Genomic DNA, 57,671 nt, shown 5'->3' with positions numbered 1-57,671 from the left:
GATTCCCGCAGATGCTCACCCAATGGATGTAATGCGTACCGGTTGTTCAATGCTGGGTAACCTGGAAACCGAACAGGATTTCTCACAGCAGAACGATCATATTGACCGCATGCTGGCCATTTTCCCCGGCATGATCAACTACTGGTACAACTTCAGCCATAACGGTGTTCGGGTCGATGTTGATACCGATGCTGACTCCATCGCTGAGCAGTTTCTCTGGACTCTGCATAACAAAAAGCCTGAGCCACTCCATGTGCAGGTCATACACGCTTCCCTGGTGCTTTATGCCGAGCATGAGTTCAATGCTTCAACCTTTACCGGTCGTGTTTGTGCTTCCACCCTTTCTGATATTCACAGCTGTGTGACCGGTGCCATCGGTTCACTGCGTGGTCCTCTCCACGGTGGCGCTAACGAAGCAGCTATGGCAATGATCGAGAACTGGCGCTCACCTGAGGAGGCCGAAGAGAAGATCATGGGTATGCTGGCCCGCAAGGATAAGATTATGGGCTTTGGCCATGCCATTTATCGTGAGTCTGATCCCCGTAATGCCATCATCAAACAGTGGTCGCGGAAGTTGTCTGAACAGGTGGGTGATCAGTACCTTTATGCCGTTTCCGAGCGTGTTGAGGCGGTTATGTGGCGGGAGAAGAAATTGTTCTGTAATGCTGACTTCTTCCACGCTTCGGCCTACAACTTTATGGGCATTCCTACCAAGTTGTTTACTCCGATCTTTGTTTGTTCGCGGGTGGCTGGCTGGACCGCTCACGTTATGGAGCAGCGTGCTAACAACCGCATTATCCGACCATCTGCCGACTATACCGGACCGGAAAGCGCAGAATGGGTCGCTATTGAAGACCGCGATTAACCACAAAGACCACCAGAGAAAAAAGCTGTCTTTGTGTTCTTTGTGGTCTGCGTAGTTTATAACAATAAATTATTTGCCCGGTGGACGTTCGACGTATGAACACTGATTTTCGTAAACCCTTACCCGGCACCCAGCTGGACTATTATGATACCCGTGCAGCCGTGGAAGCGATTCAGCCGGGCACCTATAACACCTTACCCTATACCTCCAGAGTACTGGCCGAGCAGCTGGTTCGCCGCTGTAATCCGGCTACTCTGACTGACTCCCTGAAGCAGATCATTGAGCGTAAGCGTGACCTGGACTTCCCCTGGTATCCGGCCCGGGTTGTCTGCCATGACATTCTTGGCCAGACCGCCCTGGTGGATCTTGCCGGATTGCGAGACGCCATTGCCGGGCAGGGCGGTGATCCTGCCAGGGTTAACCCGGTGGTGCCAACCCAGTTGATTGTTGACCACTCGCTGGCCGTTGAATATGGCGGTTTTGATCCGGAGGCATTGGCAAAGAACCGGGCTATAGAAGATCGTCGCAATGAAGACCGTTTCCACTTTATCGAGTGGAGCAAAACCGCCTTTGAGAATGTCGATGTGATTCCCGCGGGTAATGGCATCATGCATCAGATCAACCTGGAGAAAATGTCTCCGGTTATCCAGGCCCGTGATGGTGTCGCCTATCCGGATACCTGTGTCGGTACCGACAGTCATACGCCCCATGTCGATGCCCTTGGCGTTATCGCCATTGGTGTTGGTGGCCTGGAAGCGGAAACGGTGATGCTGGGCCGTCCTTCCATGATGCGCCTTCCTGATATTGTCGGTGTTGAGCTGACAGGGCACCGACAGCCGGGTATTACCGCCACCGACATCGTGTTGGCCCTGACTGAATTCCTGAGAAATGAGCGTGTGGTTTCATCTTACCTGGAGTTTTTTGGCGAAGGGGCTGCCAATCTTACCATTGGTGATCGTGCCACCATTGCCAATATGACCCCGGAGTTTGGTGCTTCCGCCGGGATGTTCTATATCGATGAACAGACCATTGATTATCTTAAGTTGACCGGCCGGGAGCCTGAACAGGTGGCCCTGGTGGAGAATTACGCCAAAACTACCGGACTGTGGGCTGATGATCTGAAAACCGCCGACTATGAGCGGGTGCTGACCTTTGATCTCTCTGCGGTTTGCCGGAATATGGCCGGGCCATCCAACCCACACCGTCGTTTGCCGACCTCTGAGCTGGCAAGTCGTGGCGTTGCAGGGCCTTATAAAAAAGAAGATGAGCAAGAAGGCTTAATGCCCGATGGTGCCATCATCATTGCGGCTATCACCAGCTGTACCAATACCAGTAATCCCCGTAATGTGGTTGCCGCCGGTTTGGTGGCCCGAAAAGCTAACGAGCTCGGGCTGGTGCGGAAACCCTGGGTGAAGTCTTCATTCGCTCCGGGCTCTAAAGTCGCCAGGCTCTATCTTGAGGACGCAGGTCTTCTTTCTGAAATGGAGAAACTGGGCTTTGGCATTGTCGCCTACGCCTGTACCACCTGTAACGGTATGAGTGGGGCTCTTGATCCGGAGATTCAGCAGGAAGTCATAGATCGGGATCTTTATGCAACGGCTGTTCTCTCTGGCAACCGTAACTTTGATGGACGGATTCATCCCTACGCCAGGCAGGCTTTCCTTGCCTCGCCACCGTTGGTGGTGGCTTATGCGATTGCCGGTACGGTGCGCTTTGATATTGAAAAGGGTGCATTGGGTACTGATCAGGATGGCAATCCCATCACTTTGAAAGACATCTGGCCCAGCGATGAAGAGATTGACGCAATTGTTGCTGAATCCGTAAAACCAGAGCAGTTTAACCAGGTTTATATTCCCATGTTTGATCTGGGCAAGGCGGAGCAGGCCGAAAGTCCTCTCTACCACTGGCGTTCCATGAGTACCTACATTCGCCGTCCTCCCTATTGGGAAGGGGCTCTGGCTGGTGAGCGCACCCTGAAAGGCTTGCGCCCTCTGGCGATTCTGGGCGATAACATCACCACCGATCACCTGTCGCCTTCCAATGCGATTCTTGCCAGCAGTGCGGCGGGGGAATATCTGGCGAAAATGGGGCTGCCGGAAGAAGACTTTAACTCCTATGCCACCCACCGGGGTGACCATCTGACGGCGCAACGAGCCACCTTTGCCAACCCAAAGCTGCTCAATGAAATGTGTCTGGATGCTAATGGCGAAGTCAGGCAGGGCTCTTTGGCCAGAATTGAGCCCGAAGGCACAGAAACACGGATGTGGGAAGCCATCGAGACCTATATGGAGCGTCGCCAGTCGCTGATTATTGTTGCCGGTGCGGATTATGGGCAGGGATCATCCCGTGACTGGGCTGCCAAAGGGGTTCGGCTTGCCGGTGTGGAGGCCATTGTGGCAGAAGGGTTCGAGCGTATCCACCGGACCAACCTGGTGGGTATGGGTGTGCTGCCCCTGGAATTCAAGGCTGGCACAACCCGCAAGACCTTAGGGCTTGATGGCAGCGAAACCTACGATGTTATCGGTGAGCGGACGCCCGGAGCAACACTGAGCCTGTTGATTCACCGTACCAGCGGAGAAACTGTTGAGGTCCCGGTAACCTGTCGCCTGGATACCGCTGAAGAAGTATCCGTATACGATGCCGGTGGTGTACTGCAGCGTTTTGCCAGGGACTTCCTGGAATCCGAAGCCGCTGCCTGACGACTCTCACGCTGGCCCTTGATCAGGGCCAGCACAACAATCCTATAACAGAAGGAGCTGTTCTCCATGGCTCATCCTCCACAAATCAAGGTTCCTGCTACTTATATGCGAGGCGGAACCAGCAAGGGCGTTTTTTTTAATCTCACCGATCTGCCACCAGCTGCACAGGTTCCGGGTAAGGCCCGTGATGCTCTGCTTCTTCGAGTGATTGGCAGTCCGGACCCCTATGGTAAGCAGATTGATGGTATGGGTGGTGCCACGTCCAGTACCAGCAAAACGGTGATTCTGTCGCAAAGCAGTCAGCCTGACCATGATGTCGATTATCTCTTTGGTCAGGTAGCCATTGATCAACCTGTCGTGGACTGGAGTGGTAATTGCGGCAACCTGACGGCGGCTGTCGGGGCCTTTGCCATCACCAGCGGTCTGGTTGATAAGCAACGGATACCCGACAATGGCATCGCAACGGTAAGGATCTGGCAGGCCAATATCAAAAAAACCATTATTGCCCATGTGCCAATGACCAATGGTGCGGTTCAGGAAACGGGGGATTTTGTCCTGGACGGTGTGACTTTCCCGGCGGCCGAGGTTCAGGTTGAGTTTCTCGATCCTGCCGATGGCGAAGGTGCCCTGTTCCCGACAGGTCATCTGGTGGATGATCTTGAAGTACCCGGCGTTGGGACGTTAAAGGCAACCCTGATCAATGCCGGCATTCCCACCATTTTTATCAATGCTGCTGACATTGGTTACCAGGGGACTGAACTACAGGAAGTGATCAACGGCGATAAGCAGGCACAGGCCATGTTTGAGAACATCCGGGCTTATGGCGCCCTGCAGATGGGGTTGATCAGCAGCCTGGAAGAAGCCGCAACCCGACAGCATACGCCGAAAGTCGCTTTTGTTGCTGAACCGAAAAGTTACCTCTCATCCAGCGGCAACGAGGTCTCTGAAGATGAGATCGACCTGCTGGTCAGGGCACTCTCCATGGGTAAACTGCATCATGCCATGATGGGTACCGCTGCCGTGGCCATTGGCACTGCGGCCGCCATTCCGGGCACCCTGGTTAACCTCGCTGCCGGTGGTGGTAAACGAAACCCGGTCCGTTTTGGCCACCCCTCGGGTACCTTGAAAGTGGGGGCAGAAGCAGTGCTGAATAATGGGCAATGGTCAGTGACCAAAGCCATTATGAGCCGCAGTGCCAGAGTTTTGATGGAGGGTTGGGTTTGCTTGCCCGTTGCATGAAACTGCGGGGTAATCTCGGGGGACCATTTCGTGAGTCCGAGAACGTTAACCTTGATCCGGGACGATCCTCCAGAAAGTAAAAAAACTTTGTATTCTGACACCATTGCCACCGCGATCACTTTCGATCTGTATGCTGCGGTTGCATGGGCTAAAACAAAATGCATGAATTCTGTGTTCTGATGGCAACCGGTCCTTTTCCTGCCAGATCCCGTCTGCATTCACCCCCAGCAAAATCAGGTGGTCGGTTTCGGTTTCAAGGGGTGGGACAACGGCAAGCAGGCAGCTCTCATTATTAAAACACCCATCCCTGATGGAAAATTCGATACGTTGACTGATCCACTCACCGGAGGGTTGGCGTTGGTGGATATCGGTATGGCCTGACGGTTCATTACAGACAATGGTACCACCGTCAGGACTGACTCTGGTCAGAGATCCAGCCGAAAATGTTTGGGATTTGCCCCAGGTTCCGGACACCGCCTTGCGCCAGACTGATATATTACGCCAGTTTATGCTGATAAATTCATCCGGGTACACAGAAAAATGAACACTGCCTTTACCGCAATGGGACTGCTCCTGAGCAGCTGGAAGCCATTGATCCTCACTGTTTAATTCCCAGATTTCAACACCGTCATCGGTGGTGATAATCAGCAGCCGACCATCGGGACCAAAAGCAGGTTCCAGGGGGTAATACGTCGCCGGAGGCTCACAGGTTTTGACAATTCTCTGCTTTTCACGCCATTTTCCGTCCGGACCAAGGGCCGCGATAACGACAAAGAAATTATCTCGATGAATGTCAACGTCATCAATATCAACGCCAGCATTATCAAACCATGTGACAAAATGCTGATTATCCGAGCTGAATAGTACCTTGAGTTCAAACTCATCATCAGACTCAGTACCAGCATCGGTGATGAAGTTCATGTCAATATCAGTGTCTGAAACAATGATTTTACCCGTTTCTGACCAGGCCCCATCGTCTGACTTGCCCATCAGCGTGATGAATGAACCATCCCAAAGCGCGACATGACGGCTGTCATCACTGAACAACAAGTTATGAATAAGGGTCGTAATGCTGCCTTTATTTACCCACTGACCTTCCGCTTCCCGACCCAGAATGGCAACTTCACGCAACTGGTACGCACAGACCAGTGCGCTGGCATCCGGTGACAGATAGAAGTCATTCATAGGATACAGATAAACGTCATTCTTCAATATTGTCCTGATTTGAGGAAACACCTCACCGATGGTCAATTGCTGTTGCTCAACCCAGGAATCATCGTGACATTCATAAACGGACAATAAGTGGTCTTTGCCGATGTTTTTGTTGTGCGGTGGTTCTCCCACCAGGCTTTTCGACACTTTCTGTGGGATAAATAAAATATGGTTAGCGCGTTGCTGATCAAAATAGCAAATTTCATTGGATTTGATTTCAGCCGATCGGCACCAGTGACCATGACGATCCGGAGTCAGAATATCAATGAACCCATCCACTCTGGTTGCGGCAATGATGCACAGCTCAAGATCATGATAATGCCTGTCATAGCTATCCATATTCAAACTGCCAACGGGTTTCAGGGTAAGTGCCTTTGCATCAATAATCTGCTGGCGTACATGCCGGGTATAACTGGCATAAAAGGCCGGGCTCAGCTGCACAGGGAAGTGGCGCCTGGAAAATATCGATAACGTCCTGAGGTACTGAAGGAGTTGCCGGTTAGAATGAATGATTGTCTGACACGAATTCTGTTTGTCCTTTGGTAAGGAGAGGAAGTAGCGGACTTCTTCCAGTCCGCAGGCGACCAATCGGCTGGCCACTGCCTTGCATGTTTGGGCGAACGCGCTGATATCTTCAATTGATAAATGGCTGGTGATGTTCTCGAATGGTAACGTCGGCAAGGTAACCCACCAGCGATGGAAGCAGACAAGATCCCGGACTTCAGGCCTGATTTCGTTACCCACTGCCTGAGTAACAGCAGTCTCAGTATTTAACGGTTTGGCAAGCGGCAATTAATCCCCTCCCGTACCGGGCAAGAGGCCGTATTTACCCTGGCGCATATTGCCCGTTTAGAAGCCTGGTCCGGGAGCTGGCGAATACATCAATGATGACGCATTGACCGATCTCGTTCTGAAGACTGCAAATTGTTGTCAGTTCCGCACCCGGATATACCTTCGATCCGAAGTATAGAGGGTGAATTATGTCTCGCAGTAACAATTCCCGGCCGCAAGAGATGATAAATGCCAACAAAGCAATCATTAGAGATTTAACTCACAAAGTGGTCAGGGCTCCTAAGGCCAGTAACTTGACGATCACGGCATTCAGCGCAACCAATGGATTTACGCCATATTGAACGCCAAGGTCTGGCTGGTTATCCCATGTGACAAAACCAACTCCGGGAATCAGCTCACGACGTGCCAATATACTGAAATCAGCAATATTGGTACTTTCTGAACAACCCGGATATATGGATTTCGGAATTATGTTTTGTTTTATATCGTTAATGAATCTGGCGTCATGACCACACCAGTAGATGACCTCTCTGACAGCCTGTGACAGCAGCTCATTTTCATCCATGGCCTGATTCACGCACTCTTCTGTGAATTGGGGAAAGGCCTTGTGAAACAGCGTGGTCAGAATTGTCTTTATTTTACGCTCATGATTCAGCATGGACTCCCTGTCGTCAGGATCGAACTGTTGTTGAAAACAGCGGGCATATTGCAATACCAGTCCCTGGGCATTGTTGGCCAGTTCTGAAAATGCCACCTTGGCCCGGTCCTCTGATTGTTCAAAATCAAGAAACTTCTGACATCTTTTGGAGAAAAAGTAATCTTCACCCAGCTCAATCATACTTTTCGTATCACCCGCATTTCGTATGCCTGCGGGACCTGCACTGGGATGTTCTGACGCTTTTTTCCACTGAAGCATCATCCCCTCGAAAGGGGCATCCACATAAGATGAAAGGACATGGTGTTTTCTGCTAGTCATGGAATCACGGTCTGCTGTTATTACTGCTGGAGCATACAATCCGCAACTGAATAAAACACCGCAATCATGGGCAAAGTTACAGAGTCCCGCGAAAATCTGATCCGCCTGTGTTACGGGATCGAGATCGCAGGGGTATAAATGAAAAGGTGAATCTTTGGTTGATTTCAGGTGAAGGCAATAACCTGCCTTGCCTTCAATATCGCGACACTTCTCCCCGGATTTTGGCCTTTTGGCTGGAGGCGTAACTGTTGTCGAATCAATTGGCGCATTGCTCCAGTGATATCTGCCGACAACTTGGGGAATCGAGCTTTTCAAGCCATACTGACTGGCTATGGATGCCAACAGGCTGATTTTATTACCCGTTTTTGCCAGCTCTTCCGGTTTTTCCGTATCGCTGAGAAACTCCAGGTAATCCCAGCCATCATCCGTACGCTGAATGGCTAACGTACGTCCGTGCACCTCGGTAGATTCTCCCGTTAATGATACTGTCGGGGGCGGCGCTGTCCACTGTTGCGGATTGCCCGGTTTTTTCCAGTCATTATCAAACTGATTTTCCGGTGGTTGATAATCTTTATCCAATGATAGCAACAACTGCCAAATGTTAGGACTTTCCAAATTATTAAGGGGGTAAACAGACTGGCGAAATAAGGTTTCCCGCTGTTTCGCACAATCAGGATCAGTTAACCAGTGATTCAGCACATGTGTTCGATGGCCGGGAGGGGCAAGGCGTAGAAATGATTCAATGATGTCAAAATGTAATGTTGTGACGACTTTGCTATAGGCTACCAGTAGCTCATCTGATGCTGAGTAGACCAGTCGCTCATCTATTGAAACCTGACTATGTGGATCCGGCCACAGATCCGGGCGATAACTTTTTTGGCGAGTGGTAAAGGCTGCCTCTTCCTTCCGGTATTCCGGCTCCATTCGAACCAGTGACAGGCCATCGATCAACAGCCAGTCCATGAATTTCATAAAATCATCAGGGTGGGTAAGGCCATTACAGCATTTAGCCCTGCTGATCAGGATGTTCCATGCCTCACAATAACGAGGATCTTTCTGTAAAAGCCCCGTAATGTTGGTAGAAATAGTATCATCCAATACCGTAAAAATTTTTGTCGCCCACAGGCTTACATCGCCCAGACGCAAATGTTTGGTATGATCCGGGCCTGACCATCTTTTCGATTCATGATTTCCCTCCTGGTAAATGGACGCTTGCTTCATGGCAAGATGGATAAACGAATGTCCTTTCTTATTGGGAAAAATTGTATCCTTGGACCACTGTAGCCCATCATTATCGGGCAAGGTCCATAAAAATGGAGCTACCCGATTTACTGTATTGATAAATAATCGTTCATTGGTCAATCCAGCCTCTTTGGCCATTAGAAAAGGAGAATTTTTTAAATTAACGGATGCTTCCTTAAACGCCTTGCTGGTGACGGTAATACCCATTCCACATAATAATTCGGTAGATTGATGCAGTCCTCCCAAAAGAGCTGTCATTGCCATCACTTGCTGTTCACGCTGAGAAAATGAACAAATAAGGGTACGGGCTTTATCCGGTGATTGTTGTGCAATGGCTTCAAGAACAAAAAGCAATATTATGCTGTCTTTGTATCTATAAATCTCGCGAAGATTTGAAGTTCGGTGGTTGCTGAACTTATGCCTGAATAAGTCTTCAATCATATCTCTGGCATTACATTTTTGACGGAGGTAATTGAAGAACACCATTAACCTTGTATGTGAAACGGTTGGTATTGATTTAGCGATTGTTTCCTGAAACAGTCCATCAGTCATGCATCGAGTTAAAATCGTCTGGGTAAGAACGTCAAATTGAGAGTCCGCACCAGCGAAAATAGCCTTAACAAATAATAGGTCCGGACAATACGGGTTGCAGTTGTCTACCAGTTTCATCATTGTATCAAAAGGGAGGTAAACGATAGATTCAGGATTCGGATCCATCCAGGCAGGGCCGTTAATGATGGGAAACCCTTGTTCAATAATATAGGTCAGTACTTTCAGGTTGCTGGTGTTGATCCCTGCCCAAATAGCGATATCCCGAAGTACTCCTTGAATGCCATCCGCTATTATTTTTCTTAATTGAATATCCTTTGAGTAAAAACGTTTACCCACAAGGATTAAGTCCCCATCAATGTATTGACAGATATTTCTTTTAAGGTTAAAGACTTTACCCCTTAAACTGACACCGACGTGTAATTCATCAAGCTGTTGAACAAGTTTCTTCAATTCTTCCTTAACATATTCTTTTTCAACATCTTTTAAGGTAAGCAATGCCTGCAAACCCGTTTGGTTTACCAAGTTAAGGCCAGCGCTGGAAGTCACATTCTGACTGCCTTCGGTGCTTCCTGTAGAACTTCCTGTAGAACTTCCTGTAAAGCTTCCAGTAGCTTTCGGACCGCAAGGTTCAGAATGACTGACTTTGCTGCCAGTAAGGGTAAACAACCTGTTAGAACCTGCTGCACTGGTTTCAGATTCTTCAGTGTTGTCGGAGCCAGAATTGACAGGGTTGAGGTGTACCTCCTTGTCTTCAGTTTGTCGCACTGTCAGAGATTTATAATTTCCTGTCTCGTCGCAATAGCTGGCTTCTGAAGTTAAGTCTGATGCATTAGTCGTATCGGTTTTTATGCCTGTTACATCCACGTTTTCTTCCTCTTGTCAAAGATGCCTTTCCAACCATTCGACAAGGGGAAGGAAAAAAAATTCAATTCCGCTGGCCACAAGGAAAAAATAACTGTTATGCAACAATTTAATTAAGGGCAGTCCTCAGGGCCTGATGAATTTTGAATGATGGTTATTTCAGCCTTCTTGTCAGATTGGCCTGATCCATGATCCGTGTTGCAATCTCTTCGACAGAAAATTCAGTGGTATCGATATAGCTGATCTGCTCCTGGTTATAGATCTGTTCAACCATCTGTATTTCATATTGACACTGCCTGACCGAGGAATAGCGGCTGTTTGGACGGCGCTCATTTCTGATGCCTGAGAGCCGGGCCGGATTGATGGTCAAACCAAAAAGACGTTCTTTGTGCGGTCGAAGAAAATCAGGCAGCTTGATGCCCTTATCAAAATCATCCTCGGTAATGGGGTAATTGGCGGCATAGATACCAAACTGTAAACCAAGATAGATGCAGGTGGGTGTTTTGCCCGAACGGGAGGCACCCAGCACGATAATATCGGCCTTTTCATAGTGCCGGATACGGGCACCATCATCATTATCAAGGGCAAACTGCACCGCTTCGATACGACGGTGATAGCTGGCACTGCTGGTTGTGGAACGCTTCTTGCCAACGGTATACAACGGGTGTGAGCCTAACTCCATCTCCAGGCCGGGAAGGAAGGTAGCAAAGAGGTCAATAATATAAGCCCCACTGGTGTGCAGCAGTTTGCTGACCTCTTCATTCAACACCGTCATAAAGAGGATGGGTTGAATCACCTCATGCTGATGAGTCTCTTTAATCAGGGTCAGTGCCCGAACGGCTTTTTCGGGTGTATCAATATAGGGCAGGGTGTGGTGACGGAATGTTGGCCCCGAGAACTGGGCCAGCAGACTTTGGCCAAAGGATTCAGCGGTAATGCCAGTACCATCAGAGATAAAAAATACCGATCGCTCCATTTTATCGACTCCAGCAGCATAAATTCAGGGGGTAATAGTTTGAGATCACCTGTTTCTGGTACAGATAGATCAAAATGATGTGATCCAAAGTAAAAAACTCTTCCAATCAATAACATTTTCTAACAAACTATACCGAAATCTTCCCGGTGAGGTAACCGGTGTCGTCTTATTGGCAGTACTATGACAGCTTTATTTATGGCCTGGTAGCAGAGTGGAACTCTGACAGCACGGTCGGTGAATTCTCAGCGGTGAAACCCATGGTAATCCTTTGGAGTACAGGCAGGAGAGTGGCTTGAACAGTTCATCTTTACCAGAGTTTGTTGTGGGCCTGGATGCCCTGGGCAATAGTGATGTGGAGCGGGTTGGTGGCAAGAACGCCTCGCTGGGAGAAATGCTCAGCCACCTTGGCAGGGCAGGGGTTCGTGTACCCGGTGGCTTTGCCACTACGGCAGAGGCCTATCGAGACTTTCTGGATGGCTCAGGGTTATATGATCGTATTCATACCCTGTTGGATGAACTGAATATTGATGATATTCAACAGCTCACCCGGGCGGGTGCCAGTATTCGCCAATGGATTATGGATGAGCCATTCCGCCCCGAATTTGAACAGGCCATTGTCAACAGCTACCGTGAACTCTGTGGTGATCAGGAGGATCTGGCTGTGGCAGTGCGGTCATCGGCAACAGCGGAAGACTTGCCCGATGCCTCCTTTGCCGGGCAGCAGGAAACCTTTCTGAATATCCGTGGTGCACAGAATGTTCTGCGAGCGGTTCGGGAGGTCTTTGCCTCTCTCTTTAATGATCGTGCCATTTCATACCGTGAGCATCAGGGCTTTGACCATCGGGATGTGGCGCTGTCGGCCGGAATTCAGCGGATGGTGCGCAGTGAAACGGGGGCTGCCGGGGTGATGTTTACTCTGGATACCGAGTCGGGTTTTCGCGATGCGGTATTTATCACCTCCTCCTATGGCCTGGGAGAGACCGTGGTTCAGGGGGCAGTAAATCCGGATGAATTTTATGTTTACAAACCCGCACTTGAAGCAGGGCGCTCTGCCATCCTCAGGCGAAATATGGGCAGTAAGGCGATTCAGATGGTTTACGGTGATGCCCCAGAGACCGGAAGATCGGTGCAAACCGTGGATGTTGACCTTGAGAAGCGTCAGCAGTTCTCCATCAATGATGCTGATGTGCTGGAACTGGCCCGTCAGGCCATGGCCATTGAAGCCCATTACGGCCGACCCATGGACATCGAGTGGGCCAAAGATGGCGATGACCAGCAGCTCTATGTGGTTCAGGCCCGGCCTGAGACAGTACAAAGTCGAACTGAGTCCAGGACGCTGGAACGTTATCGCCTGTTGCAACAGGGTAATGTTCTGGCAGAAGGCCGCAGTATTGGCCAGCGCATTGGTCAGGGGCGTGTCTGTCTGGTGGCTGATCTGGCGGATATGGACCGGGTTCAGGATGGCGATGTGCTGGTTACTGATATGACCGATCCAGACTGGGAACCGGTTATGAAGCGGGCTTCAGCCATTGTCACCAACCGGGGTGGGCGTACCTGTCACGCCGCTATTATCGCCCGAGAGCTGGGTATTCCAGCAGTGGTCGGGTGTGGTGACGCTACCCGCCGACTGCAAGATGGTCAGGCGGTAACGGTTTCCTGTGCCGAAGGGGATACCGGCTTTATTTATCAGGGTGAGTTGCCGTTTGAGCACCAGAAGAAAGATCTGGATCAAATGCCTGAGTTGCCCTTCAGGATTATGATGAATGTGGGGAATCCTGACCGGGCTTTCAGTTTCTCCCGACTGCCCAATTCGGGTGTTGGGCTTGCTCGACTGGAATTTATTATCAACAAGATGATCGGTGTTCATCCCAAGGCTTTGCTGAACTATCAAACTAATCCAGACAGCGTCCCCGATGCCGTCAGACAGCAGATTGATGAGCGAATGGCGGGCTACGATAATCCTGTTGACTTTTATGTTGAAAAACTGGTTGAAGGCGTCGCTTCTATTGCTGCTGCTTTTGCCCCGGAAAAAGTTATTGTCCGACTTTCAGACTTCAAGTCTAACGAATATGCCAACCTGATTGGCGGCAAGATCTATGAGCCCCATGAAGAGAACCCGATGCTGGGCTTTCGTGGCGCTTCCCGCTATATCTCGGAATCCTTCAGGGACTGTTTTGAGCTTGAATGCCGGGCGATGAAGCGGGTCAGGGACGAGTTCGGCCTGACCAATGTTGAACTGATGGTGCCATTCGTCCGAACGCCGGATGAAGCCCGTCAGGTCATCAACATTATGTCTGACTTTGGACTTCGTCGTGGTGAACATGGCCTGAAGATTATTATGATGTGCGAACTGCCTTCCAATGCGCTGCTGGCTGATGAGTTCCTGGAATATTTTGATGGCTTCTCCATTGGCTCTAACGATATGACTCAGCTGGCCCTGGGGCTTGATCGGGATTCCGGCTTGATTGCCCATCTTTTTGATGAGCGTAATGCCGCCGTCAAGCAGTTGTTGTCCATGGCGATTCAGGCCTGTCACCGACAGGGTAAATACATCGGTATTTGCGGCCAGGGGCCCAGTGATCATCCTGACTTTGCCCGCTGGTTGATGGAAGAGGGCATTAATACCGTTTCCCTGAACCCCGATTCGGTTCTGGAAACCTGGCTCTATCTGGCGGAATGACTTGATAGTCCCTGTGTGGGGTTGTGCAAAGATTGCCCAAGGGGGCTGACAGGAATCTTCCAGAGAAGTACTGTGTCACCTTTGGGCACCCCCCCCGGGGTTATTTTTGCAATGGATTATTAAATGACTACCATCGGGGCTAAAATCCGCCACTTTAACGGGATGATCCAGTTTTATCATCTCTCTTTCTGCCCATTTTTCATCATCACCGATACTCCAGAGTTGCACAAAGCCGGGCTTGTCATGATCTTTGGAATCTTTGCCAAAGATCAGGAAATGGTTCTCCCATTTATTAAACTGGGCGAATTTGATCAAATAGGGGCCAGGTTTTGTCAATGCCAGTTGTGTCCATTTGCCCTTGTCGTCTCGCCCCATGATGCAGGCGGTACTGTCCTGGCTAACGGAAAATGCCAGACGGCCTGATCGGGAAAATTGAGCAACATCAATTGTTTTTTGATGCTTAACCGCCAGCTGCTCCAGCCATTCACCATCTGTGTCAAGCCCCTGAATTTTCACAGTGCAATCATGACCGACGGTCAGTACACTGTCTTCCTTAACATTGAAGTGAGCAATGATAATCCCTCCCCGATGACATACCCGTGCTCTCTCAATCAGGTTGCCTTCCCTGTCATCACCCCAAATGCAAGCGTAATTTGTTTCATTGCCATAGCTCAGGAGCTGTTTTTCTGAACGACTGAAGATAGCTCTGTTACTGCCGGGGTGCTCAAGGATGTGGGGTTTGTTCAGATTGCCTGAACCGCAATCCCAGATTTTAAAAGAGCCACCACCGAAGTCGGCCAGTACTTTATACCCCGAGGTGCTGAAGCTGGCATTATCACAACTCGGGATCTCTATTTTTTCTACCCAGTCAACATTAGCATTATAACCGGAAATTTTTGTTTTCCTGGCTAAATCACGGGTAAGTGCAAATGTCGCTGAGGGATTGAAGGAGGCTGAGCAAATACGGTTGGTCCCTTTAACGCCCTGGTGAATTTCTCCGGGTTGCTCAGAATGATGAACCTCTCCGACCTGCGACCATTTGCCGTAGGCATCGTGAGCCAGGAAGAAAACCCGGTTAGCCAAGAGGACAAGGGCATGGCTCTCATCCCAACTCAACTGGCAATCAGAAATTACACGGTCGCACTCCTTGACAAATTTAGGAACAATACAGTTGCGCTGCTCATTAAGGTGCCAGATGGTCGCTTTTTCAACATTGTGAGTCATTAAAAAAGTATTCGTGGGGACGAAATTCAGTGCTCTTGGCCCACATTGTCTGATCTTTACTGGCTGGTCTAGCAGAGTCCACCGGCTGCCATCCAATCGCAAAACATTGATTCTGCCGACGCTGTGATCGTAGGTCATAATCTTGTCCTGCACCGGGTTGAAGCTTGCCATCACTGGTTCATAGCCATCTTCAAGTGGCGAGTGCTCAAGCACCCGCGACTCCACCCAATGGCCATCACTATTGAGTGTACTCACCTTGACCTTGCCATCCTGGCTGCAGCAAGTCAGAAGCGTGTTTTCCGACCGGTTAAGCTGGGGAATAATCTTCTGGGCCCCAACCCTGCTCCTGCTGTTCTCCGACCAGTTACCATCCGCGTCTTGTCGCCAGCTTACCAGGCTATGATCTTTCAAACTGTCGCAACCACTGATGAAGAGGTGCTTACCCGAAGGGCTGATGTAGGTTTGAAGAATATAACAACCGAAGTGGGCCTTCATTTGGAACGTAAGATAATTGGTCTGGCACTGGAAAATTTCACTCGTCGCCGGGTCAATATTGCCCGGCTCAATACGACTATCGCACTGTATCGTACTGATATCAGGCTGTTGCGATGTGCTGTCTGGTGATAAACGATTCGCGGAAAAACGCAGCCCGACAATTTCCAGCTTACGATGCTCAATATCTATGCTGGTCGTCCATTCGGAAGGTAAATGCTGTTTCAGTCGTTTGAACGATTGATCCTGACCCTGTTCAGAGGCTTCTCTGACACGTTTATTGTAGCTGGCCACTAACCCGGATATTGGCTTCAGGCCCTTTATTAATGCCTCTTCATCTTTTTTCAAACCGCTTCCATCTACACTTCTGAGACTACTCTGCGCTATTGGTTGCATGATAACTCCTGCCTGATTGGCTAATAGATGGTTTATTTATACGACCATTGTTAAGTAGCACTTTCTGGATCTTTGTCCCATCCTGCTATTAACTGTCTGAGCATTCAGGAACTGAACTGTAGATTGCCGGGTTTGGCAAAAGTTCCTGCGCTGAGTTTTTAGTTCAGGTTGATAAAACCACCGGGAAAATGCCGAGCGATAGCGGGCATTGCACGTTTATGGTGTGGCATTTAATTGTGTAGAGAAGTAATCCGCATTTCACAGAGGAAAAGCTTTTCTCGGTGTTTTTTTTGGTTATCATGCCAGTCTGAATTGTCATGGGAGAATAATAATGAGTTTTACCACCCCCGATTTGTGTGATGATTTCCCAGGAAGCCTTCAGGTCGTTGACCCGGGTTTTAACAGCTTTGGTGGCAGGGATATTTTTGGTGGCGAAATTGTCACTATTAAATGCCATGAAGATAATTCCAGAGTTCGGGAGCAGGTGTTCAGTGACGGTCACGGTAAAGTGCTGGTTGTTGATGGCGGCGGTTCCCTGAGAAGAGCCTTGTTGGGTGATATGCTGGCAGAACAGGCCGTAAGCAATGGCTGGCAGGGTATTATTGTTTATGGCTGTATTCGTGATGTTGAAGTGATTTCACAACTGCCGCTGGGGGTACAGGCGCTTGCTGTACACCCGATGAAAACGGATAAAAAAGGGCAGGGAGAAGTCGATATTCCTGTTCGGTTTCATGGCGTGGACTTCATTCCCGGCCATTTCCTGTATGCCGATTTGAACGGGATTGTCGTTTCTGCTGAACGACTGGTTTGATTTCTTGATCAGTTTCCTGGTCCTGTTTCTTTCGATCCTGGCATTGTGGAAGCAGGGCGATCCCAGTCTTTCATAAATAACGAATCTTTCTATAATAAGTCACTGTTTCACAAGCATTTTCATAAGTTATTATGGTTGGTGGTTAATTAAACATATTTTCGGAAAATACTGATCTAAAACAACGGATTTATTGTAAAAAGGCCAAGGTTTTCTTTCGTTTTTGCGGTAGTATCCGCACCCACCAAAGTGTCGGGACTTCGTATACCTGACCGTCAATCACACTGGGAGCCTCTCGGACTTATGCCCGACAGGCTCCCGGAAATCCCCTATGACGGAGAAAACTCCAGTGAGAAAGACTAAGATCGTCTGTACCATCGGCCCAAAGTCTGAATCCCATGAGATGCTGACCAAACTGGTCGACAATGGCATGAATGTGATGCGACTGAATTTCTCTCATGGTGACTTTGACGAGCATGGTGCCCGTATTGCCCGTCTTCGAGAAGTCATGGCTGAAACCGGTAAGCGTGTTGCCATTCTTCTGGACACAAAAGGCCCTGAAATCCGAACTGTTAAACTGCACAATGGCGACGACGTCATGCTGAGCGCAGGACAGGAATTTACTCTGACTACCGACGCGTCTGTTATTGGTGACAGCACGCGTGTAGCGGTTACCTACGCCGGCCTGACCGATGACCTGAAGCCGGGTAACACGGTTCTGCTGGACGATGGCCTGATTGAACTGACGGTAAAAGAAGTCAAGGCTCAGGAAATCGTCTGTGAAGTCAAGAACAACGGTGAACTGGGTGAAAACAAAGGTGTAAACCTGCCTGGTGTTAAAGTTAACCTGCCAGCCCTGTCAGAAAAGGATAAGGCTGACCTGGTCTTTGGTTGTGAGCAGGGCGTTGATTTTGTAGCGGCTTCCTTTATTCGCAAAGCCAGCGACGTTAACGAGATCCGTGAACTGCTGGATGCCAATGGTGGTAAGGAAATCCAGATCATTTCCAAGATCGAGAACCAGGAAGGCGTTGATAACTTCGACGACATTCTGGCCGTTTCTGATGCCATCATGGTGGCCCGTGGTGACCTGGGGGTAGAAATCCCGGTTGATCAGGTGATCTTTGCCCAGAAGATGATGATCAACAAGTGTAACCATGCTCGTAAGCCGGTTATCACGGCTACCCAGATGCTGGATTCGATGATTAAGAATCCTCGTCCAACCCGTGCAGAAGCCGGTGACGTAGCAAACGCTATTCTGGACGGCACCGATGCCGTTATGCTCTCCGGTGAGAGCGCCAAAGGTAAGTACCCGGCAGAATCTGTAGCGGTCATGGCAACCATCTGTAACAGCACGGATGGCAGCATGGAACTGCGTGTTGAAGAGTTCGATGCGGAGATCGACAATTATCGAAGTATCACGCAAGCGGTCTGCCGTGGAGCAGTCAAGACGGCAGATATTCTGGCTGCCAAGCTGATTATCGTTGCCACTGAGCAGGGTAAGTCTGCACGTTCTCTGCGTAAGTTCTTCCCTAAAGCCCAGATTCTGGCGCTGACTTCTTCCGAGAAGACCGCTAACCAACTCAGTCTGAGCAAAGGGGTGACCACCAGCCTGGTACCACAGCAGGAAAACACCGACGCATTCTACAAGCTGGGTAAAGAGCTGGCGGTGAAACACAACTTTGTTCAGTCTGGTGATCTGGTTGTCATGGTTTCCGGTGCCCTGGTTGAGTCCGGTACTACCAATACTGCTTCTGTGCACGTGATCGATTAATATCTGACTCTTGCCTGTCCTTCCCACTGCGGGGGAGGGCTGGCAAGCATTGCTACAGATTGGATATATTTCCACCAGTTATGCCTGCCCAACGACCAGACGATCAATCGGATGCTCAGACAGCCTCTAATATTGCAGCGTACTTATCCGGATCAACGTTACCTCCACTGCCAATCGCCACTACGGTTTTATTTTCAAACAGTGCCGGGTTATCCATAATCGCGGCAATGGCCACCGCGCCGCTGGGTTCCAGCACCAGGTTCATCTCCTGAAAACCGAGCCTGATGGCGTCATGGGATTTTTGCGGATTGACTGTTATACCCCTGACACCGGTTTGCAGCACAATGTCCAGGTTGGCAATGCCAGGCTCAAGGGCCAGTAAAGCATCACAGTCACACAGGATATGACCTTTGGCTCGAGAGCGCCTGCCGTTTTCAAGGGAAATGCCCATGCCCTGGTAACCATCCACTTCAACGGCCCATACCTGGGTGTTGCTGCCAAACACCAGGCTGGATCCTGCCACCAGGCTGCCACCACCAACGGGGCAGAGAATGTGGTCACAGGATTTCCCGGACATCGCCAACTGTTCCTGCAGCTCCAGCGCTACAGATGCCTGGCCAATGATGATCTCGTGGTCATCGAAAGGGTGCAGCAGAACTGCGCCGTGGTCTTTGGCTATTTGCCTGGCCATAGCGCTGGCAGCTTCCTCCCTGGACGGTTTATTGCATTGGCAGAGAGTGATCTCTGCGCCGTAACGTCTGGCATTATTGACTTTTGATTTGGGGGCATCATGGGGCATTACCAGCCTGACCGGTATGTCCAGAAGCTGTCCGGCGGCTGACAGGCCTGCTGCAAAATTTCCTGAAGAATAGGCTGTAACACCTTGTTTTTTCTGGCTATCCGTTAAATTTAACAGTCGGTAGAACGCCCCCCGGAATTTAAAGGCCCCGGTAATTTGCAGAGACTCGGCCTTGATCAGCACTTCCCCGCTGATCAGTTCACTCAAGACATCGGATTTTAACAGCGGGGTGGTGCGCACATTGTTTCTTATTTGCTGAAAAGCATGGTTTAACTTCAGATAATCAGGAAGCTGGTTAACATTGGGTACTGCTGACATAACCTCAACATCTGTAACTTATTTAAAGGCAAACTGGCTTTGGTGCTGCCATCGCTTTTAAAAGATAGTCAAAATTGGCTGTGAGGTCTGAAAAGTTCAGTGCTGGGCGGTTTTCCCGGGCACAGGGATTATTGTGGGCTGTGACAGTTATCACTTAAAAATTGAACTTATACATAAAGAACAAGTCTATGTAAAACATACAGTCATAATAATTATCTAAAGGGATTGTGTGAATGTTTCCGAAGATTCCCGGGGTATCTGCCCTTCAATCATCCGTGTGGGCTAATCAAAGCTCAGGTGCAAGCAAAGGAAATAGCTCAAAAACAGCAAAGGATTTTTACTCGAAACTCAGTTCGCCTTATGCATATCAGCGTGCTGTCTGGATTCTTTATGATATAAATAACTTTATTAATTCTACACAGTCGACACTCAAAGATGTGCAGGCACTTAGGAGGGCAATACGTGAAAGAAATTTTTCCCCCTCTGCCATTGGTAAAAAGTTTGTCCCTCAACAACCCTGCACGCCATACGCAGAGCAGCAGACAGCAGAAATTCTTGCAGACTTCGATTCTTTCAGGGGCTCCGAATACACAACCCTTGGGGATGGCGTCGCCCTACGTCGATTAATCAATGATAAATTTCGTAATAACGAATTATCAAAAAGTGGTACTACTACCTACCACATTGCACATTCGGAGGCATTAAACTATCAAAAATTAGTGGAGAACTATGATAAAGCGGTGGATGGCCTGTTTGCCCATCAGATAAAAATACTGACAAACCATCTGGCGCATAAACTTACTATTTCCAGTGCTGAGCTTGAGAGTATCCAGCGTAAACGTAACAAGTCAGCGAAAGTCAGGTCACTTCTCGATACGTTAACAACGCCCAGTAAGCGCAGGAAGTCGCCGGAAAAAACAGCTCTCAGTTTTAAGAGTGCGCTAGAGAGGGTGCATTCTGAACTGGCCAGAGATATGTTTCATTGTTAAAAATGAGCCCCGTCATTCATCAGGGGCTCAAGCTTTTTCGATCTAGAACTGCTCTTCTTCCGTAGAGCCGGTTAACGCAGTTACTGAAGACTGACCACCCTGTATAACCGTCGTCATATCATCAAAATAACCGGTTCCGACTTCCTGTTGGTGGGCTACAAACGTGTAACCTTTTTCCGCAGCGCCAAACTCTGGCTCCTGGACCATCTCGACATAATGCTTCATACCTTCGCCCTGGGCGTAGTTATGAGCCAGTTCAAACATGTTGTACCACATGTTATGAATGCCTGCGAGGGTGATGAACTGGTACTTGTAGCCCATATCACTCAGTTCCTGCTGGAATTTGGCAATGGTTTCATCGTCCAGATTTTTCTTCCAGTTAAAGGAGGGTGAGCAATTATAAGCCAGCAGCTGGTCCGGGTACTCAGCTTTGATCGCTTCTGCAAACTTACGGGCTTCATCCAGGTCTGGAGTGGCGGTTTCACACCACAGCAGATCCGCGTATGGCGCATAGGCAAGACCACGGGCAATTGCCTGATCAATACCGGCCCTGGTCCGGAAGAAACCTTCAGGGGTTCTTTCGCCAGTCAGGAATGCTGAATCGTAAGGATCACAGTCAGAGGTGATCAGATCAGCAGCGTTGGCATCGGTACGGGCCAGAACAATGGTCGGTACATCGGCAACGTCAGCAGCCAGTCGGGCCGCAATCAACTTCTGTACAGCTTCCTGGGTGGGAACCAGCACCTTGCCGCCCATATGGCCACATTTTTTAACGGAAGCCAGCTGGTCTTCAAAGTGCACACCGGCAGCACCGGCTTCAATCATGCCCTTCATCAGTTCATAGGCGTTCAGTACACCACCAAAGCCTGCCTCTGCGTCCGCCACAATCGGGGCAAACATGTCAACATAGCCTTCATCACCCGCTTGTTTACCGGCTTTCCACTGAATCTGATCAGCACGACGGAAACTATTGTTGATGCGCTTGACCACTGCCGGCACGGAGTCAACCGGGTACAGAGACTGGTCAGGGTACATGGTGCTGGCGGTATTATTATCTGCCGCAACCTGCCAGCCGGAAAGGTAGATCGCTTCAATACCTGCTTTAACCTGTTGTACTGCCTGGCCGCCAGTGAGGGCACCGAGACAGTTGACATAACCTTTTCTAGACTGGTTGCCATACACCAGGTCCCAGAGTTTCTCAGCACCCTGTCTGGCAATGGTGTTTTCGATTTTCACCGAACCTCTCAGACGAACCACGTCTTCTGCACTGTAGGTTCGTTTGACATTTTTCCAGCGCGGGTTCTCCGCCCAGTCCTTTTCAATGCGGGCAATTTCTTCAGAGCGGTTATAGCGAGCCATGTTATTTTCCTCCCCCGGACAGCGAGGTGTAGTTATGCGACTGTTTAAATTCAAACAAATGTTTGATTTACGTCGCACATCCTAAACACCTGAGAAAGATTCTGGTAATTTATAAGAGTTATCTCGGGTATTTATAGAATGAATATTGCACGCGTTGATCTGAATTTGATGGTTTACCTGGATGTTCTGCTCAGGGAGCGCAACGTAACCCGTGCCGCGGAACAGTTGGGAATTACCCAGCCCGCCATGAGCAATGGGCTGCGCAGACTGCGGGAGTTGTTTAATGATCCTCTGTTGATCCGGACCAGCGAGGGGATGACCCCAACAGAGCGTGCACTTGAACTCCAGCCACTGATTCGTGAGGCATTACTGGCCATGGAGAAAACGATTCAGCCAAAAGAAAAGTTTGATCCTGAAACCAGTCAGCGGGTTTTCCGGATCATGGCTTCTGATTATGCTGAATCAACCCTGATCCCTCTGGTGTTGAAGCAGGTTCGCTCATTGGCTCCGAATGTGACGCTGGATGTCCTGACGCCCAGTGATGTGAGCTTTCACGACGTGGAGCAAGGCTGGGTGGATATGGCCATTAATCGCTTTGACAGTCTGCCTCAGTCGTTTTATCAGTCCCGGATCTGGCAGGATGATTTTTCCTGTGTGATGAGCAGGGAAAACCCGATACTGACTGACTTTACCCTGGACAGCTATCTTCAATCCCAGCATATCTGGGCCAGCAAAACCGGAATGGGGATTGGCGTAGGGGTTAATCCTGAGGATGTACAGCGACTGGGCTGGGTCGATGAAGCGCTGGCTGCTGTTGGCAAAAAACGTAAAATCAGTGTTTTTACCCGTCATTATCAGGTGGCGATGCTGTTGTCTGTCCAGAATGATCTGATCGCTACGCTTCCCAGTCGGCTTGCAGATATTGAACGACTCAGTACCAGGCTTGCTGTCGTCAGGCCCCCGTTTGAAATTCCATCATTTGACCTGTCCATGGCCTGGAGCCCTTTGCTGCATCACGACTCTGCCCATCAGTGGCTGAGGCAGATTATTAAATCCGTGGCGGACAAGTGACCTTGTCGTTTGTTTTCATGCAGACAAACAAATAACAACATAAACTAACAGTCCCGACTGTTATTCTTTGTTTATCTGTGTTCTAATTTGCTTGCTTTCGCTGATTTGCGCGAAACAGAAGAGGAAAATAAGACGTTATCCTCCGTTAAAGAAGTACAAAATCAGTTGGATTATTGGAGATAAAAATGGATTGGCTGAGTGACCTGGAAGCAGAGCATGCACTGTTTGATGTTGCCGAAGAGTGCAAGGAATTTATCGCCGAGTCATACTACTTGTTAATCTCTGAGCAGCAGCAGGGTGTTGTCCTGGACGACTGATTGACCAGAGCAGACGTTATTGAAAAAGCCCTTTCTTTTTCCCAAAAGAAAAGGGCTTTCTTTTTTCCCTTCACAGAATTTGAAGCCGGACCAGACAGAACACCCGGATTTTGCACATTTGTTTTTGCCCGCTAGATTTAACAGACTTCTACAAAATTTGGGCAGATCCTATGTTTGCCGCTCACTCCAATCTTGCACAAATATGCTCTATTCATGACTTACAGGCTCTGGCCAGAAAACGTGTGCCAAAAATGTTCTATGACTACGTAGACTCAGGTGCTTGGTCTGAAAGGACTTATGACAGTAATCACTCTGACTTTAACGATTTACTGTTTCGACAGCGGGTTGGGGTGGATGTAGCCCAGAGAAGTACCGCATCTCTTATGGCGCAGACTCCGGTGACAATGCCGGTGGCACTGGCTCCTGTTGGGTTGGCAGGGATGCAGTATCCTGATGGTGAGATTCTGGCTGCCAGGGCTGCAGAAGCATTTGGTATTCCCTTTGCACTGTCCAGCTTGAGCATTTGTTCCATTGAAGACGTTGCCCGGCAGACCCATCAACCTTTCTGGTTTCAGTTGTATGTATTTAAAGACCGGGATTTTACCCTGCAACTGATGGAACGAGCCAGAAAGGCAGGTTGTAAAACACTGGTTGTCACCATGGATCTGCCCATCATGGGGCAAAGGCATAAAGATGTTAAAAACAGGCTTTCAGCCCCGCCCCGGATAACCGCCACATCGCTGATTCAGTTCCTTAATCGCCCTGTCTGGTGTTGGAAGATGGCTTTCTCATCACATCATACTTTCGGGAATATTGTCGGTCATGCAAAAGGAGTCAACAATCTACGATCTCTTGCCGTGTGGACATCAGAGCAGCTGGATGCCTCATTAAGCTGGAAGGATATCCAGTGGATTCGTGACCACTGGGATGGTTATTTGATCATTAAGGGAATACTGAATACCGAAGACTTATATCGCACCATTGATGCAGGTGCCCAGGCAGTGGTGGTCTCTAACCATGGTGGACGCCAACTGGATGGTGCTCCGTCAACCATCAGAACTGTGGCAGGTCTTGTAAAAGCGGCAAACCAGCAGGTTGATGTGTTGCTGGATAGTGGTGTGCGCAGTGGTCAGGATGTACTGAAGGCGATTGCGCTGGGCGCTCAGGGGGTTCTTGTTGGGCGAGCCTTTGCTTATGGGCTGGGTGCTGCGGGTGAAGCTGGTGTAACCCGGGCTCTGGAGATCATTCATAAAGAGCTTGAGTCCACCATGGCACTGATTGGCGAGACGAAAATCTCCAGCCTGGGCGCTCATAATTTGATTATTCCCGATCAATTTTCCATTTAACAGTCACCATTCACAGGATAAATAGCCGTCATTGCGGGCGTTAATTGGACATACCTTCTCGCTTCGATAACATTGACGGTTGGATTGTTGTGCTTGTACATGGTTGCAGCATAATGTATACGTCAGTTGCATAATAATGATCAGGAAGTGAGGTTGACATGACTGAACGCATCCAGAAAGGCGGCCTGCAAATCGCTCGGGTACTCCATGATTTACTGGTAAATGACATTGTTCCGGGAACCGGTGTGGACCCGGAGAAGTTCTGGCTGTCCCTCGAAGCGTTGGTTAATGACCTCGCCCCTGAAAACAAAGCGCTTTTGGCCCGTCGGGATGAACTTCAGCAGAAGATTGATGTATGGCACCAGCAAAACCGTTATACCGAAGAAACTAAGTCTGAGTACAGGTCTTTCCTTGAGGAAACAGGCTATCTGCTGCCTGAAGGGGATGACTTTGCCATCTCCACCAGCAAGGTCGACAGCGAAATCGCTCGTCAGGCAGGGCCCCAGCTGGTAGTTCCTGTTATGAATGCCCGCTTTGCCTTGAATGCAGCCAATGCCCGCTGGGGCAGCCTGTATGATGCGCTGTATGGAACTGACGCTATTGGGGACAGCGAAGGAGCAGAAAAGGGCAAAGGGTATAACCCGGTTCGTGGCAGAAAAGTGATTGAGTTTGGTCGTGAATTGCTGGATACAGCAGCTCCACTGGCTTCCGGTAGCCACAAAGATGCCGTTCGCTATCAGGTGCTGGAGAACAGTCTGGCCATTTCACTTGAGGATGGTTCAATCACATCCCTGAAAGAGCCGGAAAAGCTCTGTGGTTATACCGGAACACCCGAAAAGCCCGACTCAATACTGTTGAAAAATAATGAGTTATACATTGATATTCAGATGGATTCTGAAGGTGTGATCGGCAGGGATGACGCTGCGAATGTGCAGGATCTGATCGTTGAGGCGGCCATTACCACCATAATGGACTGCGAAGATTCCGTGGCGGCAGTGGATGCAGAAGACAAGGCCCTGGTCTATCGCAACTGGCTTGGACTGATGAAAGGTGATCTGGAAGATACTTTCGTTAAAGGTGGCAAGCCGGTGACCCGAAAGCTGAGTTCTGACCGGATTTACACGGCACCAGACGGCAGTGAGCTGGTCTTACCTGGCAGAAGCCTGATGTTTGTCCGAAATGTCGGTCACCTGATGACCAATGATGCCATTCTTGATGCCGAGGGTAATGAAATCCCGGAGGGCATTATGGATGGTATGTTCACTTCCTTGATTGCCATCCACGACCTGAAGAAAAAAGCAGGTGGTCAGCAGAACTCCCGGGAAGGCAGCATTTATATCGTCAAGCCCAAGATGCATGGTCCCGAAGAAGTCGCCTTTACCTGCAAACTGTTTTCACGAATCGAGGTGGCGCTTGATCTACCTGCCAACACCTTGAAGGTGGGCATTATGGATGAAGAGCGCAGAACTTCCCTAAACCTGAAAGCGTGTATCCGTGAGGCCAGGGATCGTATTGTCTTTATCAACACCGGTTTCCTGGACCGTACCGGGGATGAAATACACACCAGTATGGAAGCCGGACCTGTTATTCCCAAAGGAGAGATGAAACAGTCGACCTGGATCCAGGCCTATGAAGATCAGAATGTTGATATTGGTCTCCATACAGGACTGCCCGGCAAAGCCCAGATTGGTAAAGGCATGTGGGCAATGCCGGATGAGATGGCCAAAATGATGGAACAGAAGATTGCTCACCCCCTGTCAGGGGCCAACACTGCCTGGGTGCCGTCGCCCAACGGTGCAACACTTCATGCTGTTCATTATCACAGAGTTAATGTTCTGGCCCGTCAGGAAACGCTGTCCCGTCGTCAACAAGCCAGCGTTGATGACATTCTGCAAATTCCGGTAATGACTGATCCGGGTAAATTATCCGCAGAGTTGATCCAGAAAGAGCTGGACAATAACGCCCAGGGCATTCTTGGCTATGTGGTGCGCTGGATTGACCAGGGTGTTGGCTGTTCCAAGGTTCCGGATATCAACGACATTGGTCTGATGGAAGACCGTGCCACGCTGCGAATTTCCAGTCAGCACATTGCCAACTGGCTTCGTCATGATATCTGTTCAGAAGCGCAGGTAATGGCAACCATGAAGCGTATGGCTGTGATTGTAGACCGGCAGAATGCCGCTGATACCGCTTACCGGCCCATGGCACCAGACTTTGATAAAAGTATTGCCTTTGCGGCAGCCTGCGACCTGGTTTTCAGGGGTTGTGAGCAGCCTAACGGTTATACCGAGCCTGTACTTCATCAACGCCGGAAAGAGTTTAAAGCGGCTGATTCTGCTTAAAGACTGATTATTCCGGGCGAATCCCGGGGTTAAAAACGCTCTCAATCAACCGGTTAGCGGGTTAATTGAGAGCGTTTTCTCTGTTAGATCAACGATTCTCCCTAGCCCGGATATTTCATAAACGTGCTAGTCTTCTTTAACATTATTTTTTAATGACTATCTGTTGCCCATGTTGATGTATCTCTGTTTAAAGCGGGCAGGCAGCAGAGCTTTAAATTATTCACTTTTTGGGGGGATGTTAAAGAGGTCGCTTGAGATGCCAAGGGATTTCAATACTTCAAAGATTTCATCTGTGGCGTCCTGCCCCAGGAGGGGCTCATAAGGAGAAGGCTCTTTTGTTGAATCAGATGGTTTTTTCAGCTTTACCCTGACCAACAACTCATCATCCTCGTCCATATTTGACATTGCCCGTTGAAAATTGGTTTTGAATTCTTTATACCGAGAAGATAGCATCAGATGGCTTGAAGGGGACCGGTCATCTGTAAAAACAAATCTGATTGATTTGCTATTACTAAAATTCATGTCATAGCACATAATCGGACAATCATTGCTGCCGGGCGTAGTGACAGATATCTCGAATGAGAGTGTATCGAGTTGAGGATCGGAATTTTCTTCTTTTGGTTGCCCGGAGTCTTGTGTGGAGTCTTGTACTAAACATTCGTCGGCTATTGAACAGACTTGCCTGGCTCTGTTTTCGCCATCAGTAGTGGAGGACTCTATTTTTTTTCGTTTCTGTGCTGGCTGATCAGTATCTGAGCCGTCTAAAAAAACAGGGAATGATTCAGAGGTGTCTTTCGTCTTTTCCAGACATGCCATTCGTTGTGTTGCAGGTTTACACCATTTCAGGGGGTAAATTGGGTAATTACTTGCAAAACTATATACTTGCTTGTCGTTGCTACTCTCTATCGAACAAGTGATTTCAATTGATGGCGTGTTTTTTTCGCCATCAGGGCGCTCCGGAAAGAGTTCAGATACGGTTTGCAACAGATGTTGACAGGATTCGCCGGTTATATCACTTAACCAACTAGCCGCAGCATGTCTGGCAAAGTTATAGTAGCTTAGTTTATCCCTGTTAGGGAAATGAGGTTGCCAGTTTAATATCAGGTCTTCATAGCAAACAATATAGTCACCTTGTAAGGGGTCGTCCTCTTGAGGTTTTCGCGATGCGTCCAGAATACGAATGGTGGGAGCTCCCTTAAAACCCAGGGCAACCGTTACCTCCTGTGCATCAATCAAAGGGTAATCAGCCAGTGAGAATGTCATGGGGGGACCAACATAAGGTGTATTCGCATCCAGCTCGCTTTTGCGAATCGGGCAAATAAAAGCCTCTCCATCCCATCTGGGCATGCTTAACGGCATTGGTTTATGGCATTTAAAGCAATTTAAATCCGGGTTTTTATGGGGAGCCTGCAGGTCAGGGTTCCGGGTGTAAAAATCATTAATACATTTTTGATGGTATGTGTGGAAGGATTCGCAATACGTTATTTTCGGCTGACTGATATAACGTTTATTCAGACAAATCTCCTTACGACATATTTGACATTTCGGAGATTCTTCGAACGTTGTGATGGAAAGGGAGGGAGCCACTTCAGAGACAATTTTAACAGCTGTTCCGCCCGGGGAAGTTGATTGAGAATTGAAACTTTTAGAGCCAAGGCTTGCGGTAAAAGAAGCATTTGCTGAAAGATTAGGAATTTGTCCTGAAACTGTCGAGTCCATGGGATAAGTCCAGTTGTTTTTTGAATAGTGCTTCTTGGACAACCGGACAGAAAAATAGTTCAGATCATTTAATTGGTTTCTTTGGTGATTATCCGAAACTGATGGATAATCACCTTATGAATTTAGGTGTTGCCTCTCCTTTTTGCCAATTCCCTGTCAGTGTTAAATTGCCAGGGCCTGTTCTACCGCATTACCAACATAGGTGGCGGGTGTCAGCGCTTTCAGCTCGGTCTTCACCTTGGCAGGAAGTTCCAGACCATCAATGAACGTTGCCAGAGTCGCTTTGGAAATGCCTTCCTGACCACGGGTCAGTGCCTTGAGTTTTTCATAAGGCTGTTCGATACCATAGCGGCGCATGACGGTCTGAATAGGCTCTGCCAGCACTTCCCATGCATTATCAAGGTCTTGCTGAAGACGGGCAGGGGAGGCTTCCAGCTTGCCAATGCCTTTCAGGGTCGCCGCGTATGCAATCAGACTCTGGCCCAGACCAACGCCCATATTGCGCAGCACGGTGGAGTCCGTCAGGTCGCGCTGCCAGCGGGACACCGGCAGTTTGGCGGCAAGGTGCTGCATAATGGCGTTGGCGATGCCCAGGTTACCTTCAGAGTTTTCAAAATCAATCGGGTTGACTTTGTGGGGCATGGTGGAAGAGCCTACCTCACCGGCCACCGTCTTCTGTTTGAAATACCCCAGAGAGATATAGCCCCAGACATCCCGGTCAAAGTCGATCAGAATGGTGTTGAAGCGACAGATGGCATCATAAAGCTCAGCAATGTAGTCGTGGGGTTCAATTTGGGTGGTGTAGGGGTTCCACTCCAGACCCAGGCTGGTGACAAACTGCTCGGCATGTTCAGCCCAGTCCACTTCCGGGTAGGCCGACAGATGGGCATTGTAGTTGCCGACAGCGCCATTGATTTTTCCCATGGGGACAATGCTTTCGATGTGTTTCAGCTGACGCTTCAGGCGGTAAGCCACATTGGCCATCTCTTTGCCCAGGGTGGTCGGGGAGGCGGTCTGGCCATGGGTTCTGGACAGCATGGGCTGGTCGGCATGGGTCCTGGCCAGCTGTTCAATGGCTGTGATGACGTTACGCATCTCAGGCAGCACGGCCTCGGTCATACCGGTTTTCAGCATCAGGCCATGGGCGAGGTTATTGATATCTTCCGATGTGCAGGCAAAATGGACAAACTCACTGATCGCTGAAAGCTCATCATTACCCTGAAAGCGCTCTTTGATCAGGTATTCCACCGCTTTCACATCGTGGTTGGTGGTGCGCTCAATCTCTTTCACCCGCTCAGCTTCGGCCATGGAAAAACCACTGACCAGGCTATTTAGCAGCTGGCTGGCTGGTTCAGACAGTGCCGGAACCTCGGTAATGGCAGAATGGCTGGCCAGAGATTGCAACCAGTGAACCTCCACCGCAACCCGAAAGCGGATCAGTCCATATTCACTGAAAATGGTTCTGAGGGATTGGGTCTTATCACCATAACGTCCATCAATGGGAGAGACGGCGGTCAGTGCATTCAGCTCCATGTTTTATGCCTTAAGCTCGGGGAAAAGGGCGCATGATAACGGATCCCTCTGTCAGATTCTAATCATTGGCCGGTTGGCCTGAAGCAGAATGCCGATCAGGAGGGAGATCACAGCCGGTTTTCCGATGCAGTGGATGGGGAAGTGCCCTTTGAAATTCAGCTATTACAGTCGCTTGAGGCCATCAAGTAACTTGCTTCGGCTGATGAACAGGTGCCAGCGACTGCCACCACACTGACGCCAGAGGGCGGCAGAGCGGATACCGGCCAGCAGAATAGCTCTGATCCGGTTGGCGTTAACCGGGTTCTGCAGGTGGCGCATATCGCCAGCCACCTGTATCCGGGTTTTAAAGGTGCTGATGGTATCCAGGTAGATGCTGGCCAGGTTGGCAATGACATTGTCATGCAGCATGCCAAAATGTTCGACCTGCTCTTTGGTTCTGATGAGACGCTCACCGATGGTGCTCAGCATCTTCCGGTTACGACTCAGCTTTTTCTCAATGTGAATCAGCGCCAGGGCATAGCGGATAACATCCCCCTGAATCGCGGTGCTGTCCCTGCTTAACACGGACTCCAGGGTTTTTCGCCCCATGGACAGACCATCGAAACCACCGTAAACCTGGGAAACATCATCCGGTGAGGTGACAAAAATACTGTGGATGGATGGGGTCAGAGCCGCTTCACTCCATTGCCCGGTCCTGGCCAGCTTGTCTACCAACTCTGCGGCCTGGAACACGCCAGATAATGCCGCCGCCTGATCCTTTGTCGAATATCGCACCAATCTTCTTCTCTGGGATTTCCGTTGTCGTTGATAAGATTTTCAGTTTCGTGAAGGTCAAGCTGACGCTTGTGTTCGTGTTTCAATAACACCGCCGCCAAGGCATACATTCTCACCATAAAGGTCATCATAAAAGACCACCGACTGGCCCGGAGTGACTGCCCGTTGCGGCTGATCAAAGATAACCCGGTAATCACCGCTGGCTTCCCGGGTAAGCGTGCAACCCTGATCCTGCTGGCGATAACGCACTTTTGCCTTGAGCTGACAGGGCATCTGTGGCGCTTTTCCTGAGACCCAGTCGATGTGCGAGCAGGTCAGGCTATCTGAGAAGAGCAGGGGGTGATCCTTGCCCTGGCCAGCGATCAGTACATTTCTTTCAAGGTCTTTATCAAGTACATACCAGGGCGCTTCATCGGCATTTTTCAGTCCGCCGATCCCCAGTCCCTGTCTCTGGCCAATGGTGTGGTACATCAAGCCCGAGTGTTCACCAATCACCTTGCCATCTTCCGTTTCAATAACGCCGGGTTGTGCTGGCAGGTACTGCTGCAAAAAGTCCTTGAATCGGCGCTCGCCGATGAAGCAGATGCCGGTGCTGTCCTTTTTGTTATGGGTAATCAGACCGTGTTCTTCGGCAATGCGTCGAACTTCAGTTTTTTCCAGGTCACCGACCGGAAAGAGAGTGCGGGCAATCTGTTGTTCGCTGACCGCATGGAGGAAGTAGGTTTGATCTTTACTGTTATCAACCCCTTTCACCAGATAGCTATGGCCATCACGATCCACACGACGGCAGTAATGCCCCATCGCTATGTAATCGCTGCCGAGGGTGAATGCGTAATCCAAAAAGGCTTTGAACTTGATCTCTTTATTGCACAGGATATCCGGATTCGGAGTTCTGCCGTTTTTGTATTCATGGAGAAAATGTTCGAAAACATTGTCCCAGTATTCAGCGGCAAAATTGGCTTTATGTAAATGAATGCCAAGTTTGTCACAGACGGCCTGGGCATCGGCCAGATCGGTCATTGCGGTGCAGTATTCAGACCCGTCATCTTCCTCCCAGTTCTTCATAAAAAGTCCTTCCACCTGGTAGCCCTGCTGTTGCAGAAGCAAAGCGGATACGGACGAGTCAACACCGCCGGACATGCCAACAATCACTTTGGTTTGGGAAGGATGCTTTATCACTGGGGTATACTGCCACCTGTCAAAAAATAGCTGACCATTTTACCTTTCCCGCTAAATAAGCGCCATACCGATGGAAATTTATAGTGGTAAATGCAGATGGCGGTTTCGCTTTTATAACAAAACTTCGTTTATTCCTGGCTAAGGATGGTATATGGTATACGCGTTTTTGTGCGGTCAGCTTGCCGTTGTCAGCAGTGCTTTTATCCTGCTGACACTGCTGTTGGATATGGCTGCATGCTTTAAATAACGACAAGAAGCGTTGAACCAGTCTTTGATCTGGCTAAACCGATGATTAGAGAACGGAGTTGATAATGGGATACCAAAAGATCAAGGTGCCTGCCAACGGTGACAAAATCACTGTCAACGAGGACCTCTCCCTGAATGTTCCCGATACCCCTGTCATTCCTTATATTGAAGGTGACGGTATTGGTGCTGACGTTTCACCAGCGATGCTGAAAGTTGTTGATGCTGCTGTGAAGAATGCCTACAAAGGGCAGCGCAAAATTGAGTGGATGGAAGTTTTCTGCGGTGAGAAGGCTACTCAGGTTTACGACGATAATACCTGGCTTCCGGAAGAAACACTTGAGGCTCTCAAAGAGTATGTTGTCAGCATTAAAGGCCCACTGACAACGCCGGTTGGTGGTGGTATTCGCTCGCTGAACGTGGCTCTTCGTCAGGAGTTGGATCTGTTCGCCTGCATTCGTCCTGTGCGCTGGTTCAAGGGTGTGCCAAGCCCGGTAAAAGAGCCGGAAAAAACGGATATGGTGATCTTCCGTGAAAACTCGGAAGATATCTATGCAGGTATCGAGTGGCAGGCTGGCAGTGCTGAAGCCGAAAAGCTGATCAACTTCCTGCGTAATGACATGGGCGTTACCAAAATCCGGTTTGAGCAAGATTGTGGTATTGGGGTCAAGCCTGTTTCAAAAGAGGGCACCGAGCGTCTGGTGAAGCAGGCGATTCAGTTTGCCATCGATAACAACCGTAAATCCGTTACCCTGGTTCACAAGGGTAATATCATGAAGTTTACGGAAGGTGCCTTCAAGGATTGGGGTTATCAGACAGCTGTTGAATACTTCGGCGGCCAGCCTCTGGATGGTGGTCCATGGCATACTGTCAAAAACCCGAATACCGGTGAAGATATTGTTATCAAGGATGTGATCGCTGACGCTTTCCTGCAACAGATTCTCCTGCGCCCGGCAGAGTATGATGTCATTGCCACCCTGAACCTGAATGGCGACTACATTTCTGATGCGCTTGCCGCCCAGGTTGGTGGTATCGGTATTGCTCCTGGTGCCAATATCGGTGCGCCAACGGCCGTCTTTGAAGCTACTCATGGTACTGCTCCAAAGTATGCAGGCCAGGATAAGGTAAACCCGGGTTCCGTCATTCTTTCTGCTGAAATGATGCTTCGTCACCTGGGCTGGAATGAGGCGGCAGATCTCATTATCAAGGGTATGGATGGTGCTATCGGTGCCAAGACCGTTACCTATGATTTTGAGCGACTGATGGAGGGTGCAACGTTGGTCAAGTGCTCTGAGTTTGCCGATGAAATAATTAACCACATGTAAATTTTCAGTTAACTTTTCATCAGTTAAAGCCGGAAATTCATTTCCGGCTTTAATATTTTATCCCCCCTTTTTTTATTGTACTTTCCACGTTTATCTCCTGTTGTTGTGAGTCGCCCGATCAATTTTCGAAAGTCGGTCATTGTGATTTGCTCCAGTATCTTTAGAATGAGAAGAGAAATCCTGGCAAATTTGTCAATTTCTTAGTAGGTGTGCACTAATTTATCTTCTGTCATCAAATGTCTGTAAACCGTGCCGATCAGTATTTTGTGCTCGTTGTTTTTATGATTAGCTTTTATGATTGGCAGTAGTAAATACTTGCGGTGCCATGAGTGTGCTGTTGGTTACCAGACAGTTAAGTTACAAATCGAAGGTTGGCAGTCATAAAACCATGAGTAATCTCGAACTGTTTCGTCTAAGCTTGCAAAAAGAGGGAGAGGAACAGGAAGGTGATCTGAGCGTTGCAGTCGTTCCGGAAAAAACCAGACTGGCTCCCCCTCCCATGTATCAGGTCTTGCTCCTGAATGATGATTTTACACCAATGGATTTTGTTGTTGAGGTACTGGAGAAGTTTTTCAGTATGCCAGAAGGGAAGGCGACTCAAATTATGCTGATGGTACATACCCAGGGAAAAGCCGTTTGTGGTGTATACAGCAAGGATGTCGCGGAAACCAAGGCTCAGCAGGTTAATGAATATTCCAGAGAAAACGACCATCCCCTGCTGTGCAAGACAGAAAAGGCCGATTAGCGTTTTCAAGGTTACACCATATGCTTAACAAAGACCTCGAAGCAACACTGAATAATGCATTTAAAGACGCCCGCGATAATCGTCATGAATTCATGACAGTTGAGCATCTTTTACTTGCTTTGCTTGATAATGAATCCGCAGCCAGAGTCCTGGTTTCCTGCGGAATTGATCTTCATAAACTTCGCCAGGACCTCACTGAGTTTGTCAGCTCAACGACCCCATTAATCCCCGACGATGACCATGAGCGTGAAACGCAGCCAACACTTGGCTTTCAGCGAGTACTGCAGCGTGCTGTTTTTCATGTGCAAAGCTCCGGTAAAAAGGAAGTGACCGGTGCCAATGTACTGGTCGCTATTTTCAGTGAGCAGGAAAGTCAGGCTGTCTACTTCCTGAAGCAGCAGGATGTGGCCCGCATAGATGTTGTTAATTTTATTGCCCACGGAATATCCAAGACGCCGGGGCAGGAGCTCGAAGAGCTTGGTCACGACCTGTCCGATGATATGGAGCCGGAGAGCAGCAGTGGTGGCAGCAGCAAGAACCCCCTCAAACTGTATGCCACTGATCTGAATGATCAGGCGCGTCTTGGCAGAATTGATCCCCTGGTTGGTCGGGCTGAAGAAGTGGAGCGGGTCTGCCAGATTCTTACCCGTCGCCGGAAAAACAACCCTTTGCTGGTTGGCGAGGCCGGGGTAGGGAAAACGGCCATTGCTGAAGGCCTGGCCCGTCGGATCGTTGATGGTGACGTGCCTGAGGTTTTATCCAAGGCTGTTGTTTACTCACTCGACCTGGGTTCGCTTCTGGCCGGGACCAAGTATCGCGGTGATTTTGAAAAGCGTTTCAAGCAGTTACTGAGTGAACTTAAGAAACTGGATCATGCGATTCTCTTTATCGATGAAATTCATACCATCATTGGTGCAGGTGCAGCATCTGGTGGAGTGATGGATGCCTCAAACCTTCTGAAGCCAATGCTGACTTCCGGCGAGCTGCGCTGTATCGGTTCTACCACATTTCAGGAGTTTCGCGGGATCTTTGAAAAAGATCGGGCACTGGCAAGAAGATTCCAGAAAGTAGATATTGTCGAACCCAATGTTGAAGACACCTTCCAGATACTGCTTGGACTGAAGAAGAAATTCGAAGAGCATCATGCTATCAAGTATCAGGATGAAGCCCTGAAAGCGGCGGCCGAACTGGCAGACCGCTACATTAATGATCGTCATATGCCCGATAAAGCCATTGATGTTATTGATGAAGCAGGGGCGTATCAGCGGCTTCAGCCTGAGTCCGAACGGAAAAAAGTTATTGATGTCGATGATGTGGAAAGGATTGTCGCCAAGATGGCCAGGATTCCGCCAAAGTCTGTCTCTTCCTCTGACAAGGAATTGCTCGGTAAACTTGAGCGCAATCTGAAAATGGTGGTGTTCGGACAGGACGAGGCGATCACTTCATTATCCACGGCTATCAAGCTTTCAAGAGCAGGCCTCAAGGCACCTGAAAAACCCGTTGGCTCTTTCCTGTTTTCCGGACCAACCGGTGTCGGCAAAACAGAAGTTTGTCGCCAGCTGGCAAAGGCCCTGGGTATTGAGCTCGTGCGCTTTGATATGTCTGAGTATATGGAAGCCCACACTGTCTCACGCCTTATAGGGGCACCCCCGGGTTATGTCGGGTTTGACCAGGGCGGTCTGTTAACTGAGGCCATCAATAAAACGCCGCACTGTGTGCTGTTGCTCGATGAAATAGAGAAAGGCCACTCCGATGTGTTTAACCTGTTACTGCAGGTTATGGATCATGGCACCCTGACGGATAACAATGGTCGTAAGGCTGATTTCAGAAATGTGATTCTGATCATGACCACCAATGCCGGTGCTGAAAACATGACCAGAAGCTCCATGGGCTTTCTTGAACAGGATCATACCACTGACGGTAATGAGGCCATTAAGAAAACCTTTACGCCGGAATTCAGAAATCGTCTGGACGCCATTATTCCCTTTGCCTCACTCAATGATGACATTATCAAGCATGTGGTTGATAAATTCCTCACTGAACTTCAGGCTCAGCTGGATGAGAAGCGCGTGCAGCTGGATGTTGATGACAAGGCTCGCAGCTGGCTGGCGGAGAAAGGTTTTGATCGCCAGATGGGTGCAAGGCCTATGGGGCGGGTTATTCAGGAGCACTTGAAAAAGCCCATGGCAGAACAGATTCTGTTCGGAAAGCTTGCCGAGCATGGTGGTAATGTAAAAGTAACTGTTCGCAAGGGAGAGTTGTACCTCAAGTTTGAGGCAGCGAAAAGCCGTGCTTCCGATCTGGAGGCAATTGATGGTGGGGCAGGTTAGAAGACAGCGGGTAGGTGCTCAGGGGTGAGCACCGCTGTTAGCGAGAACGGTAAGTGATACGGCCTTTCGTCAGGTCGTATGGCGTCAGCTCTACCTTCACCCGGTCACCAGTCAGAATGCGGATGTAGTTCTTGCGCATTTTTCCGGAGATGTGCGCGGTAACAACATGGCCATTTTCCAGTTCTACACGAAACATCGTATTAGGAAGGGTGTCAATAACGACACCCTCCATTTCCAGACTCTCTTCTTTTGCCATTAAATAACTACCTCAAAGGGGTTGGTACGGCTTGGTTAAATTTGTTGGGCATTCTGCCTGAAAACAATTGGTAAAGCAAAGCACCCTTTACTGTCAGTCGTATTATTTCAATTGTCGCCATTCCTGACTGACATAAAGCTCCACGGGGCGGTATTCGATTTTGTAATTCATTTTCTGGCATTTCCGGATCCAATAACCCAGATGGAGATAGGGTAGCCCGAGTTTTCTGGCATGATCGATAAGCCATAAAATACAATATCGACCAAGGCTGCGTTGTGAGCAATCCGGATCGTAGAAGGTGTAAATTGCGGAAAGACTGCTGCGTAAATGATCCACCACCGATACTGCAAGCAGTTGTCCGTCCAGACGAAACTCATAAAATGCGGTAAATTCGGTGCTTTCAACCAGAAAAGAGGTGTACTGTTCAATCGTTGCAGGATACATATCACCATCCTGGTGGCATTGATTGATATACTTTTCATAGAGCAGATAATGCTCATCCTGAAAGTCTGCAGATACCTTGGCAACCCTGAGTGCAGAGTTGCGATTCCAGGTCTTTCGCTGCGTTCTTCTCATTTGAAAGGCATCTACGGGGATTCTTGCCGGTATGCAGGCCCTGCAGCGGTGACAGTGTGGGCGGTAAATATGCTGGCCACTTCGTCGAAATCCAACGTCGGCAAGATCACTGCACAACTCTTTGTTCAGCGGAATTTCCGGATCCATAAATAGTGTGGTTGCCTGCTCCTCAGGCAGGTAGCTGCATTCATGGGGTTGTGTGGCATAAAATTTGATATTTTTGTACTGGCTCATTATCGAAGGTCATTCCATTGCCATTCCTGTTTCCAGTCTGAACAGGAAGGTGCCTGTGAGCAATAGCGGTCCAAATAATCTACAAATCTGGATCTTGAAATCAATTTTGCCCCAAGAGAGTCCAAATGGTCTGAATAGACCTGACAATCAATCAGCTCAAACTGCCAGGTTAAAAGTTGTTCAGAAAGGGCTGCCATGGCAATTTTGGAAGTATTGCTCTCTCGGCTGAACATGGATTCCGCGAAAAAAATTCGCCCTTGAGCTACCCCATAAAGCCCTCCAACCAGCCTGTCTTCTTGCCAGACCTCAACAGAGTGTGCATGCCCGGCATCATGCAAAGCTGTGTAGGCGTCAATCATCTCATCGGTAATCCAGGTTCCTTCTGAGTCCCTGCGGATACTTGAGCAGGCCGTTATAACCGCTGCAAAGTCGTAATCAAAAGTAACCCGGTAGAGCTCTTTTCGCAGCAGCTTGCGCAATGATCGGGATAAATACAGCTCCCCCGGTTTCAGCACCATTCGTGGGGAGGGTGACCACCATAAAATAGGATCGCCCTCATTAAACCAGGGAAAAATGCCTTGCTGGTAAGCCATTACCAAAGTGTCCACCGCAAGATTGCCCCCAATAGCCAAAAGCCCGTCCGGCTGTTTAAGCGCATGCTCAAGGGGAGGAAAGCCGATAACATGATCCGGCAAAAGTGTTATTGTCTCAGGCATTGTCTAACGTGTTGTTTTATCAAGCTGTTGAGTGCATTGGTGCGGTATCAGGATTACTGCTTCCATCAGAATACCCTATAACCCGGGCTTAGCCCATGAATTTGCAAGTTAGCCATGTATGGCTGCAATTTGGTAAAAAATTCCCTGAACCGGCAAAGTTGTCTGTTCATTTTTCAGATAAGCCTTTCCATATGTCTTTTTATGTATTAGACTGCGCCACCTAGTCTACTGATATTCTGCTTTTAACCAGCCGCTTAATGAAGAATAACTCAGATCTTCTTAATATTTCTCTCGCTTCAGTGCGTAACTCTCGCGCTGGTGGAAGCTTTTTATTAATTCCTATCTTATAAAACTCCCCGGAGGTAATCGAATCTATGGGTACCCTGAGCATGGGCGGAAGCATTGATACAAGCAGTGAAATGGATATCATTGAACAGCAACGCCTGGCAGCTCTTATTGAAATTACAGAGCAACACAATCGGGAAGTAAGCCAGCTTAAATCGCGCCTGGAAACTGCCGAGAAGAAAGCTGAAAAAGCTGCTGCCCAGCTGAAAAACATGGAAAATGAACTGAAAGATCTGAGAGCCAGCAATCCTGATCGAATGAAGAAGCAGATCAAGCGTCTTCAGGAACAGAATCGCACGCTTACTGGTGAAAACAGTGGTCTGAAAACCAAACAAAAGCAGCTTACCCAGCAGCTGAATACCGCAACTCAGGAGCTTGAGCAGCTGAAGTCTGAAGAGGCTAAAGCAGAAACTGAGAAGGCGTAATTCCTAACCTGGATTACTGGTGACTCCTGGCAGTTCAGTAGGCATCCGGCAACCGCTTACCCCATGCTTTGGGTTGTTGCCGGTAAGGCACCGCAAGCTTCTTGCAGGTATAGACTGCCTCGCAGGGTCTGTGCACTTTCTCCACAGCATGACCAGACAATTTGCATACCTGCATTTCTGATGCCATCCCCTTATATTTGAATTAGACTGAATTTCGGTTTTTATTCAATAACAGGAGTGCATGTATGAATGACTGGGTTTCCTGTCAGTATGACAACATTGATCATATTGAAAAATCCTTCGGCTTTAAAAAATACTCTCGAGCTTTGGCATTTTGTAACGCCATTGCCTGCCTAGCTGAAGCTCATGTCCACCATCCGCGAATTGTTATTGAGTGGGGCAAGGTAATTATTGCCTGGGGAACCCATCAATCCGATGAGGGTAGTGGCGTGCTGGCTATTGATCGGGCATTGGCACAGCGTTGCGATACTTTATATGAACAGATGAATGCCCCCGTTTCCTGATTCTCCTGGCTCTGGGTATTTTGCCCAGAGTCCGCTCCGTCTCAGTTCATGAAGCGGTGCCTGTGTCCTCATGCTTTGAGAGTGGTTCTCCTTGCTTAAAATCACACGCCCAAATGGCGAATGAGAGTCGTGAGCTATTGATTTCTTTGAATTTCTCTTAATATTATAAAATGATCTTAATCTTCAATGGACGTATTTTGATTCTGAATCATACTTACGATGCTGGTTTGATCGACTTCCCCCTACGATCAGGTCAGTCTAGGTCAGTAATGACCTTGGTACTTGGATTGTGTACCTATGTTTCACTCCTAATGGTCTTAGCCCGTGTCTCCTTCCCCCAGAAGCGCGGGTTTCTTTTTGGCTGCCTTTTATGTTTCAGCTCTTGATCCACGAGGCTCTTAAAGATCTTTGCACGGCATTTCGTTTGTTATGCATCAAAAAACCAGAAAATGATTAAATGGCAGTATGCGCCTGGAGTGGTCAGTGAGTTGAAACAGAGTCGCTCTCACCACTGTTTTTCTTATCGGGAGAGAGGGGGAGCGGCATCCCCCAAAACCTCATGATCCACAGTGCTTTCTTTTTGTAGCTGCTCAATTTGCTGGGAAGACATATAAAAATCCGCTTCTCGACCCTCCAGCACCCGCTGACCATGCCAGGGCAATAGTCGATAATCTGCGTGATGGCTGTAATCGAGAAATGGATACTTGATAATCTGAAAGTAGGGGGAGTAATCGAAGTCACGGGGCGTGCACAGCTTTGGATTTCGTTGAAAGAGTTGTACGCCGGCATCGCCATCGTGTTTAACCAGGGGCAGGATGGGAAAGTGGATAAAACTAAAAGCTTCAGCAATCATTGTTGAGCAGACGGTTTTTGTTTCCTGGCCCGGAGAGTGCTGAAATAACGAGGAGCCAAGTCTTCTGGGCAGGAAAGAGTAGGGGAAGAAAAACCGGGCAAGATCAAGAATCTGCCTGACATTGTAATCCATACCCAGGCGGCTGGTTGCGTAGTGTATGACTTTCTGGCTGTCGCTGTAGCTCAGACCTTTAGGTCGGCATATCCGCAAATGCTCCCCTTCATAGTTTTTCAGGGGCTGGATGGCGGTACCGATTCCCAGTTCACTCTCAATAATCAGTTGTTCATCAGGGGAGCCGCCATAGGATTCACTGACAATCTGGCGAATTCTGTCGTCCTCAATGTCATGGAGGCGGCCAAGATAAAGCATGGCATGGGACCAGGGGCTTTGAGTGGTTTGCTTGATAACCCGGCTGACTCTGGATCTTCCTTCCACCAACAGAACATCGCAGGGCTTAATTTCATGCCTGACTCGTTCAAAATCACACAGGGGGCTTGTTCTTTCCTGAACGTTGTGGCTTAGCCAGTCTGTAAGGCATCCCGCAACCATTTTGAAGAGTTCCATACTCCAGTCCTGAGCCAATCTTTATTTCTTTATGTTAGCATTGGTTATTCTTGACATTATGAATTGAGATAAAATTGACATTTTTTCATGAGTTCATCTGCTTGATGGCAAGCACCCTGAAAAACATCAAAAAGCTGTTATTACCAAATAAGGCATAATAATGGGCTGAATAGCCAGCAAGCATGGGAGTATGCTTTGTGAACAATGGATCAAAGCCGGAAAATATTGTGGCAAATCTGCAGTTTTTGAATGAGAAAAAAGGATTGCCTCCTGTACACAGTTGGAACCCTCCTTTCTGTGGTGATATTGATATGCGCATCAGTCGGGATGGCCGTTGGCACTACAATGGCTCCCCCATTGGCAGGGAATCAATGGTGAAGCTGTTTGCTTCAGTTCTCAGGCATGATGATGATGGCCATTACTACCTGGTTACTCCGGTAGAAAAAGTAAGAATCCAGGTGGATGATGCGCCATTTGTTGCGGTTTCTGCAGAGGTTCGGGATGGTGGGAATGGACCCGAATACCTGTTTACCACCAATGTTGGTGATGAGGTAGTGCTAAGCAACGAACACAATCTGAAAATGATCAAAAGTATAAAAACCGGGGAATTTGTGCCTTATATCCGGGTTAGAGATCGACTGGATGCATTGGTAAATCGCAATGTGTTTTACCAGTTAGTGTCAGAGGCCGTTGAAACCCGGGTGACTGGGGGGATAGAGTTAAGCATTCGCAGTCAGGGGCAAGACTATTCCCTTGGAGTTGTTGAGGGTGGCTGAGCCACCCTCATTGCAGGAAAGATCACATGTTTGGATAATTCGGCCCGCCAGCACCTTCCGGGGCAACCCAGGTGATATTCTGAGCGGGATCCTTGATGTCACAGGTTTTACAGTGAACGCAGTTCTGGCTGTTGATCTGGAACCGGTTTTCTCCGCTATTCTCGTCCACCACAATCTCATAAACCCCGGCAGGGCAGTACCTTTGTGCTGGCTCATTATAAGCCGGAAGGTTTTGCTTAAGCGGAATGGTTGCGTCTTTAAGCTTCAGGTGACAAGGCTGATCTTCCTCGTGATTGGTATTCGAGAGGAACACTGAACTCAACCGGTCAAAGGTGATCACACCATCAGGTTTTGGATAGTTGATGGGGCTGGACTCTGCCGCTGGCTTGAGCTGGGCGTAATCCGCAGTGGTATCGTGCAGGGTGAATGGCAATTTGCCATTGAAAATATTGAGGTCTGCAAAGGCAAAGGCGGCACCAAAGATGTTACCAAATTTATGCATGGCCGGACCGAAGTTCCGCTGCTGATGCAGTTCTTTATAAAGCCAGGACGCTTTGAATGCCTCATCAAAGGATTCCAGTTTATTGCCGCCCTCAGAGCCTGCACTCACCGACTTGAACACTTCTTCTGCCGCAATCATGCCGGACTTCATGGCGGTATGGGAGCCTTTTATTTTGGCACCATTCATGGTTCCGGCGTCACAACCAATCAAGAGTCCGCCCGGAAAAGTCATCTCAGGTAATGACTGTGGCCCACCTTTGGCCAGTGCTCTTGCACCATAGGAAACCCGTTTTCCACCTTCCAGGTATTGTTTGATAACAGGGCTCTTTTTGAACCTCTGGAACTCTTCAAAGGGGCTAAGATGCGGATTTGAATAGCCCAAATCAGTAATAAGGCCCAGTACTACCTGATTATTCTCCAGATGGTAGAGGAATCCGCCACCGGTAGACCCGCTTTCAGCCAGTGGCCAGCCGGCAGTATGAACCACCAGGCCCTGTTGATGCTTCTCGGGTGCGATATCCCACAGCTCTTTAATGCCGATGCCGTAATGTTGAGGATCACGCCCTTCATCCAGCTTAAAATGGCTGATAAGTTGCTTGCCCAAATGCCCGCGGCATCCTTCGGAAAAGAGCGTGTATTTGGCGTGCAGCTCCATACCTGGCATAAAGCTGTCTTTCTCGTCACCGGAAGCTGAAATCCCCATATCTCCGGTGGCAATGCCCCTGACACTGCCATCGTCGTTAAACAGCACTTCCTGGGCGGCGAATCCCGGGAAAATTTCCACCCCAAGTGACTCGGCCTGCTCCGCCAGCCAGCGGGTGAGATTGCCGAGACTGATGATGTAATTCCCTTCATTGTGCATGGTTTTAGGCACAAACAGGTTGGGTACTTTTATGGATTTTTCTTCAGAACGAAGTACATAAATATCATCGGATGAAACCGGGGTATGTAACGGCGCACCCAGCTCTTTCCAATTGGGAAACAGCTCATTAAGCGCAGTTGGTTCAAAAACGGCCCCCGAGATGATATGAGCGCCAACTTCGGAGCCTTTCTCGACAACGCAGACACTGAGTTCTTTGTCCTGCTCCTGAGACAATTGCATCAGCCGACAGGCGGCTGACAAGCCGGAAGGGCCTGCACCCACGATAACGACATCAAATGCCATGGATTCGCGTTCCATGATGAGCTTCCTCCCTGTCGGAGTGTTATTTTCAGAACGGTATTCAAACAACTGTTTGAAATTGCTTGGCATTATACTCAGTGTTTCCCCCGAATGGACAACACGTCATTAGTTATTAATACCTACACACGGAAATGTTCCGGCTGCTGAACAACTGCTATCTTGTCCTCAACAGCTATTCTGCAATCAGCAGAATCAGGTGTATTACCGGTGGTGCATAGTAACAGACACCTGTCTTAAATAAGAATATCTGAGTGAACTGATTGAAACATACGTTTGAACCCTTATTGACGTACTGGTAGACTCCGTTCCAGCAGATGTGTGAACACAGGTTGCTGAAGGATAATAAACTTGTCTGTCCGGTTGTTCGTTATCTGCTCGACAATTCAAGACCAAGCCAATAACGAGAAGGGAAGGCTGCGAACTCATGAAAATATTAGTAGCCGTCAAAAGAGTCATTGACTATAACGTCAAGGTTCGAGTGAAGGCGGATAACACTGACGTCGATCTCACCAACGTCAAAATGGCGATCAACCCTTTCTGTGAAATTGCTGTTGAAGAAGCAGTAAGACTCAAAGAGAAAGGTGTCGCTACAGAAATCGTTGCCGTATCCCTTGGTGCCAAAGAGTGCCAGGAGCAGATACGAACAGCGCTGGCTCTTGGTGCAGACCGAGGCATTCAGGTTCAGACTGATCAGCCCCTGGGTTCCCTGGCAGTTGCCAAACTGCTTAAGGCCATTGTGGATGAAGAAAAGCCTGACCTTGTTCTTCTGGGTAAACAATCCATCGACAGTGACAATGGCCAGACCGGTCAGATGCTTGCGGCACTTGCCGGTATGTCTCAGGCAACCTACGCCTCAGAGGTCAATGTTGACGGTGATAACGTTAACGTTACCCGTGAAGTGGACGGTGGTTTGCAGACGTTAAGCCTGAAGCTGCCCGCAGTGATTACCACGGATTTGCGTCTGAATGAGCCGCGTTACGCATCACTGCCCAACATTATGAAAGCCAAGCGTAAGCCTCTGGATGTCAAATCACCAGAAGATCTCGGCGTAGCAGTGTCGTCTACTTTAACGACGATCAAAGTAGAACCACCGGCTGAACGACAGGCGGGTATCAAGGTGGCCAGCGTGGATGAGCTGGTAGAAAAATTAAAAAATGAGGCGAAGGTGATCTAATGGCCATATTAGTCGTTGCTGATCATGATAACAGCACGCTCGGAGCGGGAACTCTGAACACGGTTGCAGCTGCCACCGCAATCGGGGGAGAGATTCACCTGCTGGTTGCAGGGTCCGGGTGTAGCCCAGTTGCAGAGCAGGCCTCTGCCGTAGTGGGTGTATCAAAAGTCTTGCTGGCTGAGAATGCTGCCCTGGAAAACCGACTGGCAGAAAATGTCAGTCTGCTGGTTGCTGAACTGGGCAAGGATTACTCTCACGTACTGGCATCCACCTCAACCGATGCCAGAAATATGATGCCACGGGTAGCGGCTTTGCTGGATGTTGATCAGATATCCGACATCATCCGTGTGGAAAGCGAAGATACCTTTGCCCGTCCGATCTACGCTGGTAATGCCATTGCCACGGTTCAGTCCAGTGCATCTATCAAGGTTATTACCGTTCGGAACACAGGTTTTGACCCGGTTTCTGCTGAAGGTGGATCTGCCAGTGTAGAAACTGTTGTCAGCAGTCATGATGCGGGAGTGTCGAGCTTTGTCAGCGAAGAGCTGGCTCAGTCTGACCGTCCTGAGCTGGCGGCTGCGGACATCATTGTGTCCGGTGGTCGTGGCATGGGTAATGGAGAGAACTTTGAGTTACTCTACAAAGTAGCGGACAAGCTTGGCGCCGCAGTCGGTGCTTCCCGTGCTGCCGTGGATGCAGGCTATGTACCCAATGACATGCAGGTGGGACAAACCGGTAAGATTGTTGCCCCCAAGCTGTACGTCGCCGTTGGTATCTCCGGAGCCATTCAGCATCTGGCTGGAATGAAGGACAGTAAAGTCATTGTTGCTATCAACAAAGATGAAGAAGCGCCTATATTCCAGGTTGCAGACTATAGTCTGGTAGCAGACCTGTTTGAAGCTATTCCGGAGCTTGAAGGCAAGCTCTGATCAATAGGGCAGCTGCCTTTTAAAAAAAATACCACTTTCTTTGAAAGTGGTATTTTTCTACTGGTTTTATGCCTTTTTTTCTCTCGGGGTTTTAAGCCTCATCAACTCTGTGCATAATCTTTCACAATAAAGCGATAAGAAACATACCGGAGTAGATTTTGATACGAGTTCTGGTTGCGGATGATCATGATTTGGTGAGAACTGGAATTTCTCGCATGCTAGCTGATGTTGAGGGTATTGAAATTGTAGCCCAGGCTGTCAGCGGTGAAGATGCTATCAGCCTTTATCGGGAACTCACTCCGGATGTTACCTTAATGGATGTCAGAATGCCCGGCATTGGTGGGCTCGAAGCCACCCGGAAAATCTGCCAGATCAACCCTCATGCAAAAATTATTGCCGTAACCGTCTGCATGGATGACCCATTTCCCACCAGGCTTCTTGAAGCCGGTGCCTCAGGTTACGTCACCAAAAGTTCAAACATTACCGAAATGGTTACGGCCATTCGCACGGTATTTACCGGAAAGAAATACATTTCCCCGGAAATTGCCCAGCAAATGGCTTTAAAAGCTATAGAGCCAGACAGAGCGTCACCCTTCAATCAGCTCTCTCATCGCGAAATGCAAATAGCTCTTATGATTGTTAATTGCGAGAAAGTGCAGACCATATCCGATAAGTTATGCCTCAGTCCCAAAACGGTGAATAGCTATCGCTACCGGATGTTTGAAAAGCTGAATATCACCAGTGATGTCGAGCTGACACACCTGGCTATTCGCCATGACCTGGTAGATACCATAGAGTGAACGCTGCCTTACAGGCTCTGATGAACCTCTTGTTGAGTTCCTTCCGCTACTCCCGGTGCTGATGCCCGAAAATACTGTTACCTGTACTGAAAAATGCAGGCTTATTCGTTTCTACCGCGCTGTGAAGATATAATGAGCAGGTGATTTGATAACCGTTGTCTGGTGGTTCATGACAGGTAGTGAAGAAAGCAAAAAGTTTGATCACAAATCATTTCTGGAAAAGGTGTCGAGCCGTCCGGGGGTCTATGATATGCGTGATCACAGTGGCAAAACACTCTATATCGGTAAAGCGAAAAATCTTAAAAATCGTCTCTCAAGCTACTTCCGGGCAACGGGTCTTACCACCAAAACCATGGCTTTGGTAAGCAAGATTGCTGATATTCAACTGACGATTACCCACACTGAAACTGAGGCGCTGCTGCTTGAGCAAAACCTGATAAAAGACAGAAAGCCACCCTACAACATTTTGCTGAGGGACGACAAGTCATACCCCTACATCTATATCTCCGGTGATGATGATTTCCCCAGGATGGACTCCTGTCGTGGACGTAAACGACAGAAAGGCCAGTATTTTGGGCCTTACCCCAGTAGCGGAGCGGTTCGGGAAAGCCTGCACCTGCTGCAGAAGATTTTTAAGATACGTCAGTGCACTGACATCTATTTCAACAATAGAACCCGGCCCTGTCTGCAATATCAAATCAACCGTTGCAAGGCCCCCTGTGTTGGTCTGGTCTCAAAAGAAGAGTACCAGCAGGATCTTGAGGATACCCGGCAATTCCTGGATGGCAAAAACCAGCAGTTAATCCGTTCGCTGATAAAGCGCATGGAAGATGCTGCGGAATCCCTGGATTTTGAAGAGGCGGCGGCAACCCGGGATAAAATCAACCACCTCCGGGCTGTTCAGGAACAGCAGACGGTGACCAAGTCGGCCGGCGATATCGATGTGATCGGGTTTGCCCAAATGGGTGGCAATACCTGTTTTGACGTGCTCTTTGTTCGTTCTGGCAGGTTGCTTGGTCATAAATATTACTTTCCTGATTTTAAGCTGGAAGCTGAACGGTCTGATTACCTGGAAGATTTTATGGCCCAGTTCTATGTAAGGCTGTTTGCCAGTCGTGATTTTCCTGAGGAGATCGTGGTTCCGTTTGAGCTGACCGGTGCAGATACTATTGAGGACGCGATCCAGGCGGTTTCTGGCAAGAAAATCAAGATCAAGGACAAAGTACGTTCTGAACGGCACGATTGGTTAGGCCTGGCTAATAAAAATGCGCAGCAGAATCTTGAAAGTCACCTGGCGAGCAAGAGCCATTTAAACCAGCGATACGCACAACTTAAGGGTTTGCTGGACATTGAGCAACCCATCCTGCGTATGGAGTGTTTCGATATCAGCCATACCATGGGAGAGGCAACCGTCGCATCCTGTGTGGTATTTGGTCCGGAAGGGCCGGTGTTCAGTGAATACCGTCGGTACAATATCACTGGTATAGAGCCCGGGGATGATTATGCCGCCATGGCGATGGCTCTTGATAAGCGTTATCAGAAACTGGCGGAGGCAGATGCAGCGGAGGGGGCAGGCCGGATCTTATCATTATTGACGGGGGTAAGGGGCAGTTAGGAAAGGCGTCGGAGGTGATGACCAGGCTGCAATTGCCAATTCCCTTGCTTGGGGTTGCCAAGGGAGTAACCCGAAAGCCCGGGCTTGAAACACTGATTTACCAGGATCAGGAGCTCAACCCCGAAGATGCTGACGCAGCATTGCTGTTGATACAACAGATCCGGGATGAAGCACACCGCTTTGCCATCACCGGGCATCGACAGCGCAGGCAAAAGGCCAGAAACCGTTCCGTGCTGGAAGATATTCCGGGTATTGGCAGCAAAAGGCGATCAGCTCTATTGAAGTTTTTTGGTGGTCGTGAAGGCGTGAGTGGTGCAACCATCGAAGAATTGAAGAAAGTTGAAGGTATCAGTCTGAAGCTGGCGCAGCAGATACATGAATATTTTCATAATGACTAGCACCGAAGAGCAGGACTGTGTACCGTATGCCCTGCTTTGATTTCTTATGATCATCCCGAAAGAGCAAGGCGCTATGTCAAACCGTCCCAAGGCTGCCAGCTGCATGCTTTATGGCCTTACAGCACAAGAGCTTAATTAAGTAGTTATGAACGTCCCGAATTTTCTAACACTAACACGAATTGTTCTGGTCCCATTTCTCGTCGTTATTTTTTATCTCCCATTTGAGTGGAGTTACCTTGCCTGTGCTGGAATATTTGCCTTCGCTGCCGCAACAGACTGGTTTGATGGGTATCTTGCCCGTCGGCTCAACCAGACAACCCCTTTCGGGGCATTCTTTGATCCGGTTGCTGATAAAATAATGGTTGCCACGGCGCTGTGCCTGCTGATTGATGAGTTTCGTGCCTTCTGGATGACGGTGCCGGCTCTGATCATTATTGGTCGGGAGATTGTCATCTCGGCCCTGAGAGAGTGGATGGCTGAGCTGGGTAAGCGGACCAGTGTTGCCGTGAGCATGATCGGTAAGGCGAAAACCATGGCTCAAATGACAGCCATTACCTTACTGCTATTATCACCCGTGCCTGTTGATTCCTGGATTGGTTTGCTTGGTATTGTTCTGCTGTACCTTTCAGCAATTCTGACACTATGGTCCATGTATATTTATCTGAAGGCCGCCTGGCCAGATCTTTCTCCGTTCAATAAGCCTGACTGATGTGACGGAAAGCGGTTGACATCAAAGCAAAAAAACCTAAAATACGCTTCGTGTTCGGGCGCTGGCAGACAGTTAGCCAAAGTCGTCTAGCACTGGTTCTTGATTATCGATTGCCGATTGTTGATTATCAAAAAAAGTGTGCGGGAATAGCTCAGTTGGTAGAGCGCAACCTTGCCAAGGTTGAGGTCGCGAGTTCGAACCTCGTTTCCCGCTCCAATTATTCCGTTTATGTGATTCAATTGCATAAATACGAGCACGATACATTGATGCTTTCAATGTTCAGGTTTGTCTCTTGCATCAAGAGCAAACCAGGCTCAAGATTCTGGCGAGTTAGCAAAGCGGTTATGCAGTGGACTGCAACTCCATTTAGACCGGTTCGACTCCGGTACTCGCCTCCAGAATAAAATTACAGGCTGAGCCTGTTTTTTTATGTTTTTACTCTGTACTATTCAAGTACTGCCCGAGTGGTGAAATTGGTAGACACAAGGGACTTAAAATCCCTCGATCGCAAGATCGTGCCGGTTCGAGTCCGGCCTCGGGCACCACCCATCTTTCTTCTTTTTAGAAGGGCGAGTTAGCAAAGCGGTTATGCAGTGGACTGCAACTCCATTTAGACCGGTTCGACTCCGGTACTCGCCTCCATTTCTTTTTCCCTTCTGTTAAAAAAAGAAAGAACTCCAGCGACCGGGGAATTTCTTTTTATCCCTGATAAATTCCAGAAGTGTGGTCAGTGGCATGTGCTTCAATGACTCTCTGGCCTCCCGAAACCCATCGCCATAAATTGGGTCGGCACTTTGCTCTATCTGCTTTTTTCGAAATTCAGCATCTTTGGTGTTAAGGTTTTTTAACCAGATATACTCCATTAATACGCACATTCCTTCCTCTACCTTCAGTGGCAGATTTTCATAATAATTGTAAAAAAACCAGGCATGGGTGAGCTCATGAATCATTACGGTTCGGAAATGCTCTTCCGGCAGATTGATCTGGATTAAAATGCAGTCAAAATTTCTGGCTAATATCTGTCCTTTCCGGTGGGTTGTCGTGGTTCGGGTAACCCCAAGAATGGGATGATTATCATGAAAGTCGTGATGGCTGGCGTCATTTAGCTCATCACGGCCGCAGAGTTTTACAGGTGTTTGTGTCGAGTTCAGGCTAAGTCCAACCGATGCCAGCGCTGAGCGCATTTCAATAGCAATGCGGTCAGCGCGCTCCTGGGTGGAAACGCCATTGAGACTGCATTTGTTGCAGATAACAACCCCGTCGGGATACTGCATACCGCCATTGGTGAGATTGTCACAAACAAGCCGACTGCAGCTGGAGCACTCCGGATGTCCATCATGGTTATTGCAAAAAGCATTGCCCCAGAAATCCACAAAGTAGTTTCTGGTGAGAGGGTTCCGACAGACAGAGCAGAGTGGGGCGGTCTGCTTTTGGGCACAAACCGGGTGCCAGGCCATTTTATCAAGTTCCACATAGTTTCCCTTGACGGGCTTTCTACAACTCGGGCACCTGAGGCAGTCAGGATGAAAGGCCCGGTTCCGGAATACGACAAAAGCCTTTCCTGCAAATGGCTTCCTGCAGCCACTGCACCTGAAACACCCCGGGTGCCAGCGCATGCCCATTGCCTTAACGCATTGGCCCTTGAGTGGTTTTTTACAGCCCTGGCAATAGTTCATGACTTTCCCTGATGTATGAGTAATCAGTCCCCAGACCATTTACGGAAGAATTCCTCCTTTATTACTGGTAAAAACAATTCTTCATGGTCTTCTTTTCAGCGTAATCAGATATGATGATCGGCAGCCATCTTTTTCAGTCTACTTGCTTCTGCATGGTAGTACTGGCTTGTGGTATTGATTGAATCATGACCTGCAAATATAGCAAGGTCTTCGATATCCATTTTTCGAGCCAGGTGCGTCAGCGCTGTATGGCGTAGCGTGTGAAATGGTAGTCCCTGTAATCTCTGCCTGATATCCGGTGATGCCTTGCTCTGGCAATTTTCCATAAAGGATCGCCACCAGAATCGAAGCCCCCGGGCTGAAAGCGGGGTGATCAGCCCCCCGGTTTTGCGTGTTTTTGGTGCCAGGGGAAAGGGGTCTCCGTACAGGCCTGAGAATCCATTCATGCCTCTGTATTCAATGATTTGCTGTTGGAGTACTTTATTCAGGGGGACCTGCCTTCTTTTTCTGCCCTTACCCAAAACACTGAGATAAAAACCGTTGTCATTATCGGGGTGTATATCTGAACAGGTATGCCCGGTCAGCTCAGATTCCCGTAAAGCCAGCCCATAACTTAAAGAGAGGATAAGGCGGGTTCGGGCTGATTCCATCCGTTCTCTTTCGGTGCCTATTGGCAGGCTTGTCAGGCACTCTTTAATAAATTGCCACTCATTATCATAAAAATATCGGATGATGGTGTTGCCCCGGGCTACCTTTTCACCCGAACGAATAAGTGATGCAGCTGGATTGCCAGCGGTATAGCGATTTTTCTCCAGAAAAGAGAAAAAAGAGGACAGTACATCAATAACCTGATCGGTGCTTTTTCCTGGCTTGATGGGGGATCTGAACATAATTCTCTCCGGCTGACCGGGAAGAATGCCAGGCATCAGCCAGCGCGGAGGTAAGTTCTGGATAAAGCTGACATAGGCTTGCAGGTGCTTAAGGCGCACATCTTTATACCCAATTCCTAATTCAAAGTACAAAAACGCTGTCAGCCTGGTTATTTCTCGCTCATAACGGCGCAGGGTCTCTTCTGAGCGGGCTCCGGATTTGTTCAGGAAAAGCACCATTGCTTCACCATCATTGCCCGCTCCCATCATATTGTCATTTACACCATGATGAGCGGGCAGGGCATTCAGAAAAACAGAACGGTGAATCGGCTGGCTCACTGCGTTACCTCAGGAGTATCGGTTTTTTTGGACAACGCTTTTTCAAAGGCCTCGGCAATACCACGGGCTCTTTCAAGTTCAAGTCGAAGAGTGCTGATTTCATCAAGTCGCTCTTTTGTTTCCAGCAGCCGACTCTCCAGCTTTTCTTTATCTGATAATGCGGTCCTGTATTGCTCTTGTATCATATTGGATTCCCTAGCTCCCGCCAAAAGGTTGCGCACTGCACCTAATAAACTGCCCTGATCACTGTCCAGCAGCACCATAAGCTGATTGGCAAGCTGAGCCGTGGCTTCTGTCTTGCCTTTCTCTGAAGACAGATTATTTCTTTCTTCGCAAACCTGAATATATGCCTTCGATTTGCTATCCAATCGGCTTTGCAGCTCCAGATTATGTTTTTTCAACTCCTGCTGTTCCTGAAGCTGGTTGCTTATTTTCTTTTCCAATCCCTGCTTTAACCTTCGCTCATCATCGACCACGCCAATCCAGTGATTCAGTTGCTCCTGGCTCCGTTGATCCATCTGTTTCTCCAGGTTGCTGATGGCCTGAAGATGAAGGGCTTTTTGTTCGGCAGCTGCGGATTGCAGTTGTTCAGTTTGTCTCTGTTCTGATTTCAGTAGTGATTCCAGTTCTTTCAGGTCCTGGTTTCTCTGCTGCAAACTGAGCCTCGTTGTCTCGAGCTCTGTATTGATATGCTGAATCTGATCCTGAAGTTCAGAGTTGCTGCGGGACAGTTGAATATTCTTTTCCAGTAGTTGATTCAGGCTTTCCTTTAGCTCATCGATCTCCTGGTTAGCGGCCTCTGTAAAATCCCGCTGCTCTTCGGATAACTGATGCTTCCATTGGGCAATTCCTCTTTTCAGGCCTCTGACCAGATCCTCCGGCAATTCAAGCGCTTCGGCTTCGCCCAGAGCGCCTAAATATCGCCATTCATTGTAATAAGGCAGCACAGTCTGCTTCCCCATTTTTCCGATGCGGGCGACTTTGTCGGCGTTAATTCTCTCACCTTTCTCTTTCAAGTCATCAAGGATACTGAAAATGTGCTGCCTTCTGACTTTGTCCTGCTCTGAGTTCTTCATATTCGCTGTAGTTTCCAAAATATAGAACCAATAATACTGGTATTGTAATACCAGTATTATCAGTCTCACAATATAAAACTTTACTGCCGGTAACTGAACTTACCGGCAGTAATTTGTGTTTGATAGCGGATATGATGGGTAGCAATAGGCAGAGGGCAGAGCCTGTTGGTGATTTATTGGGTCATTCGACGTGTCGGGGCATCCCTAAGACGAGACCGGGTTAGGAATAAGAGAGGAAGGTCCGGATTTCTCGACAGCCCAAAATGTCAGAGAAAAATGAGCGGTGGATATAATGAGAATAAGAATAGAGGAGGGTTAGGGCCCTAAAGAGTTACTTCTCCAATACTCCCACAACCGTGTAGAGCCCTGGTGATACTGGCTTGTTCATTTCAGATAACGAGCTTTCTGCTTGATTTTTTCCACCAGTTTTTTGCCTTTGGCCGTCAGGGTCAGCTTGAAATAGCGACCATCATCTTCGTGCTGAACCTTTTTGATCAGCCCCAGGCCAGGCCTGTCGTGCCGTCCTTCACCCAGACGTTTCACGCTGACCGCGATATCACTTGGGGTACCACAGGTGAGCTTTTCAGCATTGACAAGATCCGTAATGGTTTCCCCGGAGTTTTCTGCAACCACGAGGAGAATTTGCCATTGGATAACCGTCAGTGGTTGTTCCTGCATCAACTGGGTTAATTTGATAAGACCTTTTAAAGTCATTGGCAGTTACCTTTCTCTAGTTAGTTATGAGGTTTGTTGTGGACTAGTAGCGTCGTTTACTTTCCATGCTATTAGGCTTAAGCCTAGTCTGTACAACTGTTACGGCGACTGCTATACCAGAGTAAATGTTAGACAGTTTTCTACTGCTATAGCAAGTTTCCGTTCACAGTCGTTAAACATTTCGGCAATGAGTAACAAAACTGTTACGTTAGGAAACAAACACTCAGAGGGCGATCCTTTCAGTCATGGAGCATCCAAATCGTCATTAGCCCGCCAATTATTACGACTGAAGGCGGGTAGAGCTCAATGACGTCTAATGAGCAGTGTCTCCTTAATATTGGTAAAGTGTTAGACAACGATTTTTGGAAAAAATTCTCTAAAAAAATACATTACGCATATTTTGTCGTGAATAAAGCCCATGACAGGTGTTTTTTTTTCTGAGAGACAGTGTTTAAATCGATGATATTAATATGCGCATAATATATATTATGTTAAATTAGCAATATTGGTTACACCCCTCGATGGCAACACCCAGACAACCCTGAAACTGCCCTAAGGTTATGATAAAACGATGAAAATAGTCAGCTTTAATGTAAATGGTGTGAGGGCGCGCTTGCATCAACTCTCCCGGGTAATTGATGACCATAGTCCTGATCTGATAGGCCTTCAGGAGATTAAAGTATCTGATCAAGACTTCCCGGTGAAAGCCATTGAGGATCTGGGTTACAGCGTCTTGTATCATGGCCAGAAAACCCATTACGGCGTTGCATTACTCAGCAAGACGCCTGCAGTGAGTGTTCAAAAAGGTTTCCCTACGGACCTGCTTGACGCCCAGCGTCGCGTTATCATTGGCGACTATGAGTTGAACGGGCAAATGTTGAGAGTCATTAATGGCTATTTCCCCCAGGGAGAAAATCGCAGCCACGAGACTAAATTTGCCGATAAAACCAGGTTTTACAATGATTTGCAGACTTATCTGCAAAACTCCTGTTCCCCCTCCTCCAATATTCTCGTGATTGGTGACTTTAATATCTCTCATACAGACCTGGATATTGGCATTGGTCCCGCTAATGCCAGACGATGGCTAAGAACCGGTAAATGCAGCTTTTTGCCAGAAGAACGGGAATGGTTTGACCGACTGCTTGGCTGGGGGCTAACTGATTGTTTCAGGGAGCTATATCCTGATGAAGATAATCTCTTCAGCTGGTTTGATTACCGTAGCCGTGGGTTTGAGAGTGAGCCAAAGCGTGGCTTGAGAATAGATTCTATTCTGGCAACCAACTCTTTAATGCAGATATGCCAATCCATTTTTATGGATTATAAAATCAGAGCCATGGAAAAGCCCTCTGATCATGCACCCGTTATCGCTGAATTTTCTGAGTTAATATAAATTCTTTTTTATAAGATATTGATAATCTTTACTCTATTTACCATGTGATAATCATTCGTATTTGCATCTTGGCAAAGCCTGACTATTCTAACTCCATTCAATAACAAATGATTGGGATATAAATATGACCGCTTTGCAAAAAAGCAGTATGCTTTTTATCATTCTCTTTGCTTCTCTTCCCGGGTATTGTCTGGCAGGACTGGATGACGGTGTTAAAAAGCATGAAATATCATTAAATTACCTGGGTAAGGGAACATTTAAAGGTCATATTTGTGTGCAATGCTCTGACCAAAATAATGCTTGTGAATCTGTCCTGGAATTTGAACAGGATGGTGATTTTCCATACCTGCCCTCTTTAGCAGAAATGAAGTTTCAGGGGCACTTTCAAAAAGATTTAAATGACTTATCAGAGCTGGGTTCCATCACCGTACAAAAAGACAGCAGGGAAACCAAAATTCCGTTAGGTATTGATTATGATGAACTGTCGCTTGGTGATAAAGACAATCCGACCACCAGGGCTGTGATTGCGCATCTACACCCGTCCTTAATCCATCATGCCAAAAAAGAATTAGACAACATTACCGAGGCTGCGGACTACCTGACGGGTTCAACCAGGAACTCCCAAACCCTGCACTTATTTAAGCCGGAACCACACAACCTTTCATTTAAAGATTCAGAGAAGCTGGCAAGCTCTGTCCATAGCGATTTTATGGTGCTGGATATTGGTGAAAGTTACTCGATGGTCCTTATATTCAACCAGGAAAACGTTCCGGAATTTATCTACGTACTTGACCGCTGGAAACTGTACAGAGATCCAATATTCAAAACCATTATCGGCTATGGTGATCTGGTTGGGCTGGTGTTACACGGCATGGACTTTATCAAATACAGCGGTTCATTGCTGGGCATAACAAGCCATGGTCATCATCATTCACACTTTGCCTTTTTGAAAAACCTTGCCGGTTCTGTCGGCATTGGGCCAACGGCGTATCATACCTTGACCAGTCTGATAAGTTCCGGTTTCCATATTGCCGAGATAATTGACCATAGCCATGGTGTCAGTGAATTTATCAGTGGTGGTCAGAAGCACTACCATGATCATCATCATGGTGCATGGGAAAACCTCTTTGGTCACATGCATTTAGCGCATACAGTTGCGGAAATGATTGCCGAGCCTTCTCTTGCTCATGGACTTCAAACGGTTTTAACCTTTGCCAGCTTTGGCTATCACCATGTGCCACATCATTATTATGAACACCCAATGTCGGATGTTCTTCGTCCGGTAATATACTCCCGGAGTCAATCTACTCCTGATGTTAAAACCGTGAACTAACACATTCCATTTACTCAGAACTCTGATCACTTCAGAAATGGTGGTCAGAGCCTCCCTTCCCTTTCATCACCCGGTTGAACTATAAGAAACTAGTCGCATTTCTTATGGGATATTGCGAGAATTCCGGATCTTATGGATACTAATACGCGTCCGGCGTTGTACTTTTTATAAATGATTCTTATCTAATGCTTCGGTAACTCGTCGGATAGACGATGAAATACGTCAGGGCAATGACTGCCAGCTCAGAATAAAAATATGATACTGGGGTAAACAAGAGTGCAAAAGTTAGTCAATGTGAACGGCTCATGGTTAGCCGCCAGTGTTATAGCAGTTGGCATTGGTATCTACCTGCTGACTGCGGATGTCGTTAATATTAACGACGCTGAAAAGTCAGCCCCCCTTCCCGGGATAGTCAGGAAAATACGGTTATTCCGGTTGTCCAGGCCTCTAACTTTAAGCAATCACCGGTCCATCGCACACTGACACTGTATGGCACCACGGAAACTGACCGGACCGTCACAG

46 protein-coding genes, 4 tRNA genes and 1 pseudogene (2 of these 51 cut by a window edge) are annotated in these 57,671 nt (G+C 48.5%); 30 read left to right on the top strand and 21 right to left on the bottom strand.

What is annotated here, in order from left to right; genetic code table 11:
* From prpC to prpF, 3 genes are all read left to right on the top strand, one after another.
* On the top strand, window positions 1-865 hold the 3' portion of the coding sequence (gene prpC, locus O3276_RS03535) for a bifunctional 2-methylcitrate synthase/citrate synthase (protein WP_269674399.1). 275 nt of this gene lie to the left of the window's left edge; 865 of the gene's 1,140 nt are visible here — the last part of the coding sequence; its start codon lies off the left edge, out of view; its stop codon occupies window positions 863-865.
* Window positions 866-960: 95 nt separating this feature from the next.
* Entirely contained in the window at window positions 961-3,564 is a 2,604-nt protein-coding gene (gene acnD / locus O3276_RS03530; protein WP_269674398.1) for a Fe/S-dependent 2-methylisocitrate dehydratase AcnD, read from the top strand.
* A 66-nt stretch (window positions 3,565-3,630) separates the two neighbouring features.
* Entirely contained in the window at window positions 3,631-4,803 is a 1,173-nt protein-coding gene (gene prpF, locus O3276_RS03525; protein ID WP_269674397.1) for a 2-methylaconitate cis-trans isomerase PrpF, read from the top strand.
* A 45-nt stretch (window positions 4,804-4,848) separates the two neighbouring features.
* Here prpF and O3276_RS03520 read toward each other — a convergent pair whose 3' ends face one another.
* The 3 genes from O3276_RS03520 to ppsR form a co-directional block, all read right to left on the bottom strand.
* Window positions 4,849-6,807, bottom strand: a complete 1,959-nt coding sequence (locus O3276_RS03520) for a WD40 repeat domain-containing protein (RefSeq protein WP_269674396.1) — start codon at window positions 6,805-6,807, stop codon at window positions 4,849-4,851.
* 259 nt (window positions 6,808-7,066) lie between these two features.
* Window positions 7,067-10,027, bottom strand: a complete 2,961-nt coding sequence (locus tag O3276_RS03515; RefSeq protein ID WP_269674395.1) for a hypothetical protein — start codon at window positions 10,025-10,027, stop codon at window positions 7,067-7,069.
* A gap of 565 nt (window positions 10,028-10,592) precedes the next feature.
* Window positions 10,593-11,414, bottom strand: coding sequence for a posphoenolpyruvate synthetase regulatory kinase/phosphorylase PpsR (gene ppsR, locus O3276_RS03510; RefSeq protein WP_269674394.1), 822 nt, complete (start codon window positions 11,412-11,414; stop codon window positions 10,593-10,595).
* Window positions 11,415-11,706: 292 nt separating this feature from the next.
* On the opposite strand from ppsR, the gene ppsA reads away from it, so the two are divergent.
* Window positions 11,707-14,094 (top strand): phosphoenolpyruvate synthase, encoded by a 2,388-nt coding sequence (ppsA, locus tag O3276_RS03505; RefSeq protein ID WP_269674393.1) that lies wholly within the window; start codon window positions 11,707-11,709, stop codon window positions 14,092-14,094.
* Window positions 14,095-14,169: 75 nt separating this feature from the next.
* Here ppsA and O3276_RS03500 read toward each other — a convergent pair whose 3' ends face one another.
* The gene (locus tag O3276_RS03500) at window positions 14,170-16,206 is read right to left on the bottom strand and encodes a WD40 repeat domain-containing protein (protein ID WP_269674392.1); all 2,037 of its coding nucleotides are present in this window, start codon (window positions 16,204-16,206) and stop codon (window positions 14,170-14,172) included.
* Between the two features lie 331 nt (window positions 16,207-16,537).
* Here O3276_RS03500 and rraA point away from each other — a divergent pair, with 331 nt between their 5' ends.
* Both rraA and pykF read left to right on the top strand, forming a co-directional pair.
* Window positions 16,538-17,017, top strand: coding sequence for a ribonuclease E activity regulator RraA (gene rraA / locus O3276_RS03495; protein WP_269674391.1), 480 nt, complete (start codon window positions 16,538-16,540; stop codon window positions 17,015-17,017).
* Between the two features lie 328 nt (window positions 17,018-17,345).
* Window positions 17,346-18,785, top strand: coding sequence for a pyruvate kinase PykF (pykF, locus tag O3276_RS03490; protein ID WP_269674390.1), 1,440 nt, complete (start codon window positions 17,346-17,348; stop codon window positions 18,783-18,785).
* A gap of 115 nt (window positions 18,786-18,900) precedes the next feature.
* Here the strand turns inward: pykF and O3276_RS03485 are convergent, their stop codons facing one another.
* Complete coding sequence (locus O3276_RS03485) at window positions 18,901-19,902, bottom strand: threonine ammonia-lyase (RefSeq protein ID WP_269674389.1); 1,002 nt, start codon at window positions 19,900-19,902, stop codon at window positions 18,901-18,903.
* 233 nt (window positions 19,903-20,135) lie between these two features.
* Here O3276_RS03485 and O3276_RS03480 point away from each other — a divergent pair, with 233 nt between their 5' ends.
* Window positions 20,136-20,891, top strand: a complete 756-nt coding sequence (locus tag O3276_RS03480) for a CARD domain-containing protein (RefSeq protein ID WP_269674388.1) — start codon at window positions 20,136-20,138, stop codon at window positions 20,889-20,891.
* A 42-nt stretch (window positions 20,892-20,933) separates the two neighbouring features.
* Here the strand turns inward: O3276_RS03480 and aceA are convergent, their stop codons facing one another.
* Window positions 20,934-22,250, bottom strand: coding sequence for an isocitrate lyase (aceA, locus tag O3276_RS03475; RefSeq protein WP_269674387.1), 1,317 nt, complete (start codon window positions 22,248-22,250; stop codon window positions 20,934-20,936).
* A gap of 138 nt (window positions 22,251-22,388) precedes the next feature.
* On the opposite strand from aceA, the gene O3276_RS03470 reads away from it, so the two are divergent.
* The 4 genes from O3276_RS03470 (at window position 22,389) to O3276_RS03455 (ending at window position 27,326) form a co-directional block, all read left to right on the top strand.
* Window positions 22,389-23,321: a LysR family transcriptional regulator gene (locus O3276_RS03470; RefSeq protein ID WP_269674386.1), complete on the top strand. Its 933-nt coding sequence runs from the start codon at window positions 22,389-22,391 to the stop codon at window positions 23,319-23,321.
* 185 nt (window positions 23,322-23,506) lie between these two features.
* Window positions 23,507-23,638 carry a hypothetical protein gene (locus O3276_RS03465; RefSeq protein WP_269674385.1) on the top strand — a complete coding sequence of 44 codons (132 nt, stop codon included), beginning with the start codon at window positions 23,507-23,509 and terminating at the stop codon, window positions 23,636-23,638.
* Between the two features lie 170 nt (window positions 23,639-23,808).
* Window positions 23,809-24,984 carry an alpha-hydroxy acid oxidase gene (locus O3276_RS03460; RefSeq protein WP_269674384.1) on the top strand — a complete coding sequence of 392 codons (1,176 nt, stop codon included), beginning with the start codon at window positions 23,809-23,811 and terminating at the stop codon, window positions 24,982-24,984.
* Window positions 24,985-25,142: 158 nt separating this feature from the next.
* Entirely contained in the window at window positions 25,143-27,326 is a 2,184-nt protein-coding gene (locus O3276_RS03455; protein ID WP_269674383.1) for a malate synthase G, read from the top strand.
* Between the two features lie 216 nt (window positions 27,327-27,542).
* Here O3276_RS03455 and O3276_RS03450 read toward each other — a convergent pair whose 3' ends face one another.
* From O3276_RS03450 to mnmA, 4 genes are all read right to left on the bottom strand, one after another.
* On the bottom strand, window positions 27,543-29,045 hold the full coding sequence (locus tag O3276_RS03450; RefSeq protein WP_269674382.1) for a hypothetical protein: 1,503 nt from the start codon (window positions 29,043-29,045) through the stop codon (window positions 27,543-27,545).
* 162 nt (window positions 29,046-29,207) lie between these two features.
* A complete protein-coding gene (gene purB / locus O3276_RS03445; RefSeq protein WP_269674381.1) occupies window positions 29,208-30,578 on the bottom strand; it encodes an adenylosuccinate lyase in 1,371 nt (456 codons plus the stop codon).
* 162 nt (window positions 30,579-30,740) lie between these two features.
* A complete protein-coding gene (hflD, locus tag O3276_RS03440) occupies window positions 30,741-31,352 on the bottom strand; it encodes a high frequency lysogenization protein HflD (RefSeq protein ID WP_269674380.1) in 612 nt (203 codons plus the stop codon).
* A gap of 57 nt (window positions 31,353-31,409) precedes the next feature.
* The gene (gene mnmA / locus O3276_RS03435; RefSeq protein WP_442876584.1) at window positions 31,410-32,528 is read right to left on the bottom strand and encodes a tRNA 2-thiouridine(34) synthase MnmA; all 1,119 of its coding nucleotides are present in this window, start codon (window positions 32,526-32,528) and stop codon (window positions 31,410-31,412) included.
* Between the two features lie 314 nt (window positions 32,529-32,842).
* Here mnmA and icd point away from each other — a divergent pair, with 314 nt between their 5' ends.
* The 3 genes from icd (at window position 32,843) to clpA (ending at window position 37,174) form a co-directional block, all read left to right on the top strand.
* Window positions 32,843-34,099, top strand: coding sequence for an NADP-dependent isocitrate dehydrogenase (icd, locus tag O3276_RS03430; RefSeq protein ID WP_209201676.1), 1,257 nt, complete (start codon window positions 32,843-32,845; stop codon window positions 34,097-34,099).
* Between the two features lie 388 nt (window positions 34,100-34,487).
* On the top strand, window positions 34,488-34,844 hold the full coding sequence (gene clpS / locus O3276_RS03425; protein WP_101748546.1) for an ATP-dependent Clp protease adapter ClpS: 357 nt from the start codon (window positions 34,488-34,490) through the stop codon (window positions 34,842-34,844).
* Between the two features lie 20 nt (window positions 34,845-34,864).
* Window positions 34,865-37,174: an ATP-dependent Clp protease ATP-binding subunit ClpA gene (clpA, locus tag O3276_RS03420; RefSeq protein ID WP_269674378.1), complete on the top strand. Its 2,310-nt coding sequence runs from the start codon at window positions 34,865-34,867 to the stop codon at window positions 37,172-37,174.
* A gap of 37 nt (window positions 37,175-37,211) precedes the next feature.
* On the opposite strand, the gene infA is transcribed toward clpA, so the two are convergent.
* The 3 genes from infA to aat form a co-directional block, all read right to left on the bottom strand.
* The gene (gene infA, locus O3276_RS03415) at window positions 37,212-37,430 is read right to left on the bottom strand and encodes a translation initiation factor IF-1 (protein ID WP_020583463.1); all 219 of its coding nucleotides are present in this window, start codon (window positions 37,428-37,430) and stop codon (window positions 37,212-37,214) included.
* Window positions 37,431-37,532: 102 nt separating this feature from the next.
* The gene (locus O3276_RS03410; protein WP_269674377.1) at window positions 37,533-38,240 is read right to left on the bottom strand and encodes an arginyltransferase; all 708 of its coding nucleotides are present in this window, start codon (window positions 38,238-38,240) and stop codon (window positions 37,533-37,535) included.
* Window positions 38,240-38,956 (bottom strand): leucyl/phenylalanyl-tRNA--protein transferase, encoded by a 717-nt coding sequence (gene aat, locus O3276_RS03405; protein ID WP_269674376.1) that lies wholly within the window; start codon window positions 38,954-38,956, stop codon window positions 38,240-38,242. The genes O3276_RS03410 and aat overlap by 1 nt, the downstream gene beginning before the upstream one ends.
* 374 nt (window positions 38,957-39,330) lie before the next feature.
* Here aat and O3276_RS03400 point away from each other — a divergent pair, with 374 nt between their 5' ends.
* Window positions 39,331-39,726, top strand: coding sequence for a hypothetical protein (locus O3276_RS03400; RefSeq protein WP_269674375.1), 396 nt, complete (start codon window positions 39,331-39,333; stop codon window positions 39,724-39,726).
* A 34-nt stretch (window positions 39,727-39,760) separates the two neighbouring features.
* Here O3276_RS03400 and O3276_RS03395 read toward each other — a convergent pair whose 3' ends face one another.
* Window positions 39,761-39,886 (bottom strand): hypothetical protein, encoded by a 126-nt coding sequence (locus O3276_RS03395; RefSeq protein ID WP_269674374.1) that lies wholly within the window; start codon window positions 39,884-39,886, stop codon window positions 39,761-39,763.
* Window positions 39,887-39,971: 85 nt separating this feature from the next.
* On the opposite strand from O3276_RS03395, the gene O3276_RS03390 reads away from it, so the two are divergent.
* Entirely contained in the window at window positions 39,972-40,250 is a 279-nt protein-coding gene (locus tag O3276_RS03390; protein ID WP_269674373.1) for a 4a-hydroxytetrahydrobiopterin dehydratase, read from the top strand.
* A 520-nt stretch (window positions 40,251-40,770) separates the two neighbouring features.
* Here O3276_RS03390 and O3276_RS03385 read toward each other — a convergent pair.
* On the bottom strand, window positions 40,771-41,667 hold the full coding sequence (locus O3276_RS03385; protein WP_269674372.1) for a YiiX/YebB-like N1pC/P60 family cysteine hydrolase: 897 nt from the start codon (window positions 41,665-41,667) through the stop codon (window positions 40,771-40,773).
* A gap of 197 nt (window positions 41,668-41,864) precedes the next feature.
* Here O3276_RS03385 and O3276_RS03380 point away from each other — a divergent pair, with 197 nt between their 5' ends.
* A complete protein-coding gene (locus O3276_RS03380; RefSeq protein ID WP_269674371.1) occupies window positions 41,865-42,443 on the top strand; it encodes a DUF1285 domain-containing protein in 579 nt (192 codons plus the stop codon).
* Between the two features lie 22 nt (window positions 42,444-42,465).
* Here the strand turns inward: O3276_RS03380 and O3276_RS03375 are convergent, their stop codons facing one another.
* Window positions 42,466-44,124, bottom strand: a complete 1,659-nt coding sequence (locus tag O3276_RS03375) for an electron transfer flavoprotein-ubiquinone oxidoreductase (RefSeq protein WP_269674370.1) — start codon at window positions 44,122-44,124, stop codon at window positions 42,466-42,468.
* Between the two features lie 427 nt (window positions 44,125-44,551).
* Between O3276_RS03375 and O3276_RS03370 the strand changes: the two genes are divergently transcribed.
* The 10 genes from O3276_RS03370 to O3276_RS03330 all read left to right on the top strand — a co-directional run bounded on the left by O3276_RS03370 (window position 44,552) and on the right by O3276_RS03330 (window position 50,394).
* Window positions 44,552-45,301, top strand: a complete 750-nt coding sequence (locus tag O3276_RS03370; RefSeq protein ID WP_101748524.1) for an electron transfer flavoprotein subunit beta/FixA family protein — start codon at window positions 44,552-44,554, stop codon at window positions 45,299-45,301.
* Window positions 45,301-46,230, top strand: coding sequence for an electron transfer flavoprotein subunit alpha/FixB family protein (locus O3276_RS03365; protein WP_269674369.1), 930 nt, complete (start codon window positions 45,301-45,303; stop codon window positions 46,228-46,230). The genes O3276_RS03370 and O3276_RS03365 overlap by 1 nt, the downstream gene beginning before the upstream one ends.
* A 158-nt stretch (window positions 46,231-46,388) precedes the next feature.
* Window positions 46,389-47,030, top strand: coding sequence for a UvrY/SirA/GacA family response regulator transcription factor (uvrY, locus tag O3276_RS03360; protein WP_269674368.1), 642 nt, complete (start codon window positions 46,389-46,391; stop codon window positions 47,028-47,030).
* 169 nt (window positions 47,031-47,199) lie between these two features.
* Window positions 47,200-48,645 (top strand): excinuclease ABC subunit UvrC, encoded by a 1,446-nt coding sequence (gene uvrC, locus O3276_RS03355; protein WP_332328182.1) that lies wholly within the window; start codon window positions 47,200-47,202, stop codon window positions 48,643-48,645.
* A 17-nt stretch (window positions 48,646-48,662) separates the two neighbouring features.
* On the top strand, window positions 48,663-49,043 hold the full coding sequence (locus O3276_RS25420) for a helix-hairpin-helix domain-containing protein (RefSeq protein WP_332328181.1): 381 nt from the start codon (window positions 48,663-48,665) through the stop codon (window positions 49,041-49,043).
* Between the two features lie 145 nt (window positions 49,044-49,188).
* Window positions 49,189-49,752 (top strand): CDP-diacylglycerol--glycerol-3-phosphate 3-phosphatidyltransferase, encoded by a 564-nt coding sequence (pgsA, locus tag O3276_RS03350; RefSeq protein ID WP_269674367.1) that lies wholly within the window; start codon window positions 49,189-49,191, stop codon window positions 49,750-49,752.
* 140 nt (window positions 49,753-49,892) lie between these two features.
* Window positions 49,893-49,968: transfer RNA gene (locus tag O3276_RS03345), tRNA-Gly, on the top strand.
* Window positions 49,969-50,076: 108 nt separating this feature from the next.
* Window positions 50,077-50,150 (top strand) — tRNA-Cys (locus O3276_RS03340).
* Between the two features lie 60 nt (window positions 50,151-50,210).
* Window positions 50,211-50,297: transfer RNA gene (locus O3276_RS03335), tRNA-Leu, on the top strand.
* 23 nt (window positions 50,298-50,320) lie between these two features.
* Window positions 50,321-50,394: transfer RNA gene (locus O3276_RS03330), tRNA-Cys, on the top strand.
* 17 nt (window positions 50,395-50,411) lie between these two features.
* Here the strand turns inward: O3276_RS03330 and O3276_RS03325 are convergent.
* From O3276_RS03325 to O3276_RS03305, 5 genes and pseudogenes are all read right to left on the bottom strand, one after another.
* Window positions 50,412-51,224: a protein DA1 gene (locus O3276_RS03325; protein ID WP_241693324.1), complete on the bottom strand. Its 813-nt coding sequence runs from the start codon at window positions 51,222-51,224 to the stop codon at window positions 50,412-50,414.
* A gap of 15 nt (window positions 51,225-51,239) precedes the next feature.
* Window positions 51,240-51,368 (bottom strand): annotated as a pseudogene (locus O3276_RS25625) (LIM domain-containing protein); the annotation flags it as partial.
* Window positions 51,369-51,532: 164 nt separating this feature from the next.
* Window positions 51,533-52,636 carry a tyrosine-type recombinase/integrase gene (locus O3276_RS03315; RefSeq protein ID WP_269674365.1) on the bottom strand — a complete coding sequence of 368 codons (1,104 nt, stop codon included), beginning with the start codon at window positions 52,634-52,636 and terminating at the stop codon, window positions 51,533-51,535.
* Entirely contained in the window at window positions 52,633-53,712 is a 1,080-nt protein-coding gene (locus O3276_RS03310; RefSeq protein WP_269674364.1) for a coiled-coil domain-containing protein, read from the bottom strand. The genes O3276_RS03315 and O3276_RS03310 overlap by 4 nt, the downstream gene beginning before the upstream one ends.
* Window positions 53,713-54,096: 384 nt before the next feature.
* Window positions 54,097-54,426 (bottom strand): MarR family winged helix-turn-helix transcriptional regulator, encoded by a 330-nt coding sequence (locus O3276_RS03305; RefSeq protein WP_269674363.1) that lies wholly within the window; start codon window positions 54,424-54,426, stop codon window positions 54,097-54,099.
* 571 nt (window positions 54,427-54,997) lie between these two features.
* Between O3276_RS03305 and xthA the strand changes: the two genes are divergently transcribed.
* The 3 genes from xthA to O3276_RS03290 all read left to right on the top strand — a co-directional run.
* Complete coding sequence (gene xthA / locus O3276_RS03300; protein WP_269674362.1) at window positions 54,998-55,816, top strand: exodeoxyribonuclease III; 819 nt, start codon at window positions 54,998-55,000, stop codon at window positions 55,814-55,816.
* Between the two features lie 124 nt (window positions 55,817-55,940).
* On the top strand, window positions 55,941-57,149 hold the full coding sequence (locus O3276_RS03295) for a hypothetical protein (protein ID WP_269674361.1): 1,209 nt from the start codon (window positions 55,941-55,943) through the stop codon (window positions 57,147-57,149).
* A gap of 428 nt (window positions 57,150-57,577) precedes the next feature.
* Window positions 57,578-57,671 carry the 5' end (the start) of an efflux RND transporter periplasmic adaptor subunit gene (locus O3276_RS03290; protein ID WP_269675928.1) on the top strand. The gene runs 863 nt beyond the window's last position, so 94 of the gene's 957 nt are visible here — the first part of the coding sequence; the start codon lies at window positions 57,578-57,580; its stop codon lies beyond the right edge, outside the window.

Source organism: Endozoicomonas sp. GU-1, assembly GCF_027366395.1.
Classification (GTDB): domain Bacteria; phylum Pseudomonadota; class Gammaproteobacteria; order Pseudomonadales; family Endozoicomonadaceae; genus Endozoicomonas.
The sequence above is the reverse complement of the archived record's forward strand: the minus strand, read 5'-3'. Positions and strand labels throughout refer to the sequence as shown.

Coding starts and splice junctions, on each gene's coding strand:
- clpS (WP_101748546.1), top strand. CDS start 34,488: ATGAGTAATCTCGAACTGTTTCGTCTAAGCTTGCAAAAAGAGGGAGAG.
- O3276_RS25420 (WP_332328181.1), top strand. CDS start 48,663: ATGACCAGGCTGCAATTGCCAATTCCCTTGCTTGGGGTTGCCAAGGGA.
- O3276_RS03310 (WP_269674364.1), bottom strand. CDS start 53,712: ATGAAGAACTCAGAGCAGGACAAAGTCAGAAGGCAGCACATTTTCAGT.
- O3276_RS03375 (WP_269674370.1), bottom strand. CDS start 44,124: ATGGAACGCGAATCCATGGCATTTGATGTCGTTATCGTGGGTGCAGGC.
- infA (WP_020583463.1), bottom strand. CDS start 37,430: ATGGCAAAAGAAGAGAGTCTGGAAATGGAGGGTGTCGTTATTGACACC.
- O3276_RS03450 (WP_269674382.1), bottom strand. CDS start 29,045: ATGGACTCGACAGTTTCAGGACAAATTCCTAATCTTTCAGCAAATGCT.
- pykF (WP_269674390.1), top strand. CDS start 17,346: ATGACGGAGAAAACTCCAGTGAGAAAGACTAAGATCGTCTGTACCATC.
- O3276_RS03465 (WP_269674385.1), top strand. CDS start 23,507: ATGGATTGGCTGAGTGACCTGGAAGCAGAGCATGCACTGTTTGATGTT.
- pgsA (WP_269674367.1), top strand. CDS start 49,189: ATGAACGTCCCGAATTTTCTAACACTAACACGAATTGTTCTGGTCCCA.
- O3276_RS03485 (WP_269674389.1), bottom strand. CDS start 19,902: ATGTCAGCAGTACCCAATGTTAACCAGCTTCCTGATTATCTGAAGTTA.
- prpF (WP_269674397.1), top strand. CDS start 3,631: ATGGCTCATCCTCCACAAATCAAGGTTCCTGCTACTTATATGCGAGGC.
- O3276_RS03390 (WP_269674373.1), top strand. CDS start 39,972: ATGAATGACTGGGTTTCCTGTCAGTATGACAACATTGATCATATTGAA.
- uvrC (WP_332328182.1), top strand. CDS start 47,200: ATGACAGGTAGTGAAGAAAGCAAAAAGTTTGATCACAAATCATTTCTG.
- O3276_RS03455 (WP_269674383.1), top strand. CDS start 25,143: ATGACTGAACGCATCCAGAAAGGCGGCCTGCAAATCGCTCGGGTACTC.
- aat (WP_269674376.1), bottom strand. CDS start 38,956: ATGCCTGAGACAATAACACTTTTGCCGGATCATGTTATCGGCTTTCCT.
- O3276_RS03460 (WP_269674384.1), top strand. CDS start 23,809: ATGTTTGCCGCTCACTCCAATCTTGCACAAATATGCTCTATTCATGAC.
- acnD (WP_269674398.1), top strand. CDS start 961: ATGAACACTGATTTTCGTAAACCCTTACCCGGCACCCAGCTGGACTAT.
- ppsR (WP_269674394.1), bottom strand. CDS start 11,414: ATGGAGCGATCGGTATTTTTTATCTCTGATGGTACTGGCATTACCGCT.
- O3276_RS03370 (WP_101748524.1), top strand. CDS start 44,552: ATGAAAATATTAGTAGCCGTCAAAAGAGTCATTGACTATAACGTCAAG.
- O3276_RS03305 (WP_269674363.1), bottom strand. CDS start 54,426: ATGACTTTAAAAGGTCTTATCAAATTAACCCAGTTGATGCAGGAACAA.
- icd (WP_209201676.1), top strand. CDS start 32,843: ATGGGATACCAAAAGATCAAGGTGCCTGCCAACGGTGACAAAATCACT.
- aceA (WP_269674387.1), bottom strand. CDS start 22,250: ATGGCTCGCTATAACCGCTCTGAAGAAATTGCCCGCATTGAAAAGGAC.
- O3276_RS03470 (WP_269674386.1), top strand. CDS start 22,389: ATGAATATTGCACGCGTTGATCTGAATTTGATGGTTTACCTGGATGTT.
- O3276_RS03400 (WP_269674375.1), top strand. CDS start 39,331: ATGGGTACCCTGAGCATGGGCGGAAGCATTGATACAAGCAGTGAAATG.
- O3276_RS03365 (WP_269674369.1), top strand. CDS start 45,301: ATGGCCATATTAGTCGTTGCTGATCATGATAACAGCACGCTCGGAGCG.
- clpA (WP_269674378.1), top strand. CDS start 34,865: ATGCTTAACAAAGACCTCGAAGCAACACTGAATAATGCATTTAAAGAC.
- xthA (WP_269674362.1), top strand. CDS start 54,998: ATGAAAATAGTCAGCTTTAATGTAAATGGTGTGAGGGCGCGCTTGCAT.
- O3276_RS03295 (WP_269674361.1), top strand. CDS start 55,941: ATGACCGCTTTGCAAAAAAGCAGTATGCTTTTTATCATTCTCTTTGCT.
- O3276_RS03500 (WP_269674392.1), bottom strand. CDS start 16,206: ATGCAACCAATAGCGCAGAGTAGTCTCAGAAGTGTAGATGGAAGCGGT.
- purB (WP_269674381.1), bottom strand. CDS start 30,578: ATGGAGCTGAATGCACTGACCGCCGTCTCTCCCATTGATGGACGTTAT.
- O3276_RS03385 (WP_269674372.1), bottom strand. CDS start 41,667: ATGGAACTCTTCAAAATGGTTGCGGGATGCCTTACAGACTGGCTAAGC.
- rraA (WP_269674391.1), top strand. CDS start 16,538: ATGAGTTTTACCACCCCCGATTTGTGTGATGATTTCCCAGGAAGCCTT.
- O3276_RS03480 (WP_269674388.1), top strand. CDS start 20,136: ATGTTTCCGAAGATTCCCGGGGTATCTGCCCTTCAATCATCCGTGTGG.
- O3276_RS03410 (WP_269674377.1), bottom strand. CDS start 38,240: ATGAGCCAGTACAAAAATATCAAATTTTATGCCACACAACCCCATGAA.